This is a genomic window from Nostoc sp. UHCC 0251, from assembly GCF_034932245.1.
Classification (GTDB): domain Bacteria; phylum Cyanobacteriota; class Cyanobacteriia; order Cyanobacteriales; family Nostocaceae; genus Nostoc.
In genome coordinates this window covers 1-57671 of sequence record NZ_JAYGHD010000004.1, presented here as the reverse complement: position 1 = coordinate 57671, position 57671 = coordinate 1, and the positions used below count along the sequence as shown (strand labels likewise).

At 41.4% G+C, this 57671-nt stretch carries 49 protein-coding genes (1 of these 49 running past the window's edge); 35 read left to right on the top strand and 14 right to left on the bottom strand.

Features of this window, described 5'->3' with window-relative positions; all coding sequences use genetic code 11:
- The 15 genes from hpsA to VB740_RS01250 all read left to right on the top strand — a co-directional run.
- Positions 1–1629: the 3' portion of a hormogonium polysaccharide biosynthesis protein HpsA gene (gene hpsA / locus VB740_RS01320; protein WP_323198294.1), read on the top strand. It extends 2964 nt beyond the left edge of the window; the window shows 1629 of its 4593 coding nt (coding positions 2965–4593); its start codon lies off the left edge, out of view; it ends in the stop codon at positions 1627–1629.
- Between the two features lie 24 nt (positions 1630–1653).
- Positions 1654–2346, top strand: coding sequence for a hormogonium polysaccharide secretion pseudopilin HpsB (gene hpsB, locus VB740_RS01315; protein ID WP_323198293.1), 693 nt, complete (start codon positions 1654–1656; stop codon positions 2344–2346).
- A gap of 156 nt (positions 2347–2502) precedes the next feature.
- Positions 2503–3531: a hormogonium polysaccharide secretion pseudopilin HpsC gene (gene hpsC / locus VB740_RS01310; RefSeq protein ID WP_323198292.1), complete on the top strand. Its 1029-nt coding sequence runs from the start codon at positions 2503–2505 to the stop codon at positions 3529–3531.
- Positions 3532–3569: 38 nt separating this feature from the next.
- A complete protein-coding gene (locus tag VB740_RS01305; protein ID WP_323198291.1) occupies positions 3570–4274 on the top strand; it encodes a type II secretion system protein in 705 nt (234 codons plus the stop codon).
- 190 nt (positions 4275–4464) lie between these two features.
- Positions 4465–5445 (top strand): hormogonium polysaccharide biosynthesis glycosyltransferase HpsE, encoded by a 981-nt coding sequence (gene hpsE, locus VB740_RS01300; protein ID WP_323198290.1) that lies wholly within the window; start codon positions 4465–4467, stop codon positions 5443–5445.
- A gap of 21 nt (positions 5446–5466) precedes the next feature.
- The gene (gene hpsE, locus VB740_RS01295) at positions 5467–6465 is read left to right on the top strand and encodes a hormogonium polysaccharide biosynthesis glycosyltransferase HpsE (RefSeq protein WP_323198289.1); all 999 of its coding nucleotides are present in this window, start codon (positions 5467–5469) and stop codon (positions 6463–6465) included.
- Positions 6462–7517: a glycosyltransferase gene (locus tag VB740_RS01290; RefSeq protein ID WP_323198288.1), complete on the top strand. Its 1056-nt coding sequence runs from the start codon at positions 6462–6464 to the stop codon at positions 7515–7517. Before hpsE (VB740_RS01295) ends, VB740_RS01290 begins: the two co-directional genes overlap by 4 nt.
- Positions 7495–8052 (top strand): pilus assembly FimT family protein, encoded by a 558-nt coding sequence (locus VB740_RS01285; RefSeq protein ID WP_323198287.1) that lies wholly within the window; start codon positions 7495–7497, stop codon positions 8050–8052. The genes VB740_RS01290 and VB740_RS01285 overlap by 23 nt, the downstream gene beginning before the upstream one ends.
- A gap of 32 nt (positions 8053–8084) precedes the next feature.
- Entirely contained in the window at positions 8085–8732 is a 648-nt protein-coding gene (locus VB740_RS01280) for a TIGR04282 family arsenosugar biosynthesis glycosyltransferase (protein WP_323198286.1), read from the top strand.
- A gap of 535 nt (positions 8733–9267) precedes the next feature.
- Positions 9268–10110: an HpsJ family protein gene (locus tag VB740_RS01275; RefSeq protein ID WP_323198285.1), complete on the top strand. Its 843-nt coding sequence runs from the start codon at positions 9268–9270 to the stop codon at positions 10108–10110.
- A 287-nt stretch (positions 10111–10397) separates the two neighbouring features.
- Positions 10398–11306: a glycosyltransferase family 2 protein gene (locus VB740_RS01270; protein WP_323198284.1), complete on the top strand. Its 909-nt coding sequence runs from the start codon at positions 10398–10400 to the stop codon at positions 11304–11306.
- A 655-nt stretch (positions 11307–11961) separates the two neighbouring features.
- On the top strand, positions 11962–12726 hold the full coding sequence (locus tag VB740_RS01265; protein ID WP_323198300.1) for a DUF502 domain-containing protein: 765 nt from the start codon (positions 11962–11964) through the stop codon (positions 12724–12726).
- A gap of 123 nt (positions 12727–12849) precedes the next feature.
- Complete coding sequence (gene nusB, locus VB740_RS01260) at positions 12850–13491, top strand: transcription antitermination factor NusB (RefSeq protein ID WP_323198283.1); 642 nt, start codon at positions 12850–12852, stop codon at positions 13489–13491.
- Positions 13492–13776: 285 nt separating this feature from the next.
- On the top strand, positions 13777–15432 hold the full coding sequence (gene ftsY / locus VB740_RS01255) for a signal recognition particle-docking protein FtsY (protein WP_323198282.1): 1656 nt from the start codon (positions 13777–13779) through the stop codon (positions 15430–15432).
- A gap of 1487 nt (positions 15433–16919) precedes the next feature.
- Positions 16920–18311: a PP2C family protein-serine/threonine phosphatase gene (locus VB740_RS01250; RefSeq protein ID WP_323198281.1), complete on the top strand. Its 1392-nt coding sequence runs from the start codon at positions 16920–16922 to the stop codon at positions 18309–18311.
- A 548-nt stretch (positions 18312–18859) separates the two neighbouring features.
- Here the strand turns inward: VB740_RS01250 and VB740_RS01245 are convergent.
- Positions 18860–20143, bottom strand: a complete 1284-nt coding sequence (locus VB740_RS01245) for an ankyrin repeat domain-containing protein (RefSeq protein ID WP_323198280.1) — start codon at positions 20141–20143, stop codon at positions 18860–18862.
- Between the two features lie 298 nt (positions 20144–20441).
- Here VB740_RS01245 and VB740_RS01240 point away from each other — a divergent pair, with 298 nt between their 5' ends.
- Entirely contained in the window at positions 20442–20912 is a 471-nt protein-coding gene (locus VB740_RS01240) for a DUF4079 domain-containing protein (RefSeq protein ID WP_323198279.1), read from the top strand.
- A 64-nt stretch (positions 20913–20976) separates the two neighbouring features.
- On the opposite strand, the gene VB740_RS01235 is transcribed toward VB740_RS01240, so the two are convergent.
- A complete protein-coding gene (locus tag VB740_RS01235; RefSeq protein ID WP_323198278.1) occupies positions 20977–21651 on the bottom strand; it encodes a DUF1997 domain-containing protein in 675 nt (224 codons plus the stop codon).
- Positions 21652–21829: 178 nt separating this feature from the next.
- Between VB740_RS01235 and VB740_RS01230 the strand changes: the two genes are divergently transcribed.
- Positions 21830–22489 (top strand): NAD(P)H-binding protein, encoded by a 660-nt coding sequence (locus VB740_RS01230; protein ID WP_323198277.1) that lies wholly within the window; start codon positions 21830–21832, stop codon positions 22487–22489.
- A gap of 506 nt (positions 22490–22995) precedes the next feature.
- Here the strand turns inward: VB740_RS01230 and VB740_RS01225 are convergent.
- Positions 22996–23460, bottom strand: coding sequence for a DUF29 domain-containing protein (locus VB740_RS01225; protein ID WP_323198276.1), 465 nt, complete (start codon positions 23458–23460; stop codon positions 22996–22998).
- A gap of 418 nt (positions 23461–23878) precedes the next feature.
- On the opposite strand from VB740_RS01225, the gene VB740_RS01220 reads away from it, so the two are divergent.
- Positions 23879–24529: a glycoside hydrolase family protein gene (locus tag VB740_RS01220; RefSeq protein ID WP_323198275.1), complete on the top strand. Its 651-nt coding sequence runs from the start codon at positions 23879–23881 to the stop codon at positions 24527–24529.
- Between the two features lie 7 nt (positions 24530–24536).
- Here the strand turns inward: VB740_RS01220 and menH are convergent, their stop codons facing one another.
- From menH to metG, 5 genes are all read right to left on the bottom strand, one after another.
- Entirely contained in the window at positions 24537–25349 is an 813-nt protein-coding gene (gene menH / locus VB740_RS01215; protein WP_323198274.1) for a 2-succinyl-6-hydroxy-2,4-cyclohexadiene-1-carboxylate synthase, read from the bottom strand.
- A 239-nt stretch (positions 25350–25588) separates the two neighbouring features.
- Positions 25589–25990 carry a metal-sensing transcriptional repressor gene (locus tag VB740_RS01210; RefSeq protein ID WP_323198273.1) on the bottom strand — a complete coding sequence of 134 codons (402 nt, stop codon included), beginning with the start codon at positions 25988–25990 and terminating at the stop codon, positions 25589–25591.
- A gap of 202 nt (positions 25991–26192) precedes the next feature.
- Positions 26193–27401 carry an LPS export ABC transporter periplasmic protein LptC gene (gene lptC, locus VB740_RS01205; protein ID WP_323198272.1) on the bottom strand — a complete coding sequence of 403 codons (1209 nt, stop codon included), beginning with the start codon at positions 27399–27401 and terminating at the stop codon, positions 26193–26195.
- Positions 27401–28030 (bottom strand): NYN domain-containing protein, encoded by a 630-nt coding sequence (locus tag VB740_RS01200; RefSeq protein ID WP_323198299.1) that lies wholly within the window; start codon positions 28028–28030, stop codon positions 27401–27403. Before VB740_RS01200 ends, lptC begins: the two co-directional genes overlap by 1 nt.
- A 166-nt stretch (positions 28031–28196) precedes the next feature.
- On the bottom strand, positions 28197–29801 hold the full coding sequence (metG, locus tag VB740_RS01195) for a methionine--tRNA ligase (RefSeq protein ID WP_323198271.1): 1605 nt from the start codon (positions 29799–29801) through the stop codon (positions 28197–28199).
- A gap of 373 nt (positions 29802–30174) precedes the next feature.
- Here metG and VB740_RS01190 point away from each other — a divergent pair, with 373 nt between their 5' ends.
- From VB740_RS01190 to VB740_RS01175, 4 genes are all read left to right on the top strand, one after another.
- Positions 30175–30900: a 1-acyl-sn-glycerol-3-phosphate acyltransferase gene (locus VB740_RS01190; RefSeq protein ID WP_323198270.1), complete on the top strand. Its 726-nt coding sequence runs from the start codon at positions 30175–30177 to the stop codon at positions 30898–30900.
- A gap of 158 nt (positions 30901–31058) precedes the next feature.
- Entirely contained in the window at positions 31059–31886 is an 828-nt protein-coding gene (locus tag VB740_RS01185; protein ID WP_323198269.1) for an alpha/beta hydrolase, read from the top strand.
- 140 nt (positions 31887–32026) lie between these two features.
- A complete protein-coding gene (locus tag VB740_RS01180; protein ID WP_323198268.1) occupies positions 32027–32749 on the top strand; it encodes a nuclease-related domain-containing protein in 723 nt (240 codons plus the stop codon).
- Positions 32750–32955: 206 nt separating this feature from the next.
- Entirely contained in the window at positions 32956–34122 is a 1167-nt protein-coding gene (locus VB740_RS01175) for an EcsC family protein (RefSeq protein ID WP_323198298.1), read from the top strand.
- Positions 34123–34263: 141 nt separating this feature from the next.
- Here the strand turns inward: VB740_RS01175 and VB740_RS01170 are convergent, their stop codons facing one another.
- Positions 34264–34479, bottom strand: coding sequence for a hypothetical protein (locus tag VB740_RS01170; RefSeq protein WP_323198267.1), 216 nt, complete (start codon positions 34477–34479; stop codon positions 34264–34266).
- A gap of 220 nt (positions 34480–34699) precedes the next feature.
- Between VB740_RS01170 and VB740_RS01165 the strand changes: the two genes are divergently transcribed.
- From VB740_RS01165 to fabD, 5 genes are all read left to right on the top strand, one after another.
- Positions 34700–36181: a leucyl aminopeptidase gene (locus VB740_RS01165; protein ID WP_323198266.1), complete on the top strand. Its 1482-nt coding sequence runs from the start codon at positions 34700–34702 to the stop codon at positions 36179–36181.
- 94 nt (positions 36182–36275) lie between these two features.
- A complete protein-coding gene (locus VB740_RS01160; RefSeq protein WP_323198265.1) occupies positions 36276–36407 on the top strand; it encodes a hypothetical protein in 132 nt (43 codons plus the stop codon).
- Between the two features lie 56 nt (positions 36408–36463).
- Entirely contained in the window at positions 36464–37486 is a 1023-nt protein-coding gene (gene plsX / locus VB740_RS01155; RefSeq protein ID WP_323198264.1) for a phosphate acyltransferase PlsX, read from the top strand.
- 113 nt (positions 37487–37599) lie between these two features.
- A complete protein-coding gene (locus VB740_RS01150) occupies positions 37600–38592 on the top strand; it encodes a beta-ketoacyl-ACP synthase III (protein ID WP_323198263.1) in 993 nt (330 codons plus the stop codon).
- 88 nt (positions 38593–38680) lie between these two features.
- Positions 38681–39562 carry an ACP S-malonyltransferase gene (fabD, locus tag VB740_RS01145; RefSeq protein ID WP_323198262.1) on the top strand — a complete coding sequence of 294 codons (882 nt, stop codon included), beginning with the start codon at positions 38681–38683 and terminating at the stop codon, positions 39560–39562.
- 227 nt (positions 39563–39789) lie between these two features.
- On the opposite strand, the gene VB740_RS01140 is transcribed toward fabD, so the two are convergent.
- On the bottom strand, positions 39790–39924 hold the full coding sequence (locus tag VB740_RS01140) for a hypothetical protein (RefSeq protein ID WP_323198261.1): 135 nt from the start codon (positions 39922–39924) through the stop codon (positions 39790–39792).
- 153 nt (positions 39925–40077) lie between these two features.
- Entirely contained in the window at positions 40078–45846 is a 5769-nt protein-coding gene (locus VB740_RS01135; RefSeq protein WP_323198260.1) for an AAA family ATPase, read from the bottom strand.
- A gap of 308 nt (positions 45847–46154) precedes the next feature.
- Here VB740_RS01135 and VB740_RS01130 point away from each other — a divergent pair, with 308 nt between their 5' ends.
- The 8 genes from VB740_RS01130 to VB740_RS01095 all read left to right on the top strand — a co-directional run bounded on the left by VB740_RS01130 (position 46155) and on the right by VB740_RS01095 (position 55628).
- Positions 46155–46793: a lysophospholipid acyltransferase family protein gene (locus tag VB740_RS01130; RefSeq protein ID WP_323198259.1), complete on the top strand. Its 639-nt coding sequence runs from the start codon at positions 46155–46157 to the stop codon at positions 46791–46793.
- Positions 46794–46947: 154 nt separating this feature from the next.
- Complete coding sequence (locus tag VB740_RS01125) at positions 46948–47985, top strand: AI-2E family transporter (protein WP_323198258.1); 1038 nt, start codon at positions 46948–46950, stop codon at positions 47983–47985.
- 91 nt (positions 47986–48076) lie between these two features.
- Positions 48077–48373 (top strand): DUF2288 domain-containing protein, encoded by a 297-nt coding sequence (locus VB740_RS01120; RefSeq protein ID WP_229556974.1) that lies wholly within the window; start codon positions 48077–48079, stop codon positions 48371–48373.
- Between the two features lie 192 nt (positions 48374–48565).
- Positions 48566–51046 (top strand): endonuclease MutS2, encoded by a 2481-nt coding sequence (locus VB740_RS01115; protein ID WP_323198257.1) that lies wholly within the window; start codon positions 48566–48568, stop codon positions 51044–51046.
- Between the two features lie 17 nt (positions 51047–51063).
- On the top strand, positions 51064–51714 hold the full coding sequence (locus tag VB740_RS01110; RefSeq protein WP_323198256.1) for a Uma2 family endonuclease: 651 nt from the start codon (positions 51064–51066) through the stop codon (positions 51712–51714).
- Positions 51715–52591: 877 nt separating this feature from the next.
- Positions 52592–53197, top strand: coding sequence for a DUF3038 domain-containing protein (locus VB740_RS01105; protein ID WP_012406938.1), 606 nt, complete (start codon positions 52592–52594; stop codon positions 53195–53197).
- Positions 53198–53446: 249 nt separating this feature from the next.
- Positions 53447–55075, top strand: a complete 1629-nt coding sequence (locus tag VB740_RS01100) for a DUF4335 domain-containing protein (protein WP_323198255.1) — start codon at positions 53447–53449, stop codon at positions 55073–55075.
- 268 nt (positions 55076–55343) lie between these two features.
- Complete coding sequence (locus VB740_RS01095; RefSeq protein WP_323198254.1) at positions 55344–55628, top strand: YiaA/YiaB family inner membrane protein; 285 nt, start codon at positions 55344–55346, stop codon at positions 55626–55628.
- Between the two features lie 175 nt (positions 55629–55803).
- Here the strand turns inward: VB740_RS01095 and VB740_RS01090 are convergent, their stop codons facing one another.
- The 3 genes from VB740_RS01090 to VB740_RS01080 are packed head-to-tail and all read right to left on the bottom strand — an operon-like array spanning position 55804 to position 56900.
- Positions 55804–56265 carry a ferredoxin gene (locus VB740_RS01090; RefSeq protein WP_323198253.1) on the bottom strand — a complete coding sequence of 154 codons (462 nt, stop codon included), beginning with the start codon at positions 56263–56265 and terminating at the stop codon, positions 55804–55806.
- The gene (locus tag VB740_RS01085) at positions 56265–56651 is read right to left on the bottom strand and encodes a DUF1257 domain-containing protein (RefSeq protein WP_196509571.1); all 387 of its coding nucleotides are present in this window, start codon (positions 56649–56651) and stop codon (positions 56265–56267) included. The genes VB740_RS01090 and VB740_RS01085 overlap by 1 nt, the downstream gene beginning before the upstream one ends.
- 39 nt (positions 56652–56690) lie before the next feature.
- A complete protein-coding gene (locus VB740_RS01080; RefSeq protein ID WP_323198252.1) occupies positions 56691–56900 on the bottom strand; it encodes a DUF2997 domain-containing protein in 210 nt (69 codons plus the stop codon).
- Positions 56901–57671: the final 771 nt, after the last annotated feature.

Here is a 57671-nt window from a genome sequence, read left to right as displayed (position 1 = left end):
CCAACGCGCCGTCCTAATGCCATTATGCTCATCAACGGCTCAAAAATTGGTCGCGGCACAAGTAATAATTATCGAGACGTAGAGAAAGGGTTGATTTTAACTACCAATTTGCCCGTCTACGTTAAAGGGAATTTTAATCTTCATACGCAAGAAGAGTTCGGAACCCCATCAGATACCACTGGCTACTTGGCAGACAACTGGAGCAATTTCTACACTCGTACCAAAGACCAGCGCAATCCAAATTTTGCGTGTCGTCCAAATGACACAAGACTACCTAACTGTACAACTGGCGATGAATGGCGTCCTGCATCTGTATTGGCAGATTCTATTACTTTACTTTCTAATAACTTTAGATTGGGCTACCGCGATGAGGGAGATTATGACTGGAATAATAGCTATAACGCTCCATTACCAATACCATCCGGTTTCTCGCAATTCTCACAATACAATAGCTTTGTCCCCCTAGCTCGATGGCGTGATACCACTACAGGTATACCCAAAGACCTTGACTCAACCACAACAGGGTTCCAAGGTAGTTCCTACCTCAATAACTTTGTGACACCAATTGCGCTACAGATACCACCAGGAAGTTATTTGACCGAAATTTGCACTGCTAGTAACCCAGCAGATTGTACTGATCCTTTAAAATGGATTGTTACAACATCTTGTGGAAATGGAGGTGGAAATAATACATGGGACGGTAACATTATTGGTAAAAATGGAGACCCTAGCAATAATCGATTAAAAACAGGATACATTTTTTCCGATTCAAGCACTCTGACATGCTTTCCTGGAAATCCTCCTCGGAGAATTGCTTTTGTACGTGATGCCACTACTCATCAATTAGTTACTCCTCTTAGAGTCTTAGGGGTTGATTCCCCTGGTAAGGATGTAAGAGAATTTACTCTAGGGTCAACAACATCAACTACAGGGCAAACACTATTACCGCCACCAAACGATGTGTTTATGCCCTGGTTGAAGCCTGTTCTAGTTAGTGGTGTTGTCAGTAGATTTGAACCAGTTCTACAAATTAACCAACCCTTTGCTACTCCTCAAAGCCCAAATAACACTGATACGATTACCGCTGGCAGCCACAATAATTGGTTGCAAACAGCTACTGAAACTACTTTCAATTTAATTGCTGTAGCTGGAGATACCCCAGCGCGTCCTACAGAAGACAACGGTGGTCTACACAACTTTGTGCGCTTCATTGAAAACTGGAACCCAACTGGAACAACAAGCGATGCTATTAAAGCTAGAATGAGCGGTTCTTTCATCCAGGTCAAACGGAGTGCCTATGCCACTGCCCCATTTAGCACATCGTTAACAACTCAAACTGATGATTTTAAGTATAAGATTACAGGCAACGATAGCAGAACGCCTTTCTATCTAGCTCCTACAAGGCAATGGGGTTATGATGTAGCACTCCTATCTCAGTCACCTGACTTATTTGCCCAAAAATTGGTGACAATACCAGATGATTTACCAGATGAGTACTTCCGGGAAGTTGGTAGAGATGACACCTGGGTACAAACCTTGTTGTGTGCGAAAAAACCCGATACTAGTACTCCTCCTGTGTATACTCCTGCAATCGATTCTGATCAACGTCCTAGTAGCTGCCCATCTTAAAATTTCAGAAGCTGGTGATTAGCAATGATTAAACACAAACAACAAATCCATCCTTCTGGGGAGTCTGGTTTCACTATTATTGAGTCGTTGGTAGCACTACTCGTAGTTGCTATTTTACTAACAGCGATCGCACCTGTAATAGTCCTGGCAACAGCAACGCGAGTTCAGTCTCGACGGGTGGAACTAGCAACTCAAGCGGCAAAAACATACATTGATGGTATCAGAACTGGAGCTATTACACCGCCAAGTACAGTCATTACACTTGCTGCTCCTACATCAGCTGCACCCAGGCGCGTTTCAGATGTAGCGGGTACACCACCTGTAACAGGTAGCCCAGGTGACTATTTAATTAATACTACAAATATGCCCGTTCCTACAGTAGCAACTACTTTATATTGCTTCAAGAACGGTAGCATTTCTAATCCCGACTGTAGTAGCAATACTGGCAATTTATTTTATATCCAGGCTAGTCGAATTATCCAAAGTACCGGGGTAAACGATGGCTATCGTCTGGGAATTAGGGTTTATCGAGCAGATGCCGACTTTCCCTTAACAGCCAGCGATGGTACTAAAAAAACACAAACACCTTTCACTGGTGGATTAGGTAGCCGCAAAGCACCATTAATTGAAATGACAACCGACATTGGCAACAGTACTACTTCATTTCAGGCTTTATGTAAGCGGCTGGGTATTGCGACAAATCAAACTTGCCAATAAAAAACTGGGCAAATTCACATTAGACATCTGGTAAAAAGTACGTAGGCAGAATTCATGAATTCTGTCTACCAAAGATTTCGGGCAACGCATAATTAATTTCTGGAGATGTCCATTATGCGATCGCTGTGCATCTATTAGCAAAGAGAATACCGGAGTATGATAAGTACACTAAAATTTCTGCTCAGTAACCAGTTGAAGCGCTCCAAAGGCATCCAGCAAGTTGATGGTTTTACACTAATTGAATTGTTGGTAGCCATGATCCTGGCATTCCTCATTATCACGCCGTTGCTAGGCTTCATGGTCAATATTATGAGCACAGATCGGCAGGAGCAAGCCAAGGCAAATTCTGAGCAAGAAATTCAAGCTGCGCTGGATTACATCGCCCGTGATTTACAGCAGGCCATCTATATTTATGATGCTACTGGAGTTGGTTGTCTAACTGGTACTGCTGATACTACTACTTGCCCTAATGCAGGTACAACTGGGAATCAACTACCTAACCCAACTGCAACAGATAGAGTTCCTATCCTTGTTTTTTGGAAGCGAGAATTAGTTAGTCAAGTAATTACAGTTGGCACTCAACAAGATGATACTTTTGTTTATTCATTAGTTGCCTACTATTTAATTAAAGACACTAATACTACTTGGTCTAATGCTGCTCGTATCGCCCGATGGCAAATTAGAGACGGTGTACCAGATCCCAGCAGTACACAAACTTGTGGCAAATATCTAACCGGTCAGTGTCCTAGTCCAAGTTTTGCTTTATTTAAGCTTGATGGAATAGGCACGATAACACAAAAGATGAATGCTTGGACAAAAGCCGCAGTAGTTGCTCCAGCAGTTCCTCCTGCTCCCTTAGTACTTGTTGACTTTATTGATCAAACCAAAACTGACGACGTACCAGAAACGCCATCGGTAACATGTCCTCCTAACTCTGCTAACAACACATGGTCAAAAGTTCCACCAAACACAGCTACTTTCAATACTCGTGATACATATAAAATGACTGGTTTTTATAGCTGTGTTGATCGAGTTAACACAACAGCGCAAGTCTTTATCCGAGGTAATGCACTTGCTCGTATCGAAACAGACTCAAATAAAATAAAATACGCTGATAGTAAAAAAACTTATTTTCCGACTGCAAGCATACGAGTACAGGGACGCGGATACTTATTTACTAAGTAAATGCTGAAGTTCAAAGGATTAATCAATGGCAGCTAATTATGGGAAAGTTAAGTTTGAGATTATTGCAACTAATCCACAGCAAAAAAAGTAAACAGCCATGTTTAGTTAATAGGCTGCACTACGCCTCTGGATACACCCAACAGGATGCTGGTTTTAGCTTGCTAGAATTAATCGCAGTGATGGTGATAATAGGAATTCTATCTGCGATCGCAGCTCCTGGTTGGCTTGCCTTTGTCAATCGACAGGAGCTAAATAAAGCTAACGAAGTCGTTTTAGCCACACTGCAAGAAGCACAGCGCGAAGCTAAAAACAAAAAACTTAGCTACAGTGTAAGTTTTCAGAAAAATACCACAACCCAAAATGTAGAGGTTGCTGTTTATCGTACTGATGCTGTAACTAGCACATGGACATGGAAACCTTTAGGGGCAGATGTGGGAGCCAATTCTAAAAAATTACTGCTAGGTACAAATCTTAGTGGCGAAAACACTGCTAATACTGTTGATCCTCTTGTATCCTACACTTTAAGTGCATCAAAAAAAATTACCTTTGACTATATGGGAACTTTACCCAATGCAAGCTTTGGAACACCTATAGCTCCTTCGACAGAGCCACCTGGGTTAAAAATAGTAGTAGCTGTACCAAGCTCTGTAAATTCTACATCGGCTAGTAGCGTCAAGCGATGCGTTATTGTAAAAACTCTCTTAGGCTCAATGATCACAGCAAAAGACGATAAATGCGGTTAAGCAGCTTAAGTAACAAGTTTTATTTAAAAATACGTAATAACACTGTATATAAAACTGCACATTGATAGCAAAATTGAAACATCATGTGCAGTTTTAATCTTTGACAGATTTATTTAATAGTGAGTAATGAATTAGCCATTGGCTGAACATATAAAAATCATCCTACCAATCAAAATGTAACTTTTGTCAAATGACTGATAACCTTGACTTTACTGTAGCTATCCCAACTTATAACGGTGAAAGTCGTTTGCCTGAACTACTAGAACGACTACAAAACCAAATTCACACCGAAAATTTATCTTGTCTACGACACGCTTTGCGATGGGAAATTATAGTTGTAGACAATAACAGCACTGACAACACAGCTAAAGTTGTTCAAAGTTATCAAAAAAATTGGCAGTGTCCTTACCCTTTAAAGTATTGTTTTGAAGCGCAACAGGGAGCAGCTTATGCCCGAAAGAGGGCAGTTGCAGAAGCTAAAGGTAAATTTATCGGTTTTCTAGATGATGACAACTACCCAGTATCAAATTGGGTATCCGCAGCTTATGCTTTTGGTGAAAAGTATCCCAAGGCGGGAGCTTATGGCAGCCAAATTCACCCTGACTGGGAAGTAGAACCACCAGAAAACTTTCAGCGAATTGCTCCATTCTTGGCAATTACAGAGCGAGGAAATTTACCGCTATTATATGAAGCAGCCAAAAAATTGCTACCACCCTCTGCCGGACTTGTTGTCCGTAGACAAGCTTGGTTAGAAAGCGTACCAGATAAATCTATTTTAACGGGTAGAGTTAAAGGCAATATGCTGACTAGTGAAGACTTAGAAATGTTGTCTTATATCCAAAAAGCAGGATGGGAAATTTGGTATAACCCAGAAATGGAAATTTCTCATAAAATCCCAAGCTTTCGGTTACAAAAAGAGTATTTAATTCCATTTTTTCGAGGTATTGGACTTAGCCGTTATGTAACTAGAACAGTTAACATAAAACAGGTATATAGACCAATTGCTCTTTTATCTTATATGATAAATGACCTGCGTAAAATCGCTTTACATTTACTCAAGTATCGAAGCAAGCTAAAACAAGATTTGGTACTTGCTTGCGAAATGGAACTTTATTTAAGTAGTTTTATTAGTCCTTTTTACCTGTGGAAAAATGGATATTTTAAGAAATAAATTATCAATATATTACTTATCATGACAAAAGTAGCAGTTGAAACTTTAGATATTAGCGTAGCCATTCCTGCATATAATGGAGCGACCCGTTTACCTAAAATTTTAGATAAGATATTAACCCAGACAGGAGTAGAAAAACTGAACTGGGAAATTATTATTGTAGATAATAACAGTTCTGATAATACATTGGAAATAATCCAGAATTACCAAAAAAAATATGATGGAAATCCTCATTTAAGATACTTTTTGGAAACCGAACAGGGAGCCGCATTTGCACGATTGCGGGCAGTACGTGAAGCCAGAGGTGAGCTAATAGCATTTTTAGATGATGATAACTTACCTGCTCCTGATTGGTTAGCCCAAGCATATACCTTTGGATTGGAGCATCCTCAAGCAGGTGCTTGGAGTGGACAGATTCATGGTGATTTTGAAGTAAAACCGCCAGAAAATTTTGAAAGAATCCAAGCTTTTTTAGCTATTAGAGAACATGGTACAAATCCACATTTATTTGATGCAGAGAATTTAAGGCTTCCTCCTGGTGCAGCGCTTGTTGTCAGAAAAGAAGTGTGGTGTGAAAATGTACCAGCACGACCTAATTTAAGTGGGAAGTTGCCTGGTATTTTGGTGCAGGGTGATGACTATGAACCATTACTTTATATACATTATGCAGGCTGGCAAATTTGGTATAACCCTACCATGCATACCTATCATCAAATACCACAATGGCGGTTTGAAAAAGATTACCTACTAACTCTAGCACGCGGCTGTGGTTTGTGTATTTTCCAGTTGCGCTTGATAAATACTAAAAATTGGCAAAAACCTATAATTTTCACAAAAACTATCTTAGGTAATTTACGCAGAGTATTACAGCACCTGATTCAGTATAGGGGTCAATTAAAAAGTAATCTAATTGCACTTTTTGAAATTGAGTTTTACTTAGCTAGCATGATGAGTCCTATTTACTATTTAAAATGTAATTTAGGCAAAGTATTCAAACATAAAAAAGCTCTATCATTATGATTGAATCCACAAAAAACCTCCCAAAAATTTCTGTAATTATACCTGCCTATAATAGTGAAAGGACTATTGGTAACACAATTAAATCTGTTCTAAATCAAACTTTTCTTGATCTAGAATTAATCGTAATTAATGATGGTTCACAAGACTCAACGTTAGAAGTTGTTACACAAATAAAAGACTCACGAATCAAAGTATTTTCCTATTCCAATGCTGGGGGCAACGTCAGCCGTAACCGAGGGTTACGCCATGCAGTTGGAGAATTTGTTAGTTTCTTAGATGCAGATGATCTTTGGACACCTGATAAACTTCAGTCTCAGTTCAAGGTTCTGCAAGAAAACGTTACTGCAAAAGTTGCTTACAGTTGGACAGATTATATTAATGCAAATAGTGAATTTATAGTTTCTGGTAAGCGGATTAATGTAAATGGGGATGTTTATAATAGTTTGTTATTAAATAACTTTCTAGAGAATGGTTCCAATCCCTTAATTTGTAGAAAAGCTTTAATTACATTAGGTGGCTTTGACGAATCTCTAAGTGCGGCACAGGATTGGGATATGTGGCTGCGATTAGCCTCTAAGTTTAATTTTATATGTGTACCATCTGTACAAATCTTATATCGAATAAGTGCTAATTCGGTTTCTTGCAATCTTGTCAGGCAGGAAAAATCTTGCTTGCAAGTGCTTGATAGAGCCTACAAGGAAAGACCTTCTGCACTAAAACATAGTTGGAATATAAGCCTAGCAAATTTATATAAATACCTGACCTGTAAAGCCTTACAAAAGCCGTTTAACAGACAAAAAGGTTTAGCATCTGCCATATTTTTGTGGAAGTATTTCCTTCATGACCCTGCAAAACTTCAGAATCTAAATTTCACATTAAAAGTGTTACTGAAAATTGTCATAATTCTTATTCTGCCTACCTTATTAGACAAGATTACTAACCAGCGTGAAGTAAGAAGGCAAAAAACTGCAACATTGCTCAACGGCTGGGTAGTTGAAAAGCGACCAGAAGATCAAAAAGGATATCCGGGTGTATTTACCGTATCGAGTTAATACAGACAATCTTTTCAATAAGCACTCCAGTAGTGGTTTTACACTATTAGAAACTTTAGTAGTTGTTTTATTAATTGGTATGTTAGCCACGCTGGCAATACCCAACTGGCTAGCTTTTGTGCAAACTCGCCGCCTCAATACTGCCCAAAACGAAATTCACCTTGCTATGCAGCAAGCTCGAAGTCAAGCCAGTAAAGAAAAGTTGACTTGGCAAACCAGCTTTCGTGAGCAAAACGGCATTATTCAATGGGCGGTTCATCCTGCTACAGTAAACCCATCTGCGGCTAACTGGAATAACCTAGATGCCAATGTACGTTTAGATTCTGAGACAACTTTGCAACTGTCAAATGGCATACGCAAAGTTCAATTTGACTACAGAGGTAATGTTAAAAGCGTTGGTGATATGGGACGGATGACGCTATCCAGTCGGTCTGGTGGTAAAGTTAAGCGTTGTGTTATTATTTCAACGATTTTAGGGACAATGCGAACTGCAAAAGAACATACTACAGCCGATAACGGCAAGTATTGCTATTAAGATATTTTTAGTTTATTCAAATAAGGTATTGCGTGCTGAACTTACCAGCAAACCCAAAACAGCACTTGATTATTTTTACACGCTATCCAGAACCAGGTAAGACAAAAACCCGATTGATACCTGCCTTGGGAACTGTTGGTGCTGCCAATCTTCAACGCCAGATGACTGAACATACAATATTTCAGGTTCAAGAATTGCAAAAAGTCATAGCCATCTCTGTGGAAGTGCGGTTTGCAGGTGGCGATTTGCAACTCATGCAAGACTGGCTGGGGTTGGATTTGATTTACCAGTCTCAAGCTGAAGGGGATCTAGGTTCGCGGATGGCGCGATCGCTTTTCGAGGCTTTTCAATCTGGTGCAGAAAATGTAATTATCATCGGTACAGATTGTCCTGGAGTCAATGCCCAAATTTTAGCGATCGCCTTTGAGAAATTACACACCTTTGATCTTGTACTTGGCCCTGCGATCGATGGTGGATATTACTTAATTGGTTTGCGTCAACCTATCCCAGAGTTATTCGTTAACATCGAGTGGGGAACTGCTAAAGTATTCCAGGAAACGGTGGAAATTGCCCAAAAGCTTAATTTATCATATGTGAATTTATCGCCTTTAGCTGATGTTGACCGACCTGAGGATCTGTCTATTTGGGAACAAGCCCTTAAGGGGGAGGCGGGAGGATGAGGGAGATGGCGTTGCTGAATTAAAGTATGAATCTGGATGTAGAGACGTAGCAGTGCTACGTCTCTACAAGGATTTTGGTATTATGCAAAATCATTTTCATACATGGAATCAGCAACGCCAAGGAGATGAGGGAAATAGGAACTCAGATATTGTATTTAGCCCTGGCAATTACAAATCACAGGTATACAAACTAAGAGACTTGCGTGGACTAATTTAAAATCAAAGATTTGAAACCCGCTTAGACGGGTTTTGTTTGTAGCTGCGACTTACAGTCGCTTGGTGCAATATGTCAGGTAATCAATGAGCCATACTCCACAGCACCGCATTAGCCTCGTATCTTCAAATACCAGGAATTTCCTGAAGACACTGTACATAACAAATGTTACTGTGGCCTAGTTGAAAACCAAGAGGCAGATAGCCTTTGCCGATATTGAATCTGCTTTATATTTCTACACAAAAGTCACTGTCATGGGCACAATATTCAAGTAGCTTGAAATATGAAAATCACTCGTATTCACCGCCAGTTTGAAAAACTATGGTTAACCGTTTTACTTCCGTGAGTACTGCCCTCACACTTAAGGTAGTTGGAATAATTTGCATTTTGTCCTTTTTCGTTGACTTTTTTATTCTATTGTTACCCTTTCAACCGACTGATCGGGTATGGCAAATCAACTTGGCAACAGCGCTAGTTGATCGAGGAATTGTTCCTCTGGTAGGGCTGGGGCTTTTGTTTGCAGGGTATTGGTTTGATAATGCTAATGCAGAAAGCGATCACCCCCAAGGTATCGATTTAAGACTTCCCGCCCTGATCATCTCAAGTATTTTAGGGTTGATGTTCTTACTGATTTTTCCCCTGCACCTCAATAATGTCAATCAAGCTAAGGCTCAAACACTTAACCGCATCACCCAAGAAGCAGATCAGGCTGAAAATCAACTGAACACTCGGTTAACGCAATTGCAAGCACAACTGAATACTGATCAAGGAAAAGCTCAATTAGAGCAACTGCGAAACCAAACCAAAGCTCAGTTTAGTGAACTACTCAAAGATGAGCAGAGATATAAGCAAGCACTTGAAAGCCCTCAAATTCCCGCAAATATAAAAGAGTTGCTGAAGAAGGCTAAAACAGATCCCCAAGCACTTGAAAAAGCTATCCAACAACAAACAGATGTTAAAACGCTGCAAGCTCAACAACTGAGCCAAGTTCGCCAGCGCAGAGACGAAGCATTGCAACAAGCTAGAGATACTGCTTGGAAGTCTGGACTGCGGATTGGGATTAGCAGTTTGCTGTTGTCTATTGGTTACATTATCATCGGCTGGACAGGCTTAAGAAACAGGGGTGCTGTACAAGGTGGTAAACCTAGAGCTACCGCACGGTAATCGACTATCGGTATGGCAGTAGGACGTAACCGAAAATTATAAGAGAAGGCAGGAGGTAGAGGGCAGATCGCTTTTAGCGTCTCCCCTTCTCCCAAGCTAAGGGACTTGCAAGTAAAAAATAATCAATCGTTTTGGAAGGCAGGGGGAGCAGGGGAGGCAGGGGAGGCAGGGGGAGAAAGAATTGGATAAGTGACGTTGGATGGAAGAATTGAGTAATTTAATTCTTGGATGTCCCTAATAATAATAATGCAATTATCACTGAGTAAAATCGCTATAAAACTTGGGTAATGTTCTCAATTTACATACTGACATATAACGAAGAATTAGATATTGCTGCTTGTATCGAATCGGCGATGCTATCGGATGACATAATTGTTGTGGATTCATGCAGTAGCGATCGCACCATAGAAATCGCCAGCCGCTATCCCATCCGTGTCGTCCAACACGCTTTTGAAAGCCACGGACGCCAACGCACCTGGATGTTAGAGTCTATTTCCCCGAAGTACGAGTGGGTTTACATTCTCGAAGCTGACGAGCGCATGACGCCAGAACTATTCGCAGAATGCCAAAAGGCAAGTCAGAGTCCAGACTACATTGGTTACTACGTGGCTGAACGTGTTATGTTCATGAATCATTGGATTCGCTACAGCACACAGTATCCCCGTTACCAAATGCGCCTCTTCCGCCACGGTAAAGTCTGGTTTACAGACTACGGTCATACTGAACGGGAAGTTTGTGAGGGTGCAACTAGCTTTTTAAAAGAGACATATCCACACTATACTTCTAGCAAAGGCTTGAACCGCTGGATTGACAAGCATAACCGTTATTCTACAGATGAAGCTCAAGAAACGCTCTATCAATTAGAGCAGGGAAAGGTCAACTGGCGAGATTTATTCTTTGGCAAATCGGAAGTCGAAAAACGCCGTGCATTAAAAGATTTATCTTTGCGTTTACCTGCTAGACCGTTGCTAAGGTTTGTATATATGTATTTTATCTTAGGCGGATGCTTAGATGGACGCGCCGGACTTGCTTGGTGTACATTGCAAGCATTCTATGAATACCTGATTTTGCTCAAAGTCTGGGAAATGAAGTATCTACCAAAACCTAATTTAGACACAACACCAATTCTGGCAGAAGAGAATACACAACAGTTACAGTGTGCGGATTCTGAAACGACACAGGCTGATGTGGCGTAATGGGGACTGGAGAGGGACTTGCAACTAAAAAAATAGGCAGGGGGAGAAGAGGAGCAGGGGAGGCAGGGGGAGAAAAAATTGGATAGTGAGGTTGGATGCGGGAATTGAATAATTTAATTCTTGGATGTCCCAGATTAGAAGGATTCCCAGTAGAATAAACAATTCGTGATTGGACAGATACGCGATCGCAAAATCAGAATTCAGAAGTAGGGACGCATAGCTAGCTGTGCGTCCCTATCGCGTTTTCCACCTAAACGAGAACCACCAGAATAAATTAATATTTTTAACAGAACATTTTCATAAAAGCTGCTCCTACTCAAATGTGAGTGACTGGCCAGATAAAATAATTCTTTAGTTTACCTGGTGGAACTTTCACAATCATGAGCAGCTTTTGATTGAGCGCGGTAGATTAGTAATACATAAGGGCTTGCAACAATCGTTTACAAGTCTTACAAAGAAAAGTAACATCCTCTGAAAATAACCAGTCGGTATCGGATTGGTTAATGTCTATGTGTATGCTTGTAGGAAAATAGCTAATTTCCAGCAACAAGTACGTGTTTTTGCGGCAGCAGCCAAGCTGCTAGCGTTTTGGACAGTTACTTGCGGTAGAAACTGCCTAAAGTTAAAGTCTTCGGAATTTGACGAATCTGCTGGTATGAATACCAATAACAAAAGTTCCTCTAGCTTAAAACAGGAGAATCGGGGCTTGGTAATCGATCGCCTAAAACAGGACTTAAAAAACGACCTGATTGCTGGTTTGTTAGTAGTAATTCCCCTAGCAACCACTATCTGGCTAACGATTACCATTGCTACTTGGGTAATCAACTTCCTCACCCAAATTCCCAAACAACTGAACCCTTTTGATGGGTTAAACCCAATTTTAGTAAATCTACTGAATTTATTAGTAGGATTGGCTGTACCACTACTGAGTATTTTATTGATGGGCTTGATGGCTCGTAATATTGCTGGAAGGTGGTTGTTAGATTTTGGTGAGCGACTTTTACAGGCAATTCCTTTAGCAGGACAGGTATATAAAACTCTTAAACAGCTTTTAGAAACAATCTTAAAAGATTCTAATGGCAAGTTTCGCCGAGTAATTTTGGTAGAGTATCCCCGCCGAGGAATTTGGGCGATCGCTTTTGTGACTGGTGTAATCAGCAGTGATATCCAAGCCCAGATGCCTCGCCCCGTACTAAGTGTTTTTATCCCTACCACCCCGAATCCGACCACAGGTTGGTACGCAGTCGTTCCTGAAGATGAGGTGGTTAACCTCTCCATCTCGATTGAAGACGCTTTTAAAATAGTTGTATCAGGTGGCATTGTCGCCCCCAATACGCCCTTAGTTTTCCCCAAAGAGTCCACACTGGAAGGGAAACACGACGAAATCAAGCAGCAGATTATTTCTGTTGAAGAAACTTAAAATCAATCTGGCAAAGTCACAAGCAAATGCGTAATTGTTGTTGTTTGACTGTGCCAAAATTGATAAACTTGTAAGTTTGCTCCGCCTAGTTAATCAGTTCTCGCACAATCACCCCTCAGTTTTATGCAACCTCGTAAACCCCAGCAAATTGCTCGTGAGTTGGCGCTTTTAAGCCTTAGCCAATTGCCAGTCAACCCCAAAAAATTAGATAAATTAGAAGACGATCAACTAGTATCCAAGTTGGTGCTAGGAGCAGTACGTACTCTGACCTCAGAAGTGCAAGATACCCTCGACAATGCCGCAGGTGAACTGCAACGCAGTAACGATCGCCTCTTAAGTAGCCAAACTCGGGCTTCCGACCTCAATTCTGCCAGAACAATGCTTCAAGAAGCGATCGCCTGTACCCAGACAGCAATTAATCAGTTGGGTACAGCAGTTGATTTCCCAGTATTGATTCAGTTAGCTAATCAGGATAAGGGAGTCCGTAATTACGCTAAAGAACTTGTGATTACCGTCAACGAAAATCGACACATTATAGATGAACTCATTTCTACTGCCTTAGTAGATTGGCAAGTAACTCGCCTTGCCCAAATTGACCGCGATATCTTGCAAATCGCTGTGGCAGAAATGAAGTTCTTAGGTGTTCCAGATAGTATCGCCATCAACGAAGCTGTGGAGCTAGCCAAACGCTACAGTGGAGACGACGGTCATCGATTTATTAACGGTGTTTTGCGCCGAGTTACTGAGCAGAAAAAAACAGCATAATCCCTATACTGCCGTTGAGAAAAGTCTATAGCCGCCTCTGCGGCTTCTTCGGAGGGGAACTTTTCCCTACAGCCCTCCGGGCATCCTACGGCGGGTGCTAGCCTCTTCCCTTGGGAGAAGGCGAGACGCCGCACGAAGAGAGGGAACCTTGTGTTGTACCCATTCTCCTGAAACTGGTGTTGAAAGGTGAGGATAACCGAGAAGTTTTCATCCCAAGAAAAAGTGCAAAGTTAAATTAAACTCATAACTTATAACTTAATAACTCATATAATCAATACTGCTGCAATGGTTTTTAATTGGTTCCGTCGTAAATATAACGATTCCTCTGACACTCCCTCTGATACGAGACAGGAAGAAACTCTTCCTGCACAAGAACCCCAACCAGAGCCAGCCGAAACGTCAACACCAACTGCTGAAGCTGCACCAGACACAACGGCAGATTTGTTAGCGTTTGCTAAAGCTGCTTACAAAAATATTCAGCAAAAACAACAAGCCGAAGTAGTAGAAACCCCATCTGATTCAGCAGATGCCTCAGCAGTCTCAGCACAACCTGAAATCGCAGAAACGGCAATTGCGGAAATCACCGAACCAGAAGCAACTGAGGAACCTGTTAGTACAACCCCAGAAACAACACAGCCAGAAGATATCCAAGCTGCTACTGAAGAAGAAACCACAGAAGATTTCTCAGTAGCAGCAATTGCTGAAGAAGCAGATGTCAAAAGCCCGGCAAGTGAAACTGAACCAACACCCACCGAACCACTAGCTACGCCAGAGGCAACACAGCCAACAGCACCATCCTTCTTAGAACGGGCGGCGGCAGAACGGCAAGCAAAGCTGGAACAACTAGTGGCCACCGCCATCGAAGTCCCAGAACCGGAGGTAGCACAGCCAGTAGCTACAACCTCAGAAACAGAAGAGGAAATTCCCGGACTGGTATTTGATGATGGGTTTGTCTGGTCGGCAAAAGTCTTAGCAGCTCAAGGTAGAAATCCAGAAGACGTTTCTATTGAAGAAATTACCTGGCTGAAAAAGCTCCGGCAAGGGTTAGATAAGACTCGCCGTAGCATCCTTAACCAACTAAAGGCGATCGTTGGTCAAGGGCCGCTCAACCAAGCTGCTGTAACCGAAATTGAGGCATTGCTCCTGCAAGCTGATGTGGGTGTAGAGGCGACAGACTTTATTATCAATGCCCTACAGACAAAACTTCGAGAAGAAGTTACTGCACCTGAAGAAGCGATCGCTTACCTGAAAAAAATCCTCCGCGATATGCTGGATGCGCCAAGCAAAGCATCGCATAAAACAACCTTTACTCCAGAAAAAGAAACCTTGAACATTTGGTTAATCACTGGGGTGAATGGTGCTGGTAAAACCACTACCATCGGCAAAATTGCCCACTTGGGACAAAAATCTGGTTATAAATGCTTAATTGGGGCAGCAGATACCTTCCGCGCCGCCGCCGTAGAACAGGTGAAGGTTTGGGGTAGTAGAAGTGGTGTAGAAGTAATTTCCAATCCGGGAAAGAATACAGATCCGGCAGCAGTTGTATTTGATGCGATCGCTGCTGCCCAAGCCCGTCAAACAGAATTACTTCTGGTAGATACCGCTGGGCGGCTGCAAAACAAGAAAAATTTAATGGACGAACTCAGCAAAATCAGGCGAATTATCGACAAAAAAGCCCCAAATGCCAAAGTAGAATCTCTTTTGGTTCTAGATGCCACTTTAGGACAAAATGGGCTGCGCCAAGCCGAAGTTTTCTCCCAAGCTGCCCAGCTAAGTGGCGTTGTTTTAACCAAGCTAGATGGCACGGCCAAAGGTGGTGTTGCCCTTGCCGTCGTGCAACAGCTAGGTTTACCCATTCGCTTTATTGGGGCTGGCGAAGGAATTGAAGATCTGCGCCCTTTTTCTAGCTATGAGTTTGTCGAAGCTCTCTTGAGTGGCTAATTGAAAAATTTGGATTTAAATATTTTTCTTGACAAAGAATAAATTTAGGGATATCTGATCTGGTATTATCACTTGAACTAATTAGAAACAAAATACTAGAAACAAATCAAGTCCCATAAATCATGAGTTTGTCATCATAAATGGATAACTTTTGCTAAAATCTCAAGCTAATGCCATTTTTCACGCTCTGAATGGGGATTTAGTTGCAACACACAAAACCCCGGAAGCTTCCATCTTGCAGCAATTTCAAGGGCAAGCGAGACGCTAACCTTAAAAATGCAACTATTGTAGGATGGACAGCAGTCTAAGCGGTCAGTAGTGTCTTGGGGAGCCAGCGTGGATGAATCCAGCACTGTAAGGGACGTTTGCCTCTGTAGGTGACTGGTGTTGACTATGATGAGTTGTCCTATTTCCCTATGGGAAACTCCGCAAACAAAGAAGCAACTGCGTTAGCAAGTCGAAAGAACTGCACATTGCAGGTAACTTGCTTCAAAGTAGGAGTACGAGGATCATCTGTTTACCCAGCGCCGACATCAGGAAAAGGACAGCTTCTGACCATTAGAAGTTTGGAAAATCGTCCACTGTGGACTCAAAAAGTGAATTGGTATAAGTAAGCTGGTTCAACACTCCCAGGTGTATTCTCAATTCCTACTTGCGAAAGTATTCACAAATATTTTCTGTAAAAAATCGAGAGGTTTTAACTCTGATGGTTAAACTACAACCCTCTTTCTAGCTTTTGACTGAAAGTTCTTGGAGGATATTTTTTTAGATTTAGTGTTATCTTTTCTATTCATATCTTACACTTACCAAATGAGTCCACCCGAAAATCAATTAAAGGTTAATGGTTTAAGTCTGTTACCGCTAAGTCGAAGGATTGAGTGGTCTCACTTTTATTCCATTTCAATGGGTTGAATTTTTGCAGATTCAGCAACTCAAAACGTAAAATTCAAAATGAAAAGCTCTATTTTGGCAATTATCCCAGCAATTATGGTATACAAATTAAGTATTTGAAGACTTTTTTAGATATTCTCAGGTATGGGAATTGAGTTTAAGTCTGTTATTTACCAAACCAAAGCTCGATTTGAGCGCTTATAGAGGTTTTTACTGAAAAAACTTCTAGTCTCCTAGTTGCCTCTGCCCAAACAGTTACTCTGAAAGGATTATAAATTATTTTTTTAATAAAGTATTTTTATGACTTTAGAGATATGCTTTGGAAATTAAGTTATGGAAAAATGAAAACCTTTCTTAACTATCACTGAAACTAGTAATTTTTACGGGTTGGTTTTTGACTAAAAATACATAATTTGAAATTCCTAATATTCCATCAGAAACTACAAGAAGCAAATAAAATACTGATAAAAGTTGCTTGTTACGTCTTTATACTCTTGCTAAAGTGACAGGTCTTGTCTAAATATGGTTTAGCAATGCCAAAGCCAAAAGATTTATAAGTAATCTGAAATCTTCCAATATAAAGTGCAATAGTACCCGTGCCTGTGTCTCAACTGCCCTCTCAACCCACTGATAACAATAGTAGTACCGCGACAGATGTCACACCAGTCGTGGCACTCAAAGAACTCGTGGCAAGGTTGCACCGGGAACAGAACAAAATTCAAGATTTGCTAAGTTCTTTAGGATTTGCCCTTAGAAGTTTCAATAATTTGAATCAGTTTTTGGAACTGATTCCGCTAATGGCAACAAGAGTGACAGATGCAGACGGCAGCGCCTTGTTTCTCTACAAACCTAATGGTCAAGTTAGGTTAGAGCAGTTACATTGGCAAGATAGTGGTCAACGAAAGAATATTCGCAAAGCGCTAGAAATCGCCACTAGTCAAATCACGCTTCTGCCCAATACTGCCCCTCTAGCGAATGCTACGGGAATTTTGGATGACCAGATGCATCGCTATCTGGGGCCAGATGTACAAATCTTTGGTACCGCAATTCTGGTGAAGCATACAGAACGGGGATGGCTCTACGTCTTGAGCCGCGATCCAGAATATAGTTGGACAGAAACCAGGCAAAAGTTAGTTAGGTTAGTAGCAGACCAAACAGCGGTAGCAATCGAAAACGATGAACTAGCTGTAGAACTAAGAAAAAAAGAACGTTTAGACCAAGAACTAGAAATTGGCGCAGAAATTCAACGGCGACTTCTGCCACGTCAATGTCCCACAATCCCTGGTGCAGTTCTGGCGGCACGCTGTAAACCTGCCAATCGCGTCGGCGGAGACTACTACGACTTTATTGCTACCAATCACAATAAGATTCAAGCCAAGGCCAAAAGCGGTACGGAAACTGGTCGCTGGGGTTTGGTTATTGGAGATGTCATGGGTAAGGGTGTTCCCGCAGGGCTGATTATGACGATGATGCGGGGAATGCTACGAGGAGAAGTGCTACATGGTAATTCCCCAGCCGGGATTCTGCAAAACTTAAATAGAGTTATGTATGCGGATTTGGAAAATTCCCACCGCTTTGTAACACTATTTTACTCAGAATATAATCCCCATAACCGAATGTTGTCTTATAGCAATGCGGCACACAATCCTCCCTTGTGGTGGCACGCAGCCACGAAAACTGTTAGCCGTTTAGATACTCTAGGAATGTTAATTGGTTTGGATGCTAACAGCCAATATGAAGATGCTCAGGCACAGTTAGAGCCTGGGGATACAATTATTTACTATACAGATGGCTTGACCGATGCTGCTGCCGCTGGTGGCGATCGCTTCGACGAAGATAACTTTGTCGCTAGCTTCAATACGGCTTGCAAGTACTGCAATGGCCCAGAGGAGATTGTAGATTACCTTTTTGACCAAGTTCAGCAATTCATCGGTGCTGATAAGCAAAACACTGATGATATGACACTAGTTGTTCTGCAAATTTTATAGTCATTAGCCACTTTTGCTTGGTGAAGTCATCAGTCAATGCTTGAACTGATGGTGGCTGGGGATTCACTACAGTGATTCTACTAAATTTAATTTTTTATTTATTTTTCCTTGGATTTGCCCTTGCGATCGCCCAAATGGTCGCACATCAACCTTTTTCCAGATTCATTTATATTCAGTCTTTGGGAGGATACATAAAAAATGATCCTTAGAATACTTTTCTCTTAAAGTAAAAACTATATATTTTGCACATCTAGCACAGTAGGAAACGCCAAGGGGGAGACTAGGTAAAAGGTAAAAGTACAAGGTAAAAAGTAAAAGGTAAATTTACTTCTTCATTTTTGCTTTCTTTCTATCCTTGTGACGCAAGCATTTAGCCTGCTCCCTCTTGTCGTTTTAATTTTTCCTTTCTCCGCCGTAGTAAGTTCACAACAGCTACGACGGAGTTTTGCTTTCTTTGTTTCTTACGCCTAGACTTAGCTTTTTAATTCTCCCTGGTATTAATTATTTGTCAAGATATTTCTGAAAATATTTTACAATAATTCAAATGGCTATTCTTGCGCCCCAGCTTTTTGCAGACTCTGCACCACATTCTTATAACCATTAAATTCTGCAATCATCAAAGCAGTATAACCACCCCGATTTTTCAAATTCACATCTGCCCCAGCTTGCAGTAACAACAGCACAATTTTGCCATAACCTGCTGAGGCAGCCCACATCAATGCTGTTGCCCTCGCCGAGTCTTGAAAATTCACATCTGCTCCCTTTGCCAGCAGCAAATGTATGATCTCTGTGTATTTGCGTTCGGTTGCCTTGATCAAAGCAGTTTTGCCATCATCGCCCAGAATATTGGCATCAGCACCATACTCTAGCAGCACTTTCACTGTTTGAGTATGTCCCTGTGATACAGCCAACGTCAAAGGTACTTCACCAAGGTTTTTCCCATTAATATCTGCCCCAGAATGCAGTAATGCTTCGACGATATGGCTGTGTCCCTGCAACGCTGCTACAAGCAGTGGTGTATCCCCCAGGCGGTTCCTAATTTGAACATCTGCACGCCTGTTAAGTAGCAGCTGTACGGCATCAATGTAGCCTTCCACAACGGCAAGGTGTAAAGCAGTTTCACCATCTTGGTCTTGGAGATTGATGTTAGCACCTCGATCCAGTAAAGCTGCTGCGATCGCACTGTGTCCAGCCGCCGCTGCTGCCGATAAGGCAGTTCCACCATCAGCATTTTTCAAATTCACATCAGCCCCTGCCGCTAGTAGTGCTTCCACCACCTCCAAATGTCCCAAATCCGCCGCTAATGTTAAGAGTGTTTCACCCTCCTCATCTCGGATATTGACATCGACACCAGTTTGCAGAATTGCTTGTAAAACTTCTATTTGTCCCTGCTTAACTGCTAGTTTCAACGCAGTATCATCATCTTTATCTGCGATATTCACCTTCGCACCAGCAGCCAATAAAACTCGCACTACATCGAGATTACCTTTGAGTACAGCTGCCATTAAAGCTGTGCTGCCATCTTCATTAGTGGCATTTACATCAGCACCTTTGGATAGTAAAAGCTGCACAATGTCAAGCTGTTTGGCACTAGCTGCCAACATCAAAGCCGTCAAACCATAGAGTTTTCTAGGCAAGTTGATATTTGCCCCAGCATCTAGCAGCGATCGCACAATTTCGGTGTAGCCTAAATTGGCAGCAAACATTAACGCCGTCGTGCCTTGGCGATCGCACGCGTCCACCCTCGCACCAGCAGCCAGTAGCGCACACAGATGCTTAATATCCCCGGTTTTAGCAGCTTTTAGCAGCAAAGTATCATTGTTTTCAGTCATGGATGAGATCCCACACAGGGGGTTTTGTTCGTCTAACCTCAAAATTTAGTCTGAGATTGTTTATCCACTTTGGCAAGAGGGTTATGCAATTAAAAATTGAAAATTGAAAATTGAAAATTAAGAAACGCAGTCTTGGCAAGCATTCTATCTATTGATTGGATGCAAATTAAAGATAAGGGAGGCTTAACTCTTGTCTTCTCTCCTCATCCCTTAGACTCTTTTAAGTTGGGCAACTTTAAGCACAAAGAATAGAGTTATGCTAACTTTTATGAAGATTTAATAATTGGGCGAGAACACGATGAGTCTGGAACTTTCTGCGTCGGTGAAATATTGGCTGAACTTCTTTCATCCGGTGCTCATGTGGGCGCTATTAGTACTTTCAATTTATGCTGCCTACTTGGGACTGCAACTACAGCGTACCAGAAATGCTCAGGGTGAAGAAAAGAAAGAACTGATTAAAGGTAGATATAACGTCAGACACTACCAAATCGGTTCTATACTCCTAGCTGTGATGGTAGTAGGTGCAATTGGAGGTATGGGTGTCACTTATATCAATAATGGCAAGTTATTTGTCGGGCCTCACCTGCTGGCAGGACTGGGCATGACGGGTCTGATTGCATGTTCTGCTGCTTTGTCGCCTTATATGCAAAAAGGGGCAAATTGGGCACGTGCAACTCACATTCTGGTAAATTTCACACTTTTAGGACTTTTTGCTTGGCAGGCTGTTACCGGGGTGCAAATTGTCCAAAGAATTCTCACTAAAGCTTAGTCCTTTGTCATTTTTCCTTTGTCATTTGTCAAAAGATAATGACAAATGACAAAGAACTGTTGACTCACCGCTTTTGCTTAGAATTAGCAGGAAAGGGTATTTCCAAATATTTATGAAAATCTTCCTGAACTTTGCGAGTTAAGCGGCGGGAGACTTGGCGGACAATTTGGTTAAGTAAGCGATCGCCTGTAGATTGAATTATAGACTTGGGTAATCGCTGAATAAACCTGGGAAAGTGCAAATAAACCATTAAATCCAATTCCCACTCAACTCTGGTAATCTCACCAACGCTAGTGCAAGCATCGTTTTCTATTAACTGTAGAGATGCCCGATAATCTACGTCATAACCAGGCGGTTGGTAATCAGGAATGGGGATTGTACGGATGCGGTAAATACTCTGCTCTGGGGGCAACAATTCTAAACCAATTTTTGGTTCAACATCATAACCAAAAGCACCAAAACGACCAATTACTAAAGCGTAGCCATTTTCCCCCAATGGTTGCACCTTCATGGGTTCAGCGCAACGCGAAAACCATGAAGAGTGAGCATTAAGATACTCAGCAACCTTATCTGCTGGGGCAGGCATTTCCATAAAATCTTGATAACGACCGTAAAATGTTGTGAGCGTCGCTACATTGGCTTCTATTAATGTTTCCTCGGCTTCTTCTTGGCTGGAGGCTACAGGTAAAACTGCTTCTGTTATTTCCCAGGATTTATATTCGCCTTTTCTTGAAAGCATAAATGCATTAATGTATACTTTGGCGTTCGTCTATATTAATAATTCCCCACATGCCTGGGTGATTTCGCACTAAGATCCTATTTTGACCGAAACCTCATTAATCTGCCATCAACTCCATAGAATTACTAAAATAAAGAACTGAACAAGCACACAATAGTTTCCCAGGATAGCATTTCTCATGAAAGCATTTGTAGCAGGGGCAACGGGTGAAACAGGTCGCCGGATTGTGCAAGAGTTGATAGCGCGGAATATTCCCGTCATAGCCCTGGTGCGGGATATAGACAAAGCTAAGGGTATTCTGTCTCCTGAAGCTGAATTGGTAGTAGGCGACGTATTACAACCAGAAAGTTTAACTGCTGCGTTGGGAGATAGCACAGTTTTGTTGGTTGCTACTGGTGCAAAACCTAGCTTTGACCCCACTGGCCCCTATAAAGTCGATTTTGAAGGGACTAAAAATTTAGTAGAAGCTGCCAAGGCAAAGGGAATTGAGCATTTGGTCTTAGTTTCTTCTTTGTGTACTTCGCAGTTATTCCATCCACTGAATTTGTTTTGGCTGATTTTAGTGTGGAAAAAGCAAGCTGAAGAGTACATCCAGAAAAGTGGTCTTACCTATACGATTGTGCGGCCTGGGGGGTTGAAGAATGAGGATAACTCCGACGCGATCGTGATGCAGAGTGCTGATACACTGTTTGACGGTAGCATCCCCAGACAAAAAGTTGCCCAAGTTGCTGTTGAGGCGCTGTTTGAAGTAGATGCACGCAATAAAATTGTTGAAATTGTTGCCAAACCTGAAGCTACCTCCAAAACTTTTGGGGAATTATTTGCCAATGTCGCGTAATTAACCACTGGGGAGTTAGGGGTTAAAACTCTTATAGCGTGTCTTGCTTGGATAAAAAACGCGTTTTGGGCACAGTATTGCTCATAAGTAAGTGTCAACTTAAGCTAAAAATAGCCTCTCTGTTAGCTTTGTCGCCCGCCTGAGAATGAATTCTCAGGCTAATAGCCCAAGTCTACTAAAGTAGACTCAAAATTTCGGGGATATTTAGTCATCTTCAGATGACTTTTGCTATTAGCAAGGAACTTCAGTTCCTTGCGGTAACAGGGTTTAACGTTAAGTTGACACGTATGAGCAATGCCGTGCCCCTACGAACAGTCGGTTTCTATTGGAGTGAACTTTACCAGAATGAGCGCGTCAATCAATGTTCGCTCCATCCCACAACCAAAAGGGTAAAGCGCAATGCGCTTTACCCCTACACTGATTAACGATAGACGAGCGATGCCTACGGCGGTAAACTACGCTCTCTCATTACTTTCGTCTTCACAAAAAGCGATACAAAATCACTTTTACTCTGGAAAGTACTCATTATTGAAAATTTCTTCAGGAGTAAAAGGGCATTTTTCTGGAAAAGTTTCCGGCTGTAAAGCTGTTTTTTGAATTGCTTGTCTTCTGGCTTTAATATAAACTGCATCTAAGCAGTTAATAGAATAGTTATAAAGTGTTTTGGAACGAAAAGAAAATTCTAGCTCATCACGGAAATTAGTTATTTCTATTTGCCAGCCTCGTTGACAATCTTCTTTTTGAGTTTCCCAATAACGATAAAGTAAAAGATGAATTAATAATTGTTTTAAATAACTTTCTACTTTTCGTCTTTGTTCAATTCCCAAAGCTTCAATTTCTTCTGCTAAATGTTGCCAATCCAGATTTTCAATATCTTTATTTTCTAATTGTTTAAGTGTTGTTTCTACCCACAAATAATAATCTTCCTCGTAAAGGGTAGGTTCAACAGATTTTAATATTTCTGTTGTCATAGCTAATCACTCGGAAAATTAATCATTTAATTATAACATAGGTTAGCGATCGCACTATCCCACACTCAAAATGCAGGGGTTTAGCAATGAATCAGTTTTAGAAGTGCAACTCGAAAATAGCACAATTTTAAGTGAGGTAGCGATTTCTTATCGGAAGTAGGATGCTACAAGAAGCGATTGATATTATACTTAGTCGGTATTGTTGGGAGTATCTCTTTATGCTCATTTGTCCTAATTCTTAAAGAAATGAGCAAATCGGGAATGATAACTAACAATTAGATGTGAACTTTAATGGAATAAGTTCGTCGATGATTGTTGTTAGCAAAGAGAGCAAATTTGAAGGAGTCGCACTCTGAAAGGCTTTAAATTCAAAGGTGTTGAAAAACTTATTGGGCCAATAGCCGCACTTCTCGGCTTTGTGTATTTGTTCCAATGGTATATTGGAGACTTGCGATCGCCTTCTGATCCCATCTTTGCAGTTAAACAGCCGCCTTTGGTTATGAAACAGGGCGACCCCTATATCCGCGCTTTAATGCGAACCATCTCGGCAAGTGAGGCCAGTGGGAACCGTCCTTATTCGTTGTTATACGGTGGAAAGCAAGTTAACGACCTTAGCCGACATCCTGAGATATGCGTCACAATTGTCACAGGCCCCAACACAGGTAATTGTTCTACTGCTGCTGGCAGATATCAAATTATCAACATTACTTGGTATCGTTTAGCCCCCCGTTATCATCCAAATCCGATGCAGATGATGTTTTGGACTGCTTATAGTTTTGAAGCAGAATATCAAGATGTAGTAGTTTATCGCTGGTTAAATGATTCTAAAGTTTGGGGAACTGATATTTCTCAACTGTTGCGTCAGGGAAAGTTAAATGATGTTTTGCGGCGGCTTTCCCCCACTTGGACAAGTTTAGGATATGGCATAGAAACTAATTCTGTTAGTAGCTCTTTGCCTAAAATTTATCAGAAAATGTTGCAAGAGGAATTGACCGCAGCTAATCAACCAACAGCCCCGAATTTGACACCATCCCCAACTCCTTCCAGCAAGGCAGTAAAGAAGCAGTGAGGCTATCCTAATCATACAAAAAAACCTTGATATTTTCCACAAATGCCAAGGTATTTTCAAAGTGAATATTATGTCCAGCATTACTAATTATTTTTAGTTGGGCATATTCGCATATTTTAGCCATTTCTGTATTGATAGATATAAATTTTTCATCATATTCACCGACTATTAATAGCAGAGGAATTTTATTATTTTGTAGTTTTTGCCATAAAGAAGGTTGGCATCCAGTGCCCATGAAGCGCAACGATTTATCTAATTCATGCGGATCATTTTGCAATCGAATTGCTATCATGCGATCGTATTCTGGATGATTTTTTATATCACCAAAAATTGGTTGATTATACCAATTTGATAAAAAAATTGCCCAATCAGTTTTTTCAATGCTTATTGCCAATTTTCTGCCTATTTGCGTATCACTTTTAATACGTTTTAATTGTTCTAATTCGGTTGGCAAACCTGGGGAAGCAGATTCCAGTACAATTTTATGAAAACGTTCTGGAAAATGTAGGGTGAGGTATAAAGCCAATCTGCCACCCATTGAATAACCAACTAAAAAGCATTTAGCAATTTTTAACTCATCCAGTAAGTTGATTAAAGCATGAGCAGTGTTTTCCATTGTATAGTACTCGTCCCCACCCAAAACTTGAGTTTTGCCATGTCCAGGAAGGTCAAGTGTTAAATAATAAAATTCGTCGGATAGTAATTTTATAGCTTCATCAAATTCACCTATATTACCCATGAAGCCATGCAAAAAAAGAATCGCTGCTTTGTCTGGGTTGCCAATTAAAGAATAGTGAAACTGATAGTTTTCTATGATCATAGTCTAGCTAAAAATCATCGTTGCTATACAGCAAATTATCTTATGTATAAGCTTATTTTCCCGTTACCTGTTTCTAGAAGTAAACGAGGAAAAAGGAGGAAAGCTCTATTAAAATAGGTTGTCTATCGGTTTGCAATATGATGTTGCGTGAATATAACGATGCACTACTGAATTTTAAGGTATCGCTGTTAATACATCACCCATTTGGCGAAATGTATTTTACATTATTTTTCTAATTCTTAAGGTAAAAATCGATCTAAAGCAGCTTTTAGCTGCTTAATTTCAACGTCAATATTACCCTCTTGTGCAGCTCTACCAATGCACTCAGTTAAATGTTCATCTAAAACAATTCGCGCTACCCTATCTAATGCGCCCCGCACTGCGGCAATTTGCAGTAGAACATCAGGACAAGGGCTATTTTGCTGCACCATTGTTTTAATACCACGAACATGTCCTTCTATCCGTGATAATCGATTGGCAATTCGCCGTAATGACTCTTCGCTATGGACGTGAGGATGAGCCGGCTCTCCAGCCCCATGAGTATGATCTTTATGCTCGTGGTTTGTATCGTGATGGTGGGAATGTTCTGCTTGCTGGGGTATTGGCAAGGATTTATTGCTTAATCGGTTTGATCCATTCATGGGTTATCACAAGACTTGTAGTACTAAGATCCTAGCCTAGTGCGTTGCAGGGAGTGGGGAGTGGGGACTTGTACTGAGCGAAGCCGAAGTAGTGGGGAATGGGTAAGAGGATTTGGGAACAAAAAAAAGACTTATCACTCAAATCACCTTGTCACCTTGTCCCCCTACTCCCTACTCCCTACTCCCCACTCCCTTAACTCTACTACTGACGATTGGCTCTTTCTTGGGGAATAATTTCTGTTACTACCCTACCGCTAGAACTGCCGCCTTTGACAACAATATTTTCTGTTTGCAGATTACCAACGGCCGTTTCACCTGTAAAATTTAATTGTGGATCAACTTGTCGATAAACTACATTTCCCTTAGCTTCAACTAACTTATTATCTAAATACCAAGTTAATGTATTAGATTTCAAAGACTGGCGACGCTGACCAATGGCGTTGACATTACCTGTTAAATAAACCGTTTTTTGCGGTATTTTCATTTCGCCTTGATTGGCAGTGACGGTAAGATTTTCGGCACGTTGGAACATCCGCACGGGGGAGTTTGTAGTGACGGTTTCTGCATTCATGTTCCAGGTCATAGAGTTACTAGTTATTTGCACTGGTGGGTCTAGTAAATCTAATTGAGTATTTTTTTGAATAGTGGCAATTTTCGTTTTTAAGTTGACTTCGCCAGAATTTCCCTTGCCGCGATCGCTAATTTTATTATCTTTATAACGGTCAATTTGTAAAGGGCGATCGCCAATCAATTTTTCTTCTTTAATATTCCAAATTAAATGTTCGGTTCTTACTTGTAACTGGGGATCGTTGGAAGTTGCTACTACTCCTCCAGAAAATTCGATGCGCTGTTCGCGGGTTTTAACTCGTGCTTCCTGCGCCACAGCTTGTAGTTGTTTATGAGTACCGTTCATCTGGTTGCGGACAATCAACAAATCTTCTTGGGGACGCCACTCTAATTCATTACCTTGCAACACAATTCCGTTACTAGGGTCTGTGGCAAATATCTTACCTTTAAGGAACAATTGCTTACCATCTTGTTCAATATCTGCGATATCTGCCTTGATTTGGTAAACTACTTTGCCATCTTGATATAATTCACCATAAGGACTTTCAGCTTGACCAATTTGTTTTTCTTTGGTGTATTTAGCCTGTTTAGCTTGGACTTTCCAAATCGGTCGTCCCACCTCATCTGCTTGTTCTAAGGTGACATCAAAGAAAGTCAAATTGCTATCTTGATTAGATGAACCCGCAGTATCTTCTTGGGAAGCTTGAGGGGATTTATCCCCGCAGCTAACTAAACCAAATACCAAGAAAAAGGTCAAAGGTAAAATAAGAAAAGAGGGAGTGGAGGAGAAATTTTGAATTTTTCTCTTTCCTAGTCTCCCCTTTTGATGAAATTGATGCGCCATTATTCTTGGATTTCTAAGTGTCCATCACTAGTTCTGGAATCTTCCAAAAAACCGATACCAGATAACGGTCGGTATGGATAGCTTTGGCGAGGGGTTTTCTGAATATCTTCTTTGATGGCTTCTAAATCAATGTAGCGATCGCTTACATTAATTAAGCTGTCGCTGGTCATCGAACGCAAGCTCACTACTTCTACCCGCACGCCACGATAACTGACTGAATTTACCGCGTATGCCAAATCCCCATCACCGCTGACTAAAACTGCGGTATCATAAGAATCTACTAACGCCATCATGTCTACTGCTATTTCTACATCCAGGTTAGCTTTTTTAGAGCCATCTGGTAGCTGGACTAAATCCTTAGCAATGACTCGATAGCCATTGCGACGCATCCACAGCAAAAACCCCTGTTGTTTCTCGTTTGTTCTGTCTACACCAGTGTAGAAAAAAGACCGCAGTAGTCTAGAACCTCCAGTTAATCGGCACAATAGCTTCGTGTAATCGATTTCAATCCCTAGTTGCAGTGCAGCGTAAAATAGATTTGAGCCATCAATAAATATGGCGACCCTACCCCGATTCTCCAAAACTTGTTCTGGCGTAAATATTGAATCGTTTTCCAAATTATTCAACATCATTGTGATACCTCAATTTTTATCCCTGTTATTTTTGATACAAATTACCAACTTTTAGATGCTAGTCACAGCGGCTTATGATAATGTTCCGCGGCTAATTTAAATTGAGCCACGATAAATTTTTTGAGAAAATAAGAAATTGAACAAAATCAGAGTTTGATAAGGATTAATCGTTTTTCGGGGGTTCTATTCGCTTAAAAATCGGTTGGGGTGTACCCAACTGTTGTTTACTAGATAGTATCCCCCATGTTGCATGGGTGGCAAAAGGAGCGCTAACTGAACTTTGTATTTGATCGTTAAAGTTTATTCCAAAGCCCAACTGCTGATAAATATCGCTACTGATGTTCGGAATAATTGGGGATAGCAGATAAGCTGCTAGTCTAACTGATTCTAGAACTGCGTAGAGAACTTTTTCCACCGACTCCTGCTGTCCCTGTTTATATAATGACCAAGGAGCTTGTTCATCAATAAACTTATTACTGGCTTGCACCAGTGAAAAAATGGCTTCGCAGGCTTGACTGAAAGCTAACTCCTCATAGGCTTGTTTTACCTGTTCTCCTAGACGTAAACCAATTGTTTTCAAAGGATTTCCGTCAGGAATTGCTTCATTGCCGATTGATGGGACATTATTATCAGCGCAGTATTTCTTCACCATGTTCAAAGTGCGATTGAGCAAATTACCTAAATCATTTGCCAAATCTGCATTCAGAACATTAATGAACCTTACTTCATTAAAATCTCCATCCTTGCCAAATTCGATTTCCTTAAGGAAGTAATAACGAACGGCATCACTACCATAACGTTGAACTAACGCTATCGGATCAAGGGTATTACCCAGACTTTTGCCCATCTTCTGCCCATCTTTGGTCAAAAAGCCATGCCCAAATACTCGCTCTGGCAAGGGTAAGCCAGCCGACAACAGCATTGCTGGCCAGTAAACTGCATGGAAGCGCAAAATATCCTTACCAATTAGGTGCAGGTTGATTGGCCACCATGTTTCTAAAGCATTTGCTAAAGTCGGTTCTGCATCTGGTTCGAGTAATGCCGTTACATAACCTAGCAACGCGTCAAACCAGACATAAAGGGTGTGCTTGGGATCAACTGGTACAGGAAAGCCCCAATCTAGATTTACACGTGAAATTGAAAAGTCTTGTAGCCCTTGATTTACAAAGTTGAGGACTTCGTTGCGCCGACTTTCTGGTTGAATAAAATCCGGTCGAGATTGATAAAATTCTGTCAGCTTAGTTTGATATTTGGATAACCGAAAAAAATAGTTTTGTTCGTCTCGCCACTCAACTTCTTTGTTAGTATGAATGGGGCAACGGTGTCCTTCTAGAAGATCCCGTTCTTCTTTGAATTCTTCGCAGGATACGCAGTACCAGCCTTTTTGTTGTCCCTGGTAAATATCACCAGATTTCCATACTCGCTCAAAGAATTCTTTGACGATCGCTTCATGACGAGCAGCAGTAGTCCGACTAAAGCGATCGTATTGAATATCAAGTAACTGCCACAAACTTACGAAGTTAGGCACAATTTCATCGCAAAACTCTTGTGGCGCTTTACCTAAACTTTCTGCCGAACGCTGAATTTTTTGCCCATGTTCATCTGTACCTGTAATCAGCAATACCCGATGCCCCAGCAGCCTTTGAAATCGTGCGACTACATCTGCTGCGATCGTCGTATAAGCACTGCCTATATGAGGTACATCGTTTACATAATATAGCGGTGTTGTTAGTGCAAATGTCAATTCTTTTTTATTCACTAGATTCATGGAAAATAAAAATTAACTTATAAAACGTTTTACTGTTTATCGGAAAAACCACGCAATTATACAATATTTTTTCTATTTTTTCCAATATTACCTTAAATAGTAGCAAATTTTTTAGCTCAAAAATTGTTTTGCAATATGCATCAATTCAACTAATTTTTGTTTAAAAGAGTGAAATTAACTAATCATAATTTTTTTGTATAGTTTCTATTAGAAAATATTGTAATCAAAAATACATAATCTAGGATGGAGAAAATCTATCTGGTTTTGTGGATTAGATATTTCTATCTTAAGACGGTCATGGCAGTAGTAAAGAAATGTAAAAATTAAATTAAGATAAACTGCCATATTTCCCGGAAAAATATATTGAATAGGTATGAGTCGAAATAGCCCCCTGGAGATTTCTCGCGCATTCCTGGCGGCGCTTTCAACCCAAATGTTTCGTTATTACGAGGATCGCATTCCCCAGGATGCCAGCGTTTTAGTAGTCAGCAATCACCGTAGCTTTATGGATGCGCTGATTTTAATGGCGGCATTATCGAGTCCGATTCGCTTTGCTTGCCATCACTATATGGGACAAGTGCCTGTAATGCGGGAGATTGTCACCGGTCAATTGGGGTGTTTCCCTTTGGAAGAAACTCAAAACCGCCAGCAAAGCTTTTTTTCGCAGTCACAGTTACTATTGCAGTCCAAGCAGATGGTGGGAGTATTTCCAGAAGGGACTGAACCAATGGTGAAATTTACTATGCCAAATATGGTGGGCGACTTTCAGCGGGGATTTGCCCATTTAGCATTGCGAGCCGATGTGCAGGATTTAGCAATTTTGCCGATCGCGATCGCCTCCTTAGAAGAGGTAAACACTTCTGGTTTCCCCTTAAGGCTTTTGAGTCTATTTGACCCTTCAGAACCTTTATTTAATCAAAATGGTTGGCATCCTCTGGTACTTTATCGTCGGGTTGCAGTGTTAATCGGTCGCCCTTATTGGATTACGCCCCAACATCAAAAACAATATCACGGCAAACAAGCCAGAACTGTTGTCGCTGAACTGACAGAACACTGTCATGGTGAAATTAGCAATTTACTGCGTCAAGGTTGCTATTAAAGCCATTCGTTTTTTATTTTTGGATTGTCCCCATCACTTGCAGTAGCTTGCTCTGAAACTTTCCTTGTTTTTGCTCAAAAGTACCAAAGCTCGTAAAAGCAACAATCAGCAGTCCAAAAGTTTTATACCATTGACCAATGACCAATGACTAATGACCAATGACTATTTCAGAAGTTGAGCTAAAGCCTTGTTTCCTGACTCCTAAACGAGTAAAGCCAGAGTATCCGTTGTTGGTATATTTGCCAGGAATGGATGGAACTGGTCAACTATTGCGATCGCAAACCGTTGGATTAGAAACTGGCTTTGATGTCCGTTGTTTGGCGATCCCACGTAAAGACCTTAACACTTGGGATGTGCTAGCTAAGAGTGTATTGGACTTGATCCACGCCGAATTAGAAAAAAGCTCTCACAGACCAGTTTATCTGTGTGGTGAGTCGTTTGGTGGTTGCTTGGCAATGAAAGTAGCGATCCAAACGCCGCATTTATTTAAGCGAATCATCTTAATTAACCCAGCTTCGTCCTTTCGTCTTCGCCCTTGGTTGAATTGGGCATCTCAACTTACTTACTTAGTGCCATCAGAGTTGTATGATGTCGGCGCACTGGGATTGTTGCCGTTTCTAGCATCTTTACCACGCATTTCCCGGAGCGATCGCCATGAACTGCTGAAAACTATGCGTTCTGTCCCGTCAGAAACCGTTCTTTGGCGGTTGTCTTTACTGCGAGAATTTGAAGTAGATGACGAAAAGTTAGGTCGCTTAACTCAACCAGTTTTGCTGATTGCCGGTGGTAGCGATCGCCTTTTACCTTCTGTAACTGAAGTGAAGCGGATAGGGAATATCTTACCAAATACCAAAATTGTGGTGTTACCTAATTGCGGACACGCTTGCTTGCTAGAGGAAGATATTAATCTCTATGAAATTCTTCAGGCTAATGACTTTTTAGAAAGTAATGCTGATATAAGTACTGGGTTAGAGTTAAGAGGATAGGGTAAAGAGGCCATGCCTACGGCGGGCTGCGCCTAAGCATTTCATCAGTTCATATACTGAAAACGTGGTTTCATAGTATTTTTTTGCTTTTTCTGGGAAGCCTAAAAATAGCGAACATTGAAAAAGGCTACCAGAATTTTATGAAAACTCTTCAACAATCACCCTCACTTAGGGCAGTATTCCAGCAGAAAATAGACACAAAAAAATCTACCAAACACCAAGAAATTCATGAAACATTAGGTCATGGATTTTTGGGTGGTATGGGTTCATTCATATTTGAATTTAACCAAGCCAGAAATAAATTCAAAGGTAATATGGGGGAATGGGTAGTATCACTACTTTTGGAATCTTTTCCAGATACATGGGTGATATTTAATAATGCTTTAATCCCTACTAACTCCGGCTCTTTAACGGAAATAGATCATCTAATTATTGGTGAGGGTGGTGTGTTTTTAGTAGAGGTCAAAACATGGAAAGGATCATTTAGTGCTTACAAAGATAAATGGAAACGGCGTGAAGGTAACAACTGGGTAGCAGTTTCTGGTAGTCCTACTTCTCAAAGTATTTACCATCAAAAAATGTTTAGTCAGTGGATTACTTCATTAATGCCTAATCTTCCTAATGGATTTGTTTCGGCTCCAGTGGTATTCCCAATTGCTAAATGGATAGGAGCAAATGATTGCTCAGTTCCAGTTTTACAAGGTATCCCTGCACTGCTACAGATAATAAATAACTCTCGTGATTGTTTAACACCAATGCAAGTAGAGGCAATTGCCCAAGCCGTTGAAAACTTGACATTTCCTACAAATACTATCCCAATTCCTAAGCCCAAACCAGTTAAGCGGCAGAATCCTATAGTTTGAGTAAGTGCGATCGCACTTAAGCAGGACTTACGCAAACTATAGCCTAAACCCTGATTTTCTTAAGGGTAATTCATGAATTAAATTGACTTTCTGTGAAAGCGTGGCAGGAATTATTAATCTATAACTTGTACTTCTCGGCAGATGTCAAGCCACTCAAACTTTCGCTACAACCAAAAGAGAGAGGCTTTACAAGATGGTGGCAAGCAATGACAGACAAACCCCAAGAAATAGAGGTCAATAAATCAGTTAATTCACCTAGAAAAACTTCAGAAAGAAAAATCCAGACTCAATCATCAGTAGAAAATGAACCGTCTATATTAGAGTCTTTTGTTAAAACTGTTGCTGAGACTGGCAAAGCAGTTTTAGACACAGCACTAGGGGTAGGAGAAGCGACGGCAAAACAAACACACAAATTAATTGAGCAAACAACTCAAACCAGTGGTCAGATTGTGAATCACCTGAGTGAAAATTGGCTGATTAGAAAACTATCTGGAGTATTAAATCTAAATTGGCTAATTGGTACTACTGACGCTGTTGATTTGGAAAAAGCAGAAGTTGCGGCAAACAAGCTCAAGCAACAGTATCCAAATGAATCACCTAGTCAGATTGCTCACCGAATCATGGTGGAAAAAGCAGCTCAAGCAGGCACAGTTGGACTAGCAACAAGTGTTTTGCCAGGAGTAGCAGTTGCATTGTTAGCAATTGATTTAACAGCCACAACCAAATTGCAGTCAGAAATGCTTTATCAGATTGCATCTGTCTACGGGCTAGATTTAAAAGATTCCGCCCGTAAAGGTGAAGTGTTGGCAATTTTTGGTCTGGGTTTGGGTGGAGGCCGTCTATTGAAAGCTGCGGGATTAGGTTTGCTGCGAAATATACCCTTGGCGGGTGCAGCGATCGCAGCTAGTTCAAATGCAACGATGATCTATTCATTAGGGTATGCTGCTTGTCGATTTTACGAAGCCAAGCTAGATGAATCAACTTCCCTAGCATCACCACAGACACTAGCAACATTAAAAGCAGAGAGTGAAAAGTATTTAGAAACTGCGATCGCTCAACAAGCCGTCATGGATCAAATTTTAGTTCACATGATTCTTGCCGCTCATCCAGAGAAGACTTGGGAAGAAATTTTGCCAGAATTACAAGCTGTAAAACTCAGTCCTACCTCGTTGGATGCCATTGCCCAAAATATCAAATCACCTAAATCTTTAGATGTACTGCTCAATCAGCTAAATCGTGACTTTGCTATACCCTTGCTCGCTCAGTGTGAAAAAATTGCCCAGCTTGACAATAAGACTACAGCAGTTGAGCAAGAAATAATAGAAGCGATCGCCAGCAAATTTGATATTGACACAAATAGAATTGGGGCATAGGGCATAGAGCATTGGGCAGAGGAGGTAAAAAAAGTGGAGTTATCAGCGAAGTTCACGAGTATCAAACACAGAACTAGCCATTTTTAATAACTTTAAAGCCTGCCAAACTCCAACGGCTTGACAGGCTTTTGTAGTGTTTTACTAAATTAATGTTCTATCATTAATCTTTCCAAATATAACTACCTCTCTTTTTTTAAAACCTTTTCCTTTTCTCACTCGATTTTTAAGTTGTTGTTTATCTAGTCTAAGTTTTTGCCTAGTTAATTCCTGAGCTATTAATTCATGAGCGCGGCTTTTAATTTTTATTTGGCTTTCTATTGGCTGTTCTTTAATTTTTTCTCTTAGGCTTTTACCCATTCTTCTTACCCTTCCTCTTTTAATTTTTTAAGATGACTCTTGTAGCGTGCATCAGCCTTTTGAATTAAATGTTTATCAGTATTATCGATTGACACTCTCAGCACTAAAATTATAAATACTAACCCCTGCTCCCCACTCCCCACTCCCGACCCCCCCTATACTGAAACCAGAATTTTGAGCAATACTGGTACAAGAAGGAATATTTACACAAAATACCAACATGAAAATTCAACCTAGTGATAAGCCTTTGCTAGAGTGGGCAGGCGATAGTTTGGCAATTGGATTATTTGAAGATGCAGTAGAGTTAACTGGAGAATTGGCAACTTTAGATCAAAAGTTTTCCGGGGTATTAAAAGAACTCATTGCTGAAGAAGAATTTAAAGGTAAAGCCAATAGTACGATCTTCACGCGTGTGAATCCTGGTAGCCCGGTGCGGAAATTGATTTTGGTAGGCTTAGGTAAAGCAGATGCACTAAAGCTTGACACTTTGCGACGCGCTGCTGCTGCCGTAGCCAGAGTAGCAAAAAAGCAAAAAAGCAAAATTTTGGGATTTAGTTTCCCATTGTGGAATAACGATCCAGCCGCAAGTGCCCAAGCGATCGCAGAAGGTGTAGAATTGGCGCTTTACCAAGATAATCGCTTTAAATCAGAACCAGAAGATAAAGGTTCACAAATAGAAACCGTAGATTTACTGGGATTTGTTGGACAAGAAGCAGCCATCACCCGCGCCAATCAAATCGTGTCAGGGGTAAACTTGGCACGGCAGTTAGTAGCAGCACCAGCTAATGCAGTAACACCAATTACTTTGGCAGAAACTGCTCAAGCGATCGCTAAAGATTACGGCTTACAAGTAAAAATTCTGGAAAAAGAAGACTGTGAAAAGTTAGGTATGGGTGCTTTTTTGGGAGTCGCGCAAGCTTCCGAGTTGCCACCTAAATTTATTCACCTGACTTACAAGCCAGAAGGTACACCCAAAAAGAAACTGGCAATAATTGGCAAAGGTGTAACCTTTGATTCCGGGGGACTCAACATTAAAGGTGCAGGTAGCGGCATCGAAACCATGAAAATTGATATGGGCGGTGCAGCTGCTACCTTAGGGGCGGCAAAAGCAATTGCTCAAATTAAGCCAGATGTTGAGGTTCACTTTATCTCGGCGGTAGCTGAAAACATGATTAGCGGTCGCGCCATGCACCCTGGAGACATTCTCACAGCATCAAACGGCAAAACAATCGAAGTGAACAACACCGATGCTGAAGGACGTTTGACCCTAGCAGATGCCTTAGTGTATGCCGAAAAATTGGGATTAGATGCGATCGTGGATTTAGCCACCCTAACCGGTGCTAACGTTATTGCCTTGGGTGAAGATATTGCTGGTTTGTACACCCCCGACGATGCTGTAGCTTCCCAGTTAGAGAAAGCTGCCCAAACTTCAGGAGAAAAGATTTGGCGGATGCCAATGGAAGAAAAATATTTTGAAGGACTAAAGTCTGGTATCGCGGACATGAAAAATACTGGCCCGCGTCCAGGTGGTTCCATTACTGCTGCCCTTTTCCTTAAGCAATTCGTCAAAGAAACACCTTGGGCGCATTTAGATATTGCTGGCCCAGTATGGACAGATAAAGAAAATGGCTACAACGGCGCTGGAGCAACCGGCTACGGTGTTCGGACGTTAGTTAATTGGGTAGAAGGGAGTGGGGAGTAGGGAGTAGGGAGCAGGGGGAGCAGGGGGAGCAGGGGAGGCAGAGGGAGCAGGGGGAGCAGAGGAAGAAGAATCTATAACCAATGCCCAATGCCCAATGCCCAATGCCCAATGCCCCATGCCCAATGCCCAATGCCCAATGCCCAATGCCCAAATTCGTGCTATCTTGAGCTTGCCAGCAAAAATTGTTGCAATAGTAACAGAAGTAATTTGGCAGTCAGAAAGTTAAGCTTTTTCGGCAAAGCCATCTGGTAAAATTTGTAAGGTTTCTAAAAGCTTTGAGCAATGGGATCGACTCGCGTACGGATCGCAATTGACGCAATGGGAGGGGATCACGCACCCGGTGAAATCGTTGCTGGCGCACTGCGAGCAGGGGAAGAGTTGGGTGTAGATGTATTACTTGTTGGTGATCCCCAACAAATAGAAGCTGCCTTGCCGCCAAAAACGAATTTAGGGCAGATGGAAATCGTTCCTGCTGAGGAAGCGATCGCTATGGATGAGGAGCCTTTAAATGCAGTTAGACGCAAACGCAAGGCTTCTATCAATGTGGCGATGGATTTAGTTAAGCAGCAAAAGGCAGATGCCGTATTTTCTGCTGGTCACTCTGGGGCAGCTATGGCATCAGCTTTGCTCCGCTTAGGACGATTGCCGGGAATTGACCGCCCAGCCATCGGGACTGTTTTTCCCACAATTATTGCCGGTAAGCCAGTGTTGGTACTTGATGTCGGCGCGAATGTAGATTGCCGTCCTAAATTTTTAGAGCAATTTGCCGTCATGGGTTCGGCTTACAGTCAATATGTCTTAGGTACAACCGAACCTAAAGTGGGTTTGTTGAATATTGGTGAAGAAGACTCTAAGGGCAATGATGCAGCCGTCCGCGCCCACCAATTACTCCGCGAAAATTCCCAAATTAATTTTATTGGCAATGCCGAAGGGCGTGATGTGCTTTCCGGCCGCTTTGATGTGATTGTCTGTGACGGCTTTGTAGGAAATGTCTTATTAAAATTTGCCGAAGCAGTCGGAGAAGTGATTTTGCAAATTCTGCGGGAAGAATTACCCCAAGGATTGCACGGTCAAATCGGTTCAGCATTCTTAAAACCAAACCTGAAGCGAGTTAAGCAACGCATGGATCATGCAGAACATGGTGGTGCTTTGTTGTTAGGCGTGGCGGGAGTCTGTTTTATCGGTCACGGTAGCTCACAAGCTCCTTCAATTTTTAATGCAATTCGCATGGCTAAAGAAGCTGTTGACAACCAGGTGTTACAACGAATTCAGTCCCAATATATCCTAGAGCGCGAAAGCGGTTAGCGATTCAGTCATAAGTCATAAGTCATTTGTCATTTGTCATTTGCAAGGACGATAGACAAAGGACAAAGGACAAGGGACAAAAGACAAAAAGCTGATAGCTAGGGAGATTAGGAGTGCAAAACTTAGGCATAGCAATTACCGGAAGTGGCTCGGCAGTACCAGCAACTTCCCTACACAACCAGACATTGACTGAACTAGTTGAAACATCAGACGAGTGGATAACTACAAGAACTGGAATTCGTCAACGACGATTAGCCCTGCCATCCGAGTCCTTGAGTGTACTCGCTACTGCCGCCAGCAAACAGGCGATCGCAGCATCGGGAATTAAACCAGAAGACCTAGACCTGATTCTGCTAGCGACTTCCACCCCTGATGATTTGTTTGGTAGTGCTTGTCAAGTACAGGCTCAACTAGGAGCCACCAATGCAGTAGCTTTTGACTTGACCGCCGCCTGCTCTGGCTTTGTGTTTGGTCTGGTTACAGCAGCCCAATACATTAGAACAGGTGTCTATAGAAATGTACTGTTGATAGGGGCAGATATCCTCTCTCGTTGGGTAGATTGGGAAGATCGGCGCACTTGTGTATTATTCGGTGATGGTGCGGGGGCAGTAGTATTGCAGGCTGACAAAAGCGATCGCTTATTAGGATTTGCCCTTAAAAGTGATGGTACTCAAAATCATCACCTCAACCTTGCCTATGCAGGCGCTTCCCAAGAATTGCTCACTGGTGTAAATATTACAAAAGGCACTTACCAACCTATTACCATGAACGGCAAAGAAGTCTACCGCTTTGCTGTGCAAAAAGTGCCAGAAATCATTGATAAAGCCTTGTTTCAAGCCAACCTTAGTGTTGACAAAATAGATTGGCTGCTGTTGCATCAAGCCAATCAGCGGATTATCGATGCCGTTGCCCAACGCCTAAATGTCCCAGAACATAAAGTTATAAGTAATCTTGCCCAGTACGGCAATACCTCTGCCGCTTCTATTCCCTTAGCTTTAGATGAAGCAGTACGGCAAGGTAAAATTAAACCTAATGATATTGTTGCTGCATCCGGCTTTGGTGCCGGTCTTACCTGGGGTGCGGCAATTTTTCAATGGGGAAGATAAATATTTTTTCCTTTGTCATTAGTCATTTGTCCTTTGTTAATGACCAATGACTAATGACCAATGACCAATGACCACTGACTAATGACTAATGACTAAAACTGCATGGGTGTTTCCCGGACAAGGTTCTCAAACGCTGGGAATGGGAATTGACTTATTAGATATAGCTTTCGCTAAAAACAAATTTGCTCAAGCTAAAGAAATTTTGGGTTGGTCTGTAACAGAAATCTGTCAAAACGAAGAAGAAAAGTTATCACAGACGCTATACACCCAGCCAATTCTTTATGTGGTAGAAAGCATTCTTGCTGATCTTCTCCGAGAACGTGGACACCAGCCAGATTTAGTTGCAGGCCACAGTTTGGGAGAATATTCTGCCCTTTATGTAGCGGGTGTCTTTGAATGGTCGGCTGGTTTATATCTAGTAAAGCGCCGTGCAGAACTTATGGATAGTGCCGTTGGTGGTATGATGGCAGCTTTGATGAACTTTGACCGCGAACAGTTAGAAAAAGTCATTGCCGAAACGCCTGATGTGGTGCTAGCAAATGACAATAGTCCGGCTCAGGTAGTAATTTCAGGCACGGTTGAGGCTGTACAAGCAGTAATGACTCAAGTTAAAGCAAAGCGTGCTATTCCCCTAAAAGTTTCTGGAGCATTTCACTCACATTTAATAGCACCAGCGGCTACGGAATTCCAAGACATTCTAGAATCTGTGGAATTTCAGCCAGCTACTGTGCCAGTCATGTCTAATGTAGAACCAATTCCATCTATTGATGCCGAGATTTTAAAGCAGCGCCTGAACAAACAAATGACTGGTTCTGTAAGATGGCGAGAAATTTCTCTGCAATTACCAGCTAATGGTATCCAGCGAGTAGTGGAAATTGGCCCTGGTAAAGTGCTAACTGGTTTAATTAAACGTAGCAGCCCTGATTTAATATTAGAAAACATCCAGAGTGCTGCTGATTTGCCTGTTTAGTTTTTTATAAATTTATGGAATTATAATACCGAAGCAATCTTTGAGAAATAGGAAAAATAAATTCTCCTCAAGTTATGAAGTTAACTTCTATCGGTAGAGTTACAACAAATTCTGCGCCCTTCCCTAGTGTGGAATTACAATCAAGTTTACCTTGATGTAATACCATTTCGGTTTAATAATGGTACAAATACGCCGTTAGGGGCATGGCATTGCCCATTGGTGTCAACTTAAGCTAAAAGCCTTTTCCAATCTCGTTTCCAGCCTCTGGACTGGAAATGCAACTCGAAAAGCGGCTCTGCCGCCAGCAAGGGAGGCGGAGCCTCTAAGATGGCATTCCCAGCCGGAGACTGGGAACGAGACACGAGACAATATCTAATGCCATGCTCCTACGAGAAATCTATATGTATCAGGATTTTTGCGAATTGTTATAAGCTATTACGCCCAATATTTTAAGGTTGACTACTACACCACCAGTTTTAGTTTTTAACTTTACCTGAACCGTATTGGGCTATATGCTACAGCGGTAGCTGGATCACAAATTCAGTACCTTCGCCTGGTCTAGAATCTACCTCAATCACTCCTCCATGTTTTTCTACGACGATTTGACGAGCGATCGCTAATCCTAATCCTGTCCCTTTACCCACAGCTTTAGTAGTAAATAAGTGGTCAAAAATCTTTTGTTTTACTTCTTCATTCATTCCCTGACCGTTGTCAGCAATAGCAATTTTCACCCCTTCCTTTTCCAGAGAGGTTTTAATTATAATTCGGTTGGGATTTGACTTAATATCCTCAAAAGTCCGTCCCCTATTTGATTCATCCAGCGCATCAATAGCATTTGCCAGAATATTCATAAACACCTGATTTAATTGCCCAGAGAAACATTCAACTTGGGGCAAGCTAGCATAATCAGTTATCACTTCAATCGCTGGACGTTGTTCGTTTTCTTTGAGGCGATGTTTGAGAATTAAAATAGTACTATCGATACCTTGGTGGATATTAAACGGCACTTTATAATCTTTATCAGCACGGGAAAAAGTTCTTAAACTAGTACTGATATTTTTGAGGCGATCGCACGCCATCACCATTGAGTCAATAATCTTCGGTAAGTCTTCTAAACTATAATCCAAGTCAATTTCTTCGGCATGTTCTTTGATTTGATCGTCCGGATTCGGGAGACTTGCTTGATATAGTTTCAAGTGTTCAACAATATCTGCAACGGTCGGTTTAGCTTGTTTTAGACTAGCAGAAATAAAGCCCAAAGGATTATTCATTTCATGGGCTACCCCAGCAACTAAATTACCCAATGCAGACATTTTCTCATTCTGAACAATTTGTAATTGCGCTTGTTGTAAATTTTCTAAGGCTGTTCCGAGTGCTTGAGATTTTTCTGTTACCGCTGACTCAGCTTGTTTGCGATCGCTAATATTAATAGTTGTCCCAACTACGCGATAAACTTTGCCCGTCTCATCTTTTAATGGACTGAGTGTGGTTAACCACCAAATTTTCTGGTCACTAAATGTTAGACATTCTTCATAGGTAACGGGTATTCCGGTTTGGAAACAATGCAGATATTTTTGCTCGACTGCTGCACCTTCATCAGGATCGATTACTTCTTGCGGAGTTTTACCCAGTACTTGGGAAGCAGGTATACCAACAGCTAGTTCGCAGGATTTACTCCATCCTGTGTACTCAAACCTACCATTATCGCGGGGATCAATCACAAAGAGGAGACAACCAACACCTTCGTAAATACTACTTAAAAACTCTTCTCGCTCCTGAAGATGATTATATAATCGGGCATTTTCCAAAGAAATTGCGGCTTGAGTGCAGAGAAAATTCAAAACAGAAAGGCGATCGCTAGTAAATACCCCTTGAGTTAGTTTATTCTCTAGGTAAATAATACCTACCAACTGCCCTTGATTAATAATCGGTGTACAAAAAACACTTTGGGGTTTATGTTGCAACATATATTCCCCAATTAAACCAGGAATATCTGTTTTGCAATTATCTATAACAACCGTTTGTTGGGTATTTTTGACGTAATGGATAATATTTACAGGAATCACTTGACAATTGTCTAGCGATTGTGTTTTGAGGATAGTTTGGATTTCCTCATGTTCAACAAAAGTAATTGCTCGTACTTGCCAAATGTCTTCTTGGGGAAGCACCAGTACAGCTTTTTTCGCGCCAGAGTTTTCTAGGATAATGCGGGTGAGGCTGGCAACAAGTTGATCTAATTCCAGAGAACTGGAGATAGCTTGAGCCGCTTTGAGGACAGAGGTAAAATCTAGAACGTCGAAAATAGTAGTGCTGCCGGTGGTATTGGCGCGAGTAGATGCGGAAGCCCCACCAAAAGCAATAGTTTCTGAGTGATTGAGGTTGATTTGTTGCTGTTGCAGGATGAGTTGGAGTAGCTGGGGATAGCGTTTTTCTAAATCCTCCACTTTGGCTTTTGCACCCCAACGAGCGTAGCAGTAATATGCTTGTTGCATATATGCTTGAGCGACTTTTTCTTTACCCCAACCGAGATAGAATTTGGCTGCTAGTTCATTGCTAAGTGCTTCTTCTTGGATGTAGCCGTTGGCTTTGGCGAGGGAGATGGCGCGATCGTAATATTCCATCGCCTTGAGCTTATCTCCCATTACCCGCGCTGTTTCTGCCTCAACTAAGTCATACTTGTGCTGAAAATTAACAGGAGCATAGCCAGCCCAATAGTGCATGAGTTTTTGGTTGGTCACTACCTGATTTAGCCAGCATTCTTGCTGATCCTCGCAACTAGAATAGTTAGCCAGTAAGGACAAAGAGTAGTAAAAGTTATGTCCCACAACTAACAGTAGACCAAAAGCTCCACCCATATACTCACAGGCTTTCTCTGCATTGATTACAGCCTGTTCATATTGGCCAAAGGTATAAAGAATAGTAGTTTTAGCAACATAAATGGAAAATAATGACTGATGATTGTGGTTGTTGTGAAGATGCGTCAGCATTTCTGTCTCATCAAAATCGATGCCATTCAAGTAATATTGGTGAGAAGATCGTCCAAGTAAATTTAAGGTGACTTGTCTCCAAACCTGGGCATAATCAACACAATGTTTTTGTTTGAGTTTTAAAAGTAAATCGATATATTTTGCTTGCCTTTCTTCAACAACGTCTAGAGTTTCTCCAATTAAGAATAAATTCGTACATTCAGCCATCATTGAATAGCTGGCGTGTTCGATATCTCCAACGTCTAATCCACACTTGATACTTTCCCGCAAAAATGTCAGTGTATTTCGACCATGCTCTTTATAAGCACAGATAAAAACACCAAAAATCATATAAACTTTTGAGTTTATTTCCTGACTATGGTATTGCTCTAAAAGCTTTAAAGATATCCGACCAGATTGATAACCTGGATCAACATCTTTGATTACAGCACAAAGCAGTACACTATAACCTCCATAAGCAAAAGCAGCTAAGGATGAATGTCCTTGTTCTAGACAAAGATGAAGCATTGTCAGTGCTACTGACGGAAATAAATCCGGTTTGACATGATTAACAGGAGGTGTAATGCTAATCAGCAACCGCAGTGCAGCCAGAGATTCCGGATTAGTCATTTCTGGAATATTGGCTAAGTTTGTTAAAGTTGGTAGTTGAGCTAAACGATTCTCCGGTTCTACATCAGGTGATCTCAACGAAATTTTTAACTGCTCCAGTGCTTTTAACCCTGTTTCAATGGCTTTAACTTGCTGATCTTGGGCAATATAAATCTGAACTTTCAGTTCATAAGTTTTAATTCTGTCCAACATCTGCGTAGTTTGCTGCAAGATCAAGTCTGTCAGTTTGATAGCTTGTTCAAAGTTGGTGTTTAAATATTCTGCTTTTGCTGTATCTTCATACAGTGCCAGGGTGAGATCGTACTGACTTCGCCAGCTATCTGCTGTTAGCAATTCCATTCCTAGTTTTAGATACTCAATTGCAGCAGTGTAGGCAGTAGCAGCTATAGCTTTCCGTCCAGCTAACAGATTTAACTGAGCTAGTTGCTCTCGTTCAGCCTCTTGAGTAATTAATCTTAATCCGAGATTCAATTGACTAACAATTTGAAATATTTTCTCTTCTTGCTCGCTGGCAGGAATATTATTTAACAGTAGCCGACCCAGTTTTAAGTGAGTAGACTGCTTCTGAGATTCTGGAATTAAAGAATAAGCAGCTTGTTGAACGCGATCGTGTAAAAATTTATAGTTCGGGACTTGAAAATTAGAATTGAAAGGCTTTGAATCAGAACCCTCTTCACCTTGCTGAAAGAATTTATAAACATCACCAGTAGTTAAAAGTAACCCTTCTTCCAAAGCTTTCCACAAATCAGCAGCCGTTTCAATTTCCGATGATTCTGAAACAATTGCCAAAGTTGCTAAATCAAATTGATTGCCAATACAAGCAGCTAACTGCAAAATGTTTTGAGTTGATTGCGGCAGTCTTTGTAGTTGAAATGCCATAAAGGTAACAACATCATCTGTAACCGATTGCTGATTCACTTGTGCAATATCACATTCCCAACAGGCTGACTCAAAATTAAATTGAATGAGTTTATCTTGATGTAATGCTTTGATAAATTGCGTAGCAAAAAATGGATTACCTTGAGTTTTCTGAAATACCAGTCGAGAAAGAGGCAACGCTAAATTTTCAGAGCACTTAAGTGTGTCAGCAACTAACTGATTTACTTCTATTTGACTTAGTGGTGCTAATGTAATCGTATTGATTGTCAAGAGTGTTTTTTCAATTTCACTTAAAGTCAACATTAATGGATGTGCTGTTTGGACTTCGTTATCACGGTATGCACCAATTAATAAAAGATGTCCTGCATCAGTCATTAATAACTGAATTAACTTCAGCGATGTTGAATCTGCCCATTGTAAATCATCTAAAAACATCACTAAGGGATGTTCTACACTGGTAAAGACTTGGGTAAACTTTTGGAATATTAAATTAAATCTAATTTGTGCTGCGTTTCCTGATAATTCGGGAGGCGTTGGTTGTTGACCAATAATCTTTTCTAATTCAGGGATAACTTCAATAATTACTTGTCCATTTTCACCCACAGCCTTTAATATTTTACTTTTCCATTGCTGGATTTGGGTATTACTTTCTGTTAATAGCTGCTCTATTAAATCTCGAAATGCTTGCACCAATGCACTTAAGGGAATATTCCGTTGAAATTGATCAAATTTCCCTTTGATAAAATAACCACGTTGTCTAACAATCGGTTTATGAACTTCATTAACAACCGCAGTTTTACCAATCCCAGAAAAACCAGCTACCAGCATCATTTCGGTTGCACCCAGGCTAACTCGTTCAAATGCTTGGAGCAGGGTTTCTACTTCTGTTTCTCGCCCATATAGTTTATCAGGGATAATAAAGCGATCGCACACATCCCGTTGAGCAATTTGGAAGTTCTCAATCTTACCAGTTTCTTGAAGTTGAATTAAACAATTTTCTAAATCAAACTTCAGCCCTAATGCACTCTGATAGCGGTCTTCGGCATTTTTAGCCATCAGTTTTATCACAATGTCACAAAGCACTTGAGGAATCTCTTCCCTATTGTCTAAAAGTGGTGGTTGTTTAGCAATATGACAATGCACTAACTCCATCACATCGTTTGATTGAAAGGGTAACTCTCCTGTAAGTAATTCGTAAAAAGTTACACCTAAAGAATAGAAGTCAGTTCTGTAGTCAATTCCCCGATTCATTCTTCCTGTTTGTTCAGGAGAAATGTAACTTAGTGTCCCTTCCAACACATTGGGATTCATTAGGGTTTGAGTTTCCCGTGGTAGTAGGGATGCAATACTAAAGTCAATTAATTTAACTTGTTTGGTTTCTGGATTAATTAGAATATTGGCGGGTTTAATATCTTTATGAATAATGCGATCGCTGTAAAGTATATTTAAGGCATTGCACAATGGGATCGCTATTTGTAAAAAGTCCCTAAGATTTGGTAAGTTTTCCCGTGTTTGCCATTCTTTAAGAGAAATCCCCCCAAAGTCTTCCATCACCAATGCATAACCATTTTGATACGCTTGAAGGCTATAAGTTTGGATGATTAGAGGTGAGTTAAGATTTTTGGCAATGGTGTATTGATTGCGAAACTGCACCAATTCGCTAAAACCCGGATAAGGATTTTTCAGCAGTTTAATCACTACAGGTAAGGAATCAGTTTCCCGATAGCCTCGATACACTAGGGTTCTTGAACCACTATAAAGTTGTTCGTTAACTTGATATCCGGGGATAGTGACTAGACTGGCAACCATACTGCTAAATCCTGGCGATTTACAGATTTAGTATTCCCAGATGGGTGAAGCAATTTATAATTTAACAGAATATTAAACAATAAATTATCCAATATTCGTAGATATGGCGTGTTATGGCGTTTTGCCTAATGTTAAATATTTTTTAATTGGAAGCTCGTAAAAGGATATTTTCAAAGGTAGGGAATGTAGCAAAAAAGCTGATCTAAAAATTGTCACAATCAGTACGTTGGGTTTCTACAGCTTTTTGGAGTTTGCTCTGGGCCTTGCGATCGCTTATGCTAAGTTCAGTTTGATTTGCATAATCTTCTGTGGACAGAAACCGCGAACCGTTCATCAGTCTGGCACTTTACCATGCCTTTAAATGGTCAGTCGTTAGCCCCATGCTTCACGCTTACTTTCGGGGCCAGATTCATGGTACGGAAAATGTCCCCCAATCAGGGCCTTTGTTGGTAGTGAGTAATCACGCTAGTTACTTTGACCCGCCAATTGTCTCCAACTGTGTACGTCGTCCAGTGGCGTACATGGCTAAGGAAGAGTTATTTAAAATCCCAGTTTTGGCGCAAGCGATTAAATTGTACGGTGCTTACCCGGTGAGTCGGGGAAATGCCGATCGCAATGCCATCCGTTCCGCCCTAGAATATCTCAATAACGGTTGGGCTGTCGGTGTTTTCTTGCAAGGGACTCGCACCCCTGATGGTCGAATTACAGACCCCAAGAGAGGCGCACTGTTGCTGGCGGCGAAAGCAAAAGCTCCAATATTGCCAGTTAGTGTCTGGGGTACTGAGGAGATTTTGCAAAAAGGATCGTCCCTACCCCGCGCAGTTCCCATCACTGTGAGAATTGGTAACTTGATTGATGCGCCTAGTTCCAGTAATAAAGAGGAATTGGAAGCGTTGACACAAAAATGTGCCACGGTAATTAACGAGATGCATAATTTAGGACGATAAGCTATACAAGCAAGAGATATATGCTTTAGGGAGGTAGCGATCTCGCCTTAGCCTCTGTATGTTTAAGGTCAATGTGCTCTAGCAATGAAGTCTAACTTTGTGCTTAAATGCAACTGCTAGGCAAATCTACCATAAGTTTCTCTTTAAACAACATATGAGCGGCTTTGAGGCCAAGAATTTTTGGGATCGATTAAATAATCTGGCGTTAGTCCGCTTTTTACTTTTAGTTGCTTCTGGCTGGGCAATTGTACAACTTTTAGCTTACTTTGAAGCGGTCATTGTTATTTTTACATTTGCTGCAATTTTGGCTTTTTTACTCAGCTATCCTGTACAATGGCTGCGGCGTTTTTTGCCCCACGGCGTAGCTGTTGGTGTCGTTTTCTTATTCAGTATTGTGATTATAGGCGGTCTGATAATTACCGTCGGCTTAACGGTTTTATCTCAAGGACAACAATTAATTGACAGTATAACTGGCTTTGTAAATTCTTTAATACCTCTATTAGAGCGCCTAGAAGGGTTTTTACGAAGCCGGAATTTGCAGATAAATTTAGGTTTTATTCAAGAACAATTGCGAAACCAAGCTGTATCTAGTCTTGTTACTAGCTTGGCTGTTTTACAAGGATTCATGACAAATTTCCTGACATTTATATTGATTGCAGTTGTAGCTTTCTTTATGTTACTCGATGGAGAAAACTTGTGGAACTTTACGATAAAAATAGTACCAAAACAGCGGCGAAATAGATTTACAAATATAATCAGACGGTCTTTTTTAGGATTTTTTAGAGGTCAGTTGTTATTAAGTGCATTTCTCACAAGTACGACTTTTTTAGTTTTCTTAATATTAAAAGTCCCTTTTGCTTTGATATTGTCAGTGATCATCGGAATTCTTGATATCATTCCTGGCATAGGAGCAACATTAGGAGTAAGCACAGTTAGTTTAGTTGTCTTGTCTCAAGGTGTTTGGTTAGCATTGAGAGTCTTAATCGCTTGTATTGTCCTCCAACAGATACAAGACAACTTGATTGCTCCTCGAATTATGCAAGATGCGCTGAATCTTAATCCTGTTGTAGTATTCTTTGCTTTGCTAGTAGGCGCTAAAGTAGCAGGCTTACTAGGAGTTTTTATATCTATCCCCATCGCTGGAGTAATCGTGTCTTTATTTGAAATTGATGAGATGAAATCAGAGGTTTAGAGACGCAATTAATCGCGTCTGTACAGGAGTTAGGAGTTGGAAGTAGTAATTAATGTAAAATAGTTTTTTAGCCAATACAAATTGAGGAATGATGTCGGATTTAAGAGCGGAATTAACAGAAATTTTGGATGAGGCAGAGTGGGAGTGGCTAATTCCTCATGTACAACGAGATGCAGTAATTTTGGTGGCACTTGAGCTAAACTTGGTGGATGTTGGAGTAGCGATCGCCAGTGATAACATACCATCAGTGGAACAGTGGATTGATCAACAATTAATTGCCAAACCCACCATAGTACAGGTGGGAGAATGGAATGGCGATCGCACTAAACGATTTAATACTCTCATTGTTCAGCCTTACGTTCTAGCGCAAGAAATAGTTGCTGCTTAATCAGTTTTTGTGGCATTTTAATCGGAGTTAGAATCACTAAAAATATTGATGTAGCATAAAATACATCAATGTATAAGAAGTAGAGGGCGAATATACCTCTCGACTATTGGCTAAAGCAAAATTTTCTCCTTTAATATTTAGCCATCTAGGAGCTAGAATTGTTACCATAATTTCAGATTAGATGTTGAAACCTTGATCCAATCTGAAACTTTAGAACTATTAGAATGGCATCGCCTCTGCCAGCACCTTGCCACCTTTGCGGCAACTAAGCTGGGGGCGACAGCTGCGCGTCATCTGAAAATACCCGATTCTCAGATCCAAAGCGAACTGTTATTAGAGCAAACCAAAGAAGTCTACCAACTGGAAACTCGCCTGACCACGGGACTGTCATTTGAGGGAATTCAAGATATTGGCGATTCCTTAGAACGGGCAGAACGGAGTGGAGTTTTGGCAGGGGATGAACTGTTAGCGATCGCTACCACCCTCGCTGGAGCCAGAAATTTGCGCCGTGTTATTGACAATCAGGAAGATTTGCCGATCTTGACCGACTTGGTTGCCGATTTGCGGACTTATCCAGAACTAGAACAAGAAATTCACCGCTGTATTGATGAACGGGCCCAGATAACTGACCGCGCGAGTCAAAAACTGGGAGAAATTCGCACAGATTTACGGAGATTACGCAGCCAAATTACTCAAAAGCTGCAAAATATCTTACAGGCAAAATCTGGAGCAGTTCAAGAACAGCTGATTACGCAACGGGGCGATCGCTATGTCATCCCCGTAAAAGCACCGCAAAAAGATGCCATCCCCGGCATTGTTCACGACACCTCTACTAGCGGTGCCACGCTTTACGTAGAACCTAATTCAGTAGTGCCCTTGGGCAACCAACTGCGACAAATAATTAGAAAAGAGCAAGCGGAAGAAGAAGCGATTCGCCGCGTTTTGACAGAACAAGTCGCCGCAGTCAAACCAGATTTAGAAAGGTTGTTAGCGATCGCTACCACTTTGGATCTGGCAACGGCTAGATCGCGCTATAGTTACTGGCTAGGAGCAAATCCCCCGCGATTTATCCGGCGAGAAGACAATGAAATCATTACCTTGCGGAATTTGCGACATCCATTGTTAGTGTGGCAGCAACAGCACGAACAAGGGCAACCAGTAGTTCCTGTAGATTTGCTGATAAACCCGCTAATTCGGGTAGTAACGATTACCGGGCCAAATACTGGTGGTAAAACTGTAACCTTAAAAACTTTGGGATTAGCCGCATTGATGGCCAAAGTAGGTCTATTTGTCCCCGCCCGCGAACCAGTAGAAATACCTTGGTTTGACAAGGTACTGGCAGATATTGGCGATGAACAATCCTTGCAGCAAAGTTTATCGACATTCTCTGGACACATCCGCCGCATTAGTCGAATTTTAGAAGCATTAGGGAATGGGGAAGTTGAAGGAGATGAGGGAGCAGGGGAAGCAAGGGAGGCAGGGGCAGAAGAATTAATAACCAATGCCCAATACCCCATGCCCCATGCCCCATGCCCCATGCCCAATTCCCTAGTCTTACTCGATGAAGTCGGCGCAGGAACCGATCCAGTTGAAGGTAGCGCCTTAGCGATCGCCTTGTTGCAATATTTAGCCAACCATGCCCAGCTAACGATCGCCACCACTCACTTTGGGGAACTGAAAGCCCTGAAATACGAAGACGAGCGGTTTGAAAATGCCTCTGTAGAATTTGACGAAAGTACTCTCTCACCCACTTACCGTCTGCTGTGGGGCATCCCAGGACGTTCTAATGCCTTAACAATTGCCCTGCGCTTGGGATTAAAACCAGAAGTGGTAGAACAGGCAAAAACTCAAGTGGGAGAGGCCACAGATGAAGTTAACCAGGTGATTGCTGGTTTAGAAGCGCAACGCCGCCGTCAGGAAACCAAAGCAGCCGAAGCCCAAAGTTTGTTGCAGCAAGCGGAACGCTTATACAAAGAAGTATCAGCAAAAGCCGCAAGTTTGGAAGAGAGGGAAAGCAGTCTGCGGGCTTCGCAGGAAATAGCAGTCCAACAAGCGATCGCTCAGGCAAAAGGTGAAATTGCCCAAGTGATTCGCCGATTGCAGAAAGGTACGCCCACAGCCCAAGAGGCGCAGCAAGCCACCAATGCTTTGAATCAAATTGGCCAGCAATATCAGTCAGCAACGCCAGCAAAACCAAAAGCTGGATTTATGCCCAAAGTAGGCGATCGCGTCCGCATTCCCAAACTCGGCCAGATAGCGGATGTGATCACCGCCCCTGATCAGGATGGCGAGTTAAGTGTTCGCTTTGGGCTAATGAAGATGACGGTGAAGTTGCAAGACGTAGAATCTCTAGATGGTCAAAAACCCGAACCAATCGTCAAACCCAAACCAGCCCCAGCAGCAGTAACTCCACCACCGCAAAGTGTCCCAGAAATTCGCACCTCGCAAAACACTATTGATTTGCGCGGTAAGCGAGTGGCTGATGCCGAATACATTTTAGATAAAGCCATCTCGGAAGCTACAGGCCCAGTCTGGATTATTCACGGGTACGGCACTGGGAAACTGCGACAAGGAGTTCACGCATTCTTGCAACAGCATCCCAGAGTTAACAACTACGAACCAGCAGAACAAGCAGATGGCGGCACTGGTGTCACCGTTGCTCACATAAAATAAAGAGCAGGAAATTTGCAATGTTACTTGAACTCAATCAACTAATTGTTAGAGCTGGTCATCAGTTGTTGATTAAAGATGTCTCTTGGTCGGCATACAAACGCATTTTGGCAGAATTGGGAGACAATCGGAATTATCGGATAGGTTACAGTCAAGGGGTGCTGGAAATAATGGCTCCATTACCAGAGCATGAAGTAGCTAAAGTTATTATTGGCGACTTGATAAAAGTTTTATTAGAAGAACTTGATCTGGAATTTTGGAGTTTGGGTTCTACGACTTTTGATAAGGAAAGTATGGATGCTGGGGTAGAACCCGATGATTGTTTCTATATCCAAAACGAAGCTAGAATTAGGGGCAAAGACAGAATAAATTTAGAAATTGACCCGCCTCCAGATTTGGCTATTGAAATTGATATTACCTCCCGCACTCGTTTTAATAATTATCAAGCTTTGAGAGTACCGGAACTGTGGCGATGGAATGGAAGTAAGTTGCAAATCAACGTGCTATTTGATGGGAAATATGTAGAATCAAATACCAGTTATATTTTCCCTAATCTGCCAATTTGCCAAGTTATTCCTGAATATTTGATGCAGAGTAAAAGCAATGGCAGAAATGTGACAATGAAAGCATTTCGTGCGTGGATAAGACAGCAAATTAGTAGACCGATTTAGCTGAAATTCTCAGAAATGGCTACTCAAAAATGTTTTGGCTAGTGGTTAAAAAGAGTGATTTTTTACTCATATAAACTTAACCACGAATACCTGAGTTAGCAAAGTCACACCGACAGCACAAGCTATCCGTGAAAAGGCAACAAAATACTTTTTCATAGTTGTTATATTATTACATTGCTATTACTACTCAGTGAATTATCTATAACCCATGCTTCAGTATGGGTTTTGATAATTGTCTAAACTATTACCTCAGCCCATCAATATAAAATAAATGAGTTCTGATATGTGCGTAGTTTGCGGTTAGATCTGTGCTACCAACTAAATTGGGTAAAATCAATTGGCTAATATCTTCAAACGTTGACTTTATCAAATTTTTAAGGAGGCATCAATCGTCCTGATGTTGCCCAGCCTGTTCTGAAATAACAGGCTACACACCAGCGAAACTGGGGTGGGTGATATCCAGCAGCAAGAAGCACCTCTAGCGAACAGGCAAAAAATTTGTATAGTAATTATGTATACATGAAGACCAAATAATAAACATCAAAAAATTTCAAAATTTAAAACCGCAAATAAATTAGGAGGTATTGTACATAATTACTTGGCGATAATTAGCGGTTAGTATTCAAAACAATAGTTTATTTATACTCTTGTACGGAACTAGCAGTGAAAGTCGGGTAAACCTTAACTAGAATTGATAATTTTTTACTTTGTCGAAAATAAATTTTCATTTAGAGTAGGACAGAGATACCTGTTGTTTACTACATAGAAAAAAACTACCTGAAGCCTCTGGCTCATAGCTATGGGAAACCAAGCTTGATGCTTGAGAGTCTGGTTTCAAAATGGGTAACAGCAACATCCCCTATCAGCTTGATCACCTATGCTAAAAGTTATGCACTCGGCCGCCAACTCAGCCACTCCAAATTCCCAGTGGGAGGATTTAATCAAGCTTCCAGCCCCAAACACAGTTCAATGGGACAATATCAAAACCCAATTAGACTTGGTGCTGTTGGCGCTAGAAACTTTAACTGGGATTGGTTCAGAGGCTATGCTTTCGGCGGCAACTGATCTGAATTTAGAGTCAAGAGTGCCAGACCGCGTAGCTTTATGGCGACTGCGCCAATCAAATCCCCTACGCAAAGGTCAAGGAGGGCGAAAAAAGTTAGATGTTGAAGAAGCGCGATCGCTTGTTCTGATCATCTGCTACCTAGCCAAACAGCACCAGGAATTGATTCGCCGCGCTGTCGGTCTATTAGAACAAATGGCAGAAAATAACCGGGAACCTCACCAGGCTGCTTTACTTGGAGATTATATTGATGCTTTTTGCAATACCTACCAAGAGCGGATGGAAGAGGACGAGAAAATCTCAACGGATTTACTTACCAACCTGGCACTAAAACTGCTTGTAGATTTACTTTTTTACAGTGCTCCTGGTGGGCATCGCCGTCTCTGGCTAGCACTTATAGATCGTTCTACAAAATTTTAGATTTTAGATTTGAAATTCCTCAACCAAAATTCGCTCATGAAAGTTTGCTAGGTCAGGAAACTCTTTTGATGGTCGTTAGCCCTTGGGCGATGTACTATCAGCACTGCTTCCTCCTTGCACACCAGTTTGCACGACTAAAGGAACTTGATAAAGTTCTGAGTGGCGGAATCCGCCGTTTTAACTTTTCTTTGCAAGCAACTGGCTCAATTTTTTGCAAAATCCCAAATAGTCTTCCTCGTAGTTCCTGTCATGCCTCTATCAAATTCTGTTATTCGTTGCTATACACCGCCGACTTGTACGCTAGAAGTATTCGCGCAAAGCTCACCTCTGTCCCGTTGGATGGGTAAAACTGTTCTCAAACACCTAAGCTTTGAGCTACGTTTTGATGATCCCCGACTACCAGAAGAACACAGAGTTCCAATTCGGGGCGATCGCGAACAACTCGAAGCTTTATGTGATGCAGTTACAAGCTACGTACAACAATTCCTCCAACAGTCTCCAGAAAGCTTTTGGGTCAGTTTCTCCGGCACCCAGGAGTCAAGCACAGCATTGGGTGAGCCGGAATTAAAGTCTTCAATAAAAACATTAAATTCCTTTAGTACCCAGCTACCTGGGGCAAATATCCACTTAGAACCAAGCAGCTATTTAACTCACAACTTATTTCTCGGTTCTCTGGCCAACCACTCATCTGGCCCTGTAATTCAACTCAGTCTGCTGCAACTATTTGATTTGGCCAGTGCTTTAGATGAATACTCGACTGATGTCATGGCACTCCCAACTCTTAACAGCACAAGTTCGCCTCTGAGGTTTCCAACTTGGGCCCCTATTGCCGCAGTATTAGTATTAGGCGTAGGTTTTTTACCAGTTACGTGGCAATATGCTAACAACATTAGGGAAAAGCAACAGCAGACAGCCCAAACAGCAGATCCAGCAGCAGTAAAGACTGCCTTAGAACCTTCACCCTTACTAAGCTTTCCCACGCCTCAACCTGGACTGGCCACTCCATCAGATAACTTGCTAGGTTCCACCCCTCCACTTACCACATCCAGTTTGCCCCAAGCACCTATAACAAACCCTAGTTCCAGTGTCTCTACACCGCCACCTCTATTTCCAAATAATGCACTGACTATACCTCAGGGTAAGACTTCAACCCTTCCCACTAATCCTGCGCTCGTACCATCGAACAAAACCCCAGGGCAGGAAATTGCTATATTACCAAACCTGGCACAGAACCCTACAGGATCAAGTCCCCAAGCTGCTGCTCTTCCTCAGCTGCGGAATTTGCCACCCAGACTATCTTCTAGTACAGGAATACCAACTAATATCTCACCAGTCCCCCCGTCTGCTGGTACTATACCCAATAGTGGCAATACTCCTACCCAACCCTCCCTATTAAATTCACAACAGCTACAGGAAAAACCACTAACCTCACAACAGCTAGAGGAAAGAATCAATTCCCTACAGCCACCTTCTCCTGAAGAAAAACCTGCTTCACAACTTTCTTCCTCTAGAACTGCGGATAATAATCCCTTTATCGATCAATTAGGGGACGGACGCAAAAGCCCTACATCAAGAGAAGTGGCTACTGGTACATTATTTGATACACCTCAAGTAGCAGAAGCTAGAGAATACCTAAGCAAGCGTTGGCAACCACCCACTGGATTAGGACAAGCATTAGAGTACAGTTTGATAGTCAGTGTTGACGGCACAGTAGAACGAATCTTTCCCCTCAATAAGGCAGCAAGAGAATTCGTTGATAGCGCTGGGATGCCTGAAGTTGGTAAACCTTTTGTTTCTGCCAATACACGCGGACAAAATGTCAGAATTCGAGTTGTTCTCAATCCTGATGGCAAGGTACAGACTTTTCCAGATGAATAAGTAAATCAATCCGTTTAATGCCACTTGTAAAACTGGTACAAATCTTGTGCCAGTTTCTATTTGCTCCCATTGATCTTGAGGTTGCCTTTTGGAGTCCAGTTACCAAACTGGTCTTACTATTGATACCAGTAAACCTACCAATTAATACAATCACTATTAACACCAATTTGCCCAATAAAACTATAGATACAAGTCTGGAAATGCAGATAAAATCTGATGTTTCTTAATTGCGAATTGGTATAAATTACCCAAAATAAAGGTAGGAAATATGCAAACAATTGGTACTCAAAAAGACAGTTCAGCTTGGATTATTCAAACTTGGGCAGCTTTTGTATTATCTATTTCTATGACCACTTTCGGTATTGTAAATTTGCCTGTGGATAGCTGGGTAAAAGGGTTTATGGGTATGGGTTTAGCTTTTTCTATTGGCTCAACTTTTACCTTGGCAAAAACTACTAGAGATTTGCATGAAACTAGAAGATTAACTGCTAGGTTAGACGAGGCAAAAGTAGAAAAATTGCTTTCACAACACGATAATCTAAATTTAAAATAAAGGCAGTCATACCAATTGTGGATTGAAAGGCTTTACCAAAAAGCAGTTTCAAAAATATCAAACAATACTACCTTTTCCTATTTGATGTGATCTACACATCAGAAGTTAACTATATTACAAAGACAAAAGGACTGGTATATCCAGTCCTTTATTATCTTTATTTAACTTTTTTATCTTAATAACGGGATTTTTTGGTTTTTAACTTTTGCTTTTTACGCCGACGTTCACTAGCAGCAACTGCTTGCTCTACCGGATAACCGACTACAGGAATTACCTGATATTTGCGCTCTTCTTCTAACTTTTTGAGTTCAGTGTAATCAACCCAGTGAATGCAATCAACCGGACAAGTATCAATTGCTTCTTGGATAATTTCCTCAGCGTCCCCATCTTGTCGAACCACGCGCGATCGCCCGTAATCTGGTTCAATGTAAAAGGTGTTACGCGCAACGTGAGCGCAATGCTTGCAACCAATACAGGTAATTTCGTCTACATAAACACCATTTTGGCGCAGTAAACCACCTAATTCCGGTTCCAAACCAGAACGCTCTGGGGCATCCCGTAAAAAACCCCCTAATTCTGGTTCCAAACCGGAACGGTTGTCTTCTTGTTCTTCCGGCGACGGCAGAAAATCAGCCATTACGCACTCCAGCGCTGTACTACTAGGCGAATTGAACCATCTTCATTTTTTTGTTGTTCAGCGACCTGAAAACCAACACGAGCGGTTTCTTTTACAACTGTTTGATAAGCATAGCGCTGTGTTACCTGGCGTAAAAATCCGTCCACAGACAGGTTTTGCTGCCAATATTGTAAATCAGCCACCAGTTCATATTCCTTGCCATTCCATCTAAAGCCGATGTCGTAGCCATTTTCTTGCTCAATACTAACTTCCGCAGGATGAGTTTGACCGCGATAGCCGCGTACTTCGCGTGGGCCGGGTTTCCAGTCTATGCCCAATTCAGTCAGAGCATCTTTTAAAGAATCAAGGTTACGGATTTGAGTCTTAATTTGGCTAAAGTGTGACATGGTGGTTGTGAATTAATTACACTAAACTACTGTGAAAACTTACCAATCGCTGTAAGTGGTATGTGTATTCGCCACATTAGATTGCTGCACCTTAGCGGCGAAATATTCTGAGGTTGGCTCATGATTAAGTACTTGCCCCAACTGTGCCTCTATTGCTGCTGTAACCTCAGCGCAAGAAGCACCAATAATGCCAGTGACTTTCTCTTGTACCCGACCGTCTGGATAAATTATGAACTCTAATGTCTCCATTCTTTTGGCCAACCAGGATAAGTACGCTTAAATTGTACTGTCTTAGCAGAAGGCTACAAATATAGCCGTAGGAACATTTTTACTTAGATACAAACCTGCCATTTGTTAACTAATGTTCCATCTTTAAACATATATATCTCAGAATCTTTACAAAACTTATTAGTATTATAAGCACATGCATCAGTATTTAGTTAGTTTCTCTTAACCTTCTCGATTAGTCAAGGTAACTATTGGAGGTAGCTAAGTAAGCTGCAAAAGTCCTAAATATAAGGATTAGAGGTAGTATAGCCAGTAAGGCAATTCACAAAAATATAAAATTTCTTGAAAAACTTTATTATTACTATTCGATTTACCTTATCCTCACTCCAGGTAGGTTGGATGCATTGCAGTGTAAGCCTACAGCGAGATATTGGGGTATACTTACGTGGGCGTTGTATTAGACCGTTGATATAGTGACTTTAGGTGGCAACAGGTGTAAAAGGATTTTAAACTGCGATCGCCATTTTCTGCTATTAGTGAGATTTACTAACCTCGATTATAGACAGTTCAAAGATGTACAAGTTTGCGCCGGCTTGTGAGAAAGAGCAAATAGTCTTTGGTGCTGCGCGACCTGGATACACTGATAAGCTAATCGGCATTTAAATTGCAACATAGTCACTATTGCCTTTGTTTTTTATCTTTCGATGCCACTTAATGACTAACTCACCCTGATTTAATAAGCTAATCGGCATTTAAGCTGCATAATATAAATGCAGAGTCGGTTGAAAATAA

Excerpts from the sequence above, each read along its gene's own strand:
- VB740_RS01210 (WP_323198273.1), bottom strand. The coding sequence starts at position 25,990 with ATGAATGGATCAAACCGATTAAGCAATAAATCCTTGCCAATACCCCAG.
- plsX (WP_323198264.1), top strand. The coding sequence starts at position 36,464 with ATGGGATCGACTCGCGTACGGATCGCAATTGACGCAATGGGAGGGGAT.
- hpsE (WP_323198289.1), top strand. The coding sequence starts at position 5,467 with ATGACAAAAGTAGCAGTTGAAACTTTAGATATTAGCGTAGCCATTCCT.
- hpsB (WP_323198293.1), top strand. The coding sequence starts at position 1,654 with ATGATTAAACACAAACAACAAATCCATCCTTCTGGGGAGTCTGGTTTC.
- VB740_RS01185 (WP_323198269.1), top strand. The coding sequence starts at position 31,059 with ATGACTATTTCAGAAGTTGAGCTAAAGCCTTGTTTCCTGACTCCTAAA.
- VB740_RS01120 (WP_229556974.1), top strand. The coding sequence starts at position 48,077 with ATGTCGGATTTAAGAGCGGAATTAACAGAAATTTTGGATGAGGCAGAG.
- VB740_RS01135 (WP_323198260.1), bottom strand. The coding sequence starts at position 45,846 with ATGGTTGCCAGTCTAGTCACTATCCCCGGATATCAAGTTAACGAACAA.
- nusB (WP_323198283.1), top strand. The coding sequence starts at position 12,850 with ATGCAACCTCGTAAACCCCAGCAAATTGCTCGTGAGTTGGCGCTTTTA.
- VB740_RS01165 (WP_323198266.1), top strand. The coding sequence starts at position 34,700 with ATGAAAATTCAACCTAGTGATAAGCCTTTGCTAGAGTGGGCAGGCGAT.
- VB740_RS01105 (WP_012406938.1), top strand. The coding sequence starts at position 52,592 with ATGCTAAAAGTTATGCACTCGGCCGCCAACTCAGCCACTCCAAATTCC.
- hpsE (WP_323198290.1), top strand. The coding sequence starts at position 4,465 with ATGACTGATAACCTTGACTTTACTGTAGCTATCCCAACTTATAACGGT.
- VB740_RS01110 (WP_323198256.1), top strand. The coding sequence starts at position 51,064 with ATGTTACTTGAACTCAATCAACTAATTGTTAGAGCTGGTCATCAGTTG.
- lptC (WP_323198272.1), bottom strand. The coding sequence starts at position 27,401 with ATGGCGCATCAATTTCATCAAAAGGGGAGACTAGGAAAGAGAAAAATT.
- VB740_RS01265 (WP_323198300.1), top strand. The coding sequence starts at position 11,962 with ATGAATACCAATAACAAAAGTTCCTCTAGCTTAAAACAGGAGAATCGG.
- VB740_RS01170 (WP_323198267.1), bottom strand. The coding sequence starts at position 34,479 with ATGGGTAAAAGCCTAAGAGAAAAAATTAAAGAACAGCCAATAGAAAGC.
- hpsC (WP_323198292.1), top strand. The coding sequence starts at position 2,503 with ATGATAAGTACACTAAAATTTCTGCTCAGTAACCAGTTGAAGCGCTCC.
- VB740_RS01090 (WP_323198253.1), bottom strand. The coding sequence starts at position 56,265 with ATGGCTGATTTTCTGCCGTCGCCGGAAGAACAAGAAGACAACCGTTCC.
- fabD (WP_323198262.1), top strand. The coding sequence starts at position 38,681 with ATGACTAAAACTGCATGGGTGTTTCCCGGACAAGGTTCTCAAACGCTG.
- VB740_RS01275 (WP_323198285.1), top strand. The coding sequence starts at position 9,268 with ATGGTTAACCGTTTTACTTCCGTGAGTACTGCCCTCACACTTAAGGTA.
- VB740_RS01175 (WP_323198298.1), top strand. The coding sequence starts at position 32,956 with ATGACAGACAAACCCCAAGAAATAGAGGTCAATAAATCAGTTAATTCA.
- VB740_RS01290 (WP_323198288.1), top strand. The coding sequence starts at position 6,462 with ATGATTGAATCCACAAAAAACCTCCCAAAAATTTCTGTAATTATACCT.
- ftsY (WP_323198282.1), top strand. The coding sequence starts at position 13,777 with ATGGTTTTTAATTGGTTCCGTCGTAAATATAACGATTCCTCTGACACT.
- VB740_RS01125 (WP_323198258.1), top strand. The coding sequence starts at position 46,948 with ATGAGCGGCTTTGAGGCCAAGAATTTTTGGGATCGATTAAATAATCTG.
- VB740_RS01245 (WP_323198280.1), bottom strand. The coding sequence starts at position 20,143 with ATGACTGAAAACAATGATACTTTGCTGCTAAAAGCTGCTAAAACCGGG.
- VB740_RS01235 (WP_323198278.1), bottom strand. The coding sequence starts at position 21,651 with ATGCTTTCAAGAAAAGGCGAATATAAATCCTGGGAAATAACAGAAGCA.
- VB740_RS01095 (WP_323198254.1), top strand. The coding sequence starts at position 55,344 with ATGCAAACAATTGGTACTCAAAAAGACAGTTCAGCTTGGATTATTCAA.
- VB740_RS01200 (WP_323198299.1), bottom strand. The coding sequence starts at position 28,030 with ATGTTGAATAATTTGGAAAACGATTCAATATTTACGCCAGAACAAGTT.
- VB740_RS01080 (WP_323198252.1), bottom strand. The coding sequence starts at position 56,900 with ATGGAGACATTAGAGTTCATAATTTATCCAGACGGTCGGGTACAAGAG.
- VB740_RS01085 (WP_196509571.1), bottom strand. The coding sequence starts at position 56,651 with ATGTCACACTTTAGCCAAATTAAGACTCAAATCCGTAACCTTGATTCT.
- VB740_RS01100 (WP_323198255.1), top strand. The coding sequence starts at position 53,447 with ATGCCTCTATCAAATTCTGTTATTCGTTGCTATACACCGCCGACTTGT.
- VB740_RS01190 (WP_323198270.1), top strand. The coding sequence starts at position 30,175 with ATGAGTCGAAATAGCCCCCTGGAGATTTCTCGCGCATTCCTGGCGGCG.
- VB740_RS01225 (WP_323198276.1), bottom strand. The coding sequence starts at position 23,460 with ATGACAACAGAAATATTAAAATCTGTTGAACCTACCCTTTACGAGGAA.
- VB740_RS01270 (WP_323198284.1), top strand. The coding sequence starts at position 10,398 with ATGTTCTCAATTTACATACTGACATATAACGAAGAATTAGATATTGCT.
- menH (WP_323198274.1), bottom strand. The coding sequence starts at position 25,349 with ATGATCATAGAAAACTATCAGTTTCACTATTCTTTAATTGGCAACCCA.
- VB740_RS01180 (WP_323198268.1), top strand. The coding sequence starts at position 32,027 with ATGAAAACTCTTCAACAATCACCCTCACTTAGGGCAGTATTCCAGCAG.
- VB740_RS01230 (WP_323198277.1), top strand. The coding sequence starts at position 21,830 with ATGAAAGCATTTGTAGCAGGGGCAACGGGTGAAACAGGTCGCCGGATT.
- VB740_RS01305 (WP_323198291.1), top strand. The coding sequence starts at position 3,570 with ATGGGAAAGTTAAGTTTGAGATTATTGCAACTAATCCACAGCAAAAAA.
- VB740_RS01160 (WP_323198265.1), top strand. The coding sequence starts at position 36,276 with ATGCCCAATGCCCAATGCCCCATGCCCAATGCCCAATGCCCAATGCCC.
- metG (WP_323198271.1), bottom strand. The coding sequence starts at position 29,801 with ATGAATCTAGTGAATAAAAAAGAATTGACATTTGCACTAACAACACCG.
- VB740_RS01240 (WP_323198279.1), top strand. The coding sequence starts at position 20,442 with ATGAGTCTGGAACTTTCTGCGTCGGTGAAATATTGGCTGAACTTCTTT.